The following is a 57,671-nucleotide window of genomic DNA, read 5'->3' on the forward strand; positions in this document are numbered from 1 at the left end:
AGAAGGGGACCAGGCGGTTCTGTGACCTCACCCGATACTGGACCCCCAGCGCTATGTCGGTCAGCGCCGCCTCGTAGACTTTGCTGCCGGAGATTTCCACATCAAGCTCAGGCGCCCGGCTGACATCTACCTCGACCGCGAAGTTCTTGGTGAAGCCGTAGATCAACCCGCCCCCTGCCACAAGCCCCGTCGTCGACTTGCTGGTCGAGCGGATGAAGTCATCCTGCAGCGGCACCAGTGCCCCGGCCTTACCCGTCAGGCCGATCCTGCCGCCGAGGCTTTCGCCTAGCGCGGTGGTGCTGGTGAGAGTGAGCAGCGTGGTCGTGAGCAGAACCAGAAGAGTGGCTTTATGCATTATCCCCTCCTACACGGCATTAGGTATCACGGAAGTTTCTTGTGGGTGCTGTAACCGGTACTACTGGAAGCGGTGGTGCCAGGATTGGTCGGACTGTTAACAGCGAGCTTCTTGTGGATACTGTAACCGATACCACCGTAAGCGGTGACTGGGATAGGGTCATGAGTTACTGCCTTGAAAACCACGTTGGCGGCGGTGTTATTGCCTGGGATTGAGGGTATTCTCACCAAGGCTGACGCGTTGAATAAGCCCTGGCCGGCCGAGTCCGTGGTGATGGTATAGTCATCCGGTTCGGTTATCGGCGGCACCAGGAAGTCTATGGTGATGTTGATGTCGTTTGGGTTCATGGAAGAGATGGAGGTGCTGTACACCGATATCGTTACCGGCACGCCAACCCGCGGATTCCCATTGGAATCGGTCAACTTGAAGGCGATCAGGTTGAGGAAGTTCCAGTAGCCGTCAAATGAAGACTCCACTTCAGCGGAAAATGACCCGATGATGTTGTCTTGGCCCCCCGGCTTGATTCCGGCTGCGGAGTCAAACATGATGACACCCCCGCCGCGAATGATCTGGACCGATGTCTTGGCGATGGCGTTCTGGGTTCCGACCCTCACCGAAGCGGAAATGATGACGTTGGTGGTGGAGGGGACGTTTCCCGTGGTGATGCGGGTGATAGCCGTGCCGTTGGAATCCGTGGTCACAGTCGTCAAACCACTCTCAACCGTCGCCGGACCGTCGACAGCAAAGGTTACCGGTACGCCGGCAACCGCTCCTCCGCTGCTGACCACCGTCGCTATCGCCAACACCTGGCCGTTAGCGATATCGACGGATGGCGTGTCGGTCCGGAGCGTGATCCCCGTTCTTCCTGTCGACGTGGAGATGTTGCCGAAGATGGTCCCGACCTGGGGGTCGGTCGCGGTGCCGGTGGTGCTGCCTTTATTGGTGGCGAAGGGGTCGGATGAGGTGCCGCCGTTGGAACTGCCGCACCCTGCCAGTGCCGCTACAACAAAGGTAAAGACCGCAAACGCAACCACTCTGAAACAGCGCATGGCTCCTCCCTCTTTCCCTGTTCTCCCTGCTTGTCCTGTATCTATCACCGCGGTTGCGGTAGAGCCGTCGGATGACCCCTGCCGGCTTCAAGATCGGTCGACAAGGGTCATGGAGTTATTTCTTCCCCTGTCTTACGTAGCTCAGCGCCAGTTGTACCGATATGATCAGAAGGAGAAAAGTGTTGAAATCGATTTTCATGGGATCACCTCCTTGTGCTGAAGTTGGGAGTTGCTGCCTCTAGCGGCTCGATCACTTGAAGATCTTGCCGATCTGGATGACGGCCGGACCCAGGATGACGACCAGCAGGGCCGGGAAGATGAAAAGTATCAGCGGGAAAATCATCTTGATGGTGGTCTTGGCTGCGGCTTCTTCGGCGATCTGCCTTCTCTTGGTCCTAAGGCTGTCGGCATAGGCGCGTAGGGCCTGACTGAGACTGGTGCCGAAGCGCTCGGTCTGGGCCAGCATGGTGACGAAGGCCTGGACGTCGTCGACCATGGTTCGTTCCGCCATGTCCTTGAGCGCCTCGATGCGGGGTTTACCCGCCCTGGTTTCCATGTTGGCCACCCGGATCTCCTGGGCCAGCGGGTTGTCGTTGAATTGCGGGGTGTCGGTGGTCCTCATCAGTGCCGCGTCCATGCTGAGGCCGGCCTCGACGCAGACGGTGACCAGGTCGAGGATGTCAGGCAGGGTGTGGAAGATCGCTACCTGCCGGCTCTTCGTCTTTGCGTACAGCCAGTAGCTGGGGAGAAGGTACCCCCCTATGGCGCAGGCCACCGTGATCAGCATCGAGTCGTTGTTGAAGTAGACCTGCTTCGGCATTGCGTAAGCTAGCAGATAGATCAGGGGCAAGGCGCAGGTCAGCAGTATCTTGGCCCCGAAGAAGGCGTACACCGCTTCCTTTCGATACCCTGCCGCCACGATCAGCTTGGCGTACTTCGAGTGCTCCTTCTGCGGGAGCTTCACCTTTTCGCCTATACGGCTCAGCTTGTAGGCCCAGGTCCCCGAATCGACAAGCTCCTTGGTCTTCGGTTTGTCATCCCCCGAAAGGCCTTTCAGCCTCTCCTGTAGCAGACCCTTTCTCAACACCAGAAAGTACAGCGCCACCACGGTCAGCAGCAGGACCGCTCCGAAGACTGAAAATGTGATGAGGTAGATCATCATGGCCTGGCCCTATATCTGGATCCTGATGATTTTTCTAATGACCAGCAGACCGAAGAGCTGTAGGCAGCCTGCCAGCACCAGGATGTAGATCCCCATCGGCTCCTTCAAGAGAACCGATTCGTACTCGTAGTAAATGAAGTTGAAGATGATGAAGGCCACCACCGGCAGCGCACCGAGCACGTATCCGGACATGCGCCCCTGGGCGGTAAAGACCCGGACCTGTCTGCGTATCCTCAGCCGCTCGCGTATCGTCACCGCCAGCTTGTCGAGTACCTCCGAAAGGTTGCCGCCGATTTCGGAGTTGATGGAGACCACGGTGGTGAAAAACCGCAGGTCGAGGCTGTCTATCCTGTTGTTGATGTTGGTGAGTCCGTCGGTCATGCGCAGCCCCAACAGCTGCTGGTCGTAGGCCGTCTTGAACAGCTCGCCGACCGGGGCCGGGACTTCCTGCCCCACCAGCTGGATGGAGGTGGTGAAGGAGTGGCCGGCTCTAAGCGAACGGGCGATCATGGCCAGGGCATCGGGGAAGAGTTCGGTGAACTTCTCGCTCCTCATCTGAGCCTTCGCCTTCAGGAAGACGTCGGCCAGCAAAACGCTGAGACCGGCAGCGAGGAGGCCCAGCAGTTTCGATTTGGCAACGAGGATGACGCCCCCCAGGCAGGTGAGGGAGACGGCGGCGGTAATCATCACGAAGACTGAAACCGTGAGTTTCAGACCGGCGTGGTCCAGCTTCCGATCCAGGTTCCGGGTGAGGGGGAAACTCTCGAAGAAGAGGTCGACGGGCTTGGTCTCCCGGGTGATCTCGGCCTTGAGGTCCTCCGGCAAGTCCTTCGCCCCGCTTCTCGCCATCCGCTGCAGTCGCCTTTTCAGCTCGGCCTTCGGCGAGTCCTGCCGCTGGACGAGGGCCAGGCAGATGGCGATCACCAGGCAAAAAACGGTCAGGAATATCAACGTCACGATCGGGAGCAGCACCAGCGCCTCCTAGTTGTTGTCGAAGATTCCCGGGGGAAGCTCGTAGCCGAAGACCTTGAAGCGCTGGGCGAAGTGTGGTCTCACGCCGGTGGCGCGGAATTCGCCGATCACTTTGCCCTCCTTGTCGATGCCCTTCTGGTCGTAGACCATCACGTCGTGCATCACGATGGTGTTTCCTTCCATCCCGGTGATCTCTGAGATCTTCACGATCTTCCTGGTCCCGTCGGAGAACCTCACCAACTGCACCACCAGGTTCAGGGCCGAGGATATCTGCTCCTTGATTGCCTTTTCGGGCAGTTCCAGCCCGGCCATCAGGACCATGGTCTCCAGACGTGAAAGGGCGTCCCTGGTGGTGTTGGCATGGACGGTGGAGAGGGAGCCGTCGTGGCCGGTATTCATGGCCTGCAACAGGTCCAGGGCCTCGCCGCCGCGCACCTCGCCGATGATGATCCGGTCCGGCCTCATCCTCAGGGCGTTTCGCAACAGGTCCCTCTGGGTCACCTCTCCGCGGCCTTCGATGTTGGTCGGCCGGGTCTCGAGTCTGACCACGTGCTCCTGCTTCATGTGCAGTTCGGCGGAGTCCTCTATGGTGACCACGCGCTCGTTGTGGGGGATGAAGGCGGAAAGTGCGTTGAGGAGGGTGGTCTTGCCGGTGCCGGTACCGCCGGAGACGAGGATGTTCAGTCTCGTCTGTACCGCGCCCTCAAGAAGCTCCGCCATCTTCTGGTCCAGCGCCCCGTGCTTCAGCAGATCTTGCACCCCCAACGGGTCGCGACCGAAACGGCGGATGGAAAGGACCGGGCCGTCCAGGGCCAGCGGCGGTATGATGACGTTGACCCTTGAGCCGTCGGGGAGCCTTGCGTCCACGTACGGGGACGATTCGTCGATCCTCCTGCCGACCTTGGAGACGATGCGTTCGATGATCTGCATCAGGTGGGCGTTGTCACGGAAGCAGACGTCTGTCTTGGTCAACTTGCCCGCTTTCTCGATATAGACCTTGGAGCAGTTGTTTACCAGGATGTCCGAGATCTGGTAATCGGCCAGCAGCGGCTCCAGTGGTCCCAGCCCGAAGGTCTCGTGCTGGATCTCCACGATCAGCCGGTCCCGCTCCATCTGGTTCAGCGGGATGCCTTCCCCGATGATCAGGTTCTCGATGACCGCGCCGATCTCCTTCAGTACCTCGCTGTTTCCCATGAGGTCCATCTTCGCCAGGTCTATCCTGTCGATCAGGCGCCGGTGGATGCGGATCTTCATGTCCTGGAAGTAGTCGCTCTCCGTCGTCGTGTTCTGGACGCTCGGAATCTTGAAAGGGTCATTGACTTGCATGCGGTTCTCCTTGTTGCCCCCTCACCGCCGATTGTGGTCACTTTGCCTGGGGGTGTTGCCTTTTCAGTCGTTCCACGAGCTCCTGCACCGCCTTGGTGATCGGCGAGCGAGGGAGGAGCTTGACGACCGGCATCCCCTTGTTGATGGAATCGACCACATCGACGTACTCGTTGGGAATAGCCTGGTATACCGACCTCGCCAGCACCTTCTCAGCATCCTTGAGGCTGATCTCGGACTTGGCGCGGTACCTGTTGACCACCAGCTTGACCTTCTTGCTGCCGAAGCCCTTGCGCTCCATGGCGGTGAGATAACGCTGGGTATTCTTCAGCGCCGGGAGGTTCAAGGTTGTGGTGAAGAGAATTTGGTCGGCGCAGTCGAAGATGGCCAGGTTGCAGCCGGCCAGCTGTCCCACGCAGTCGACGATGACATAACTGAAAATCCTCCTGAGGAGTTCCAGCACCCGCCTCACTTGTTCGGGTGTGATCGAGACTGCTTCGTCTACCTCCACCGGTTCGGTGAGGACGTAGGGGCCCGAGACGTGCCGGGTCATCACGCTCATGAGGAAGTTGGCGTCCAGCCGCTGCAGGTTGGTGGTGACACTGCTCAGGGTATAGGCCGGGTTGACGTTCAGGAACGTGTTGACGTCGCCCGCGTCGAGATTGAGGTCCACGAGTGCGACTTTGGTCCCTTCGTCGGCCAGGGCGGCCGCGACGTTGACGGCGACCGTGGTGGTCCCCATCCCGCCAATCGGGTTGTAGACGGCGATGATCTCTCCGGCGGGCATCTCGTCGACCGGTGCGGTGAAGAGGAAGCGCCCGACCTTTTGCAGGGTCTGTTTGAGCTCTTCCTGACCTATAGGGCGTAGCAGGTACTCGACCGCCCCCGCCCGCATGATGGAGAGGAAGGACTCGACCTTTTTCTCGGAGGAGCAGGCGATGACCGATACCCTCGGGTACTTGAGGGTGATGTCCTGGACATCTTTGATCCCCTGCTCGAGGTCGTCAACCCCCAGGATAACCACGTTGGGCGAGGCTTGCTGGATGGCCTGTGCTCCCTCGGGGAAGTTGTCGACCGCCCCGGCGAGGGTGATGGTGTTGGAGTAGGGCCTGAGGGTGGAAACCATCGACTCCCGCGATTCCTGGTCCTTATCGATGATCACGATGGAGAATTGTGAAGGCATATCTTGGAAGCCTCCTTTATCGCCTGGACTTTCGCGATCGCCCGCACTGGCGATTCTCGCCGCTATCTACATGGTTTGAGATGGGCAACTGCGGCCGGATTTTCATTTCCCCAACGGCATCCAGTCCAGCTCCCTTACGTCATCCGGATCGGGTTCCCGGTCGGTCGGCAGTTCCGGCTCTACACCCGGTGCGAAGGCCTGCACGATTTTGGGGGTAATGAAGAAGACCAGTTCCTTCTCCTTGATGTCGTCCTGGGTCGAGCGGAAGAGGGCGCCCAGGATCGGGATGTCCCCAAGGAGCGGGATCTTGGACATGGTCTTGATCTGCTCTTCCTGAAGGAGGCCCGCCAGCACCAGGCTTTCCCCGTCCCTCAACTCCACGCTGGTCCGCACGTCGCGGGTGTCGATGATCGGGTAGCCGTTTACCGCCAGGGTCCCGGCGATACTGCTCACCTCCGCCGGGTCGATCTTGAGGCTGATGAGGCCGTTCTCCAGCACGTCAGGTTTGAACCTGAGCTTGATGCCGACCGTTTCGAAGACGATGGACGAGGTCGATGCTCCCCCGGTACTGACCAGGACGCTGTACGGGATCCTGCTCCCGGCGAGGAAGTTTCCCTCTTGGCCGCTTCTCACCAGCAGGTTCGGCTCGGCCAGGATCTTGGCCAGCCCCTTGGTGGCAAGCGCCTGAAGGACCACGCCTATCCCTGCGGGGAAGTACGAAACGCCGGCCGTGAAGTTCTCGAGGGTGTCAAAAGATCCCAGGGATGGGCCGATGCCGCTTATCCCTGTCAGCCCACCCCTGATGATGTTGGTTCCGTTTATGGTGGTGGAGGTGTTGTTGCTCGGCGCACCGATGAGGTTGGTGAACCCTTCGGCCGTGCTCCCCTTGACCACGGCGCTGATGCCGAGTTTTTTCAGGGAGGTCTTGTCAACCTGGGCGACCTTCACCTGGAGCAGCACCTGCAGCGGGGTGTCGACCGTGATGTGGTTGATGACCTTGGCGCTGAAGGCCTTGGCGATCTCCTCCGCCTTTTTGGCCGTGAGCTCGTTGGCCACCGTCCCCGAGAGGACCAGGGTGTCGTTGGCGTAGTTGGCATTTATCGAGTCCTTCGGTGCATACTCCCTGATCCTGGCTTCGATGGTGTCCTGGTCCCCGACCACGTTTATGTCGAAGAAGGTCGGTTTCTCCACGTTGTCCTCCCACACAATGAGGCTGGTGGACCCTATTTTCTTCCCGTTGATCAAGAGCTGGTTCCGCCTTAACGGATCCGGCACGTCAACGATCTCCTTGTCGGCGATGGTGACATATCTCGCCGGGTGCTTCAGGTTGAGGAGCACGCTCTTGTTGACGATGACCGTGGTCGGGACCCCGGCTATGGCAATGCCGGCAGGAAGTAGCACCAGCAAGGCGATACCGACGCAAAGGAGGCACAGGTTGGAATGACGAAGGTTCATTGGCTACCTCGGTCCAAGAAGGTTATTTGTCTGGTCACTCAGTGTAGTGCCTGGTGGTCTTTTCGTTGCCCCTGACGATTTCCAGTACGTAGGATGGCGGAGCCGCAGCCTTGACCACTACGACCGGTTTTTCGGCTCTCCTGGACTCACGGGCTGGTTTTCCGGCAGAAGCGGCGGCAGGTTTCACAGCGGCCGGCGGCACGTCCATGCCGTAGAGGACCTTGGGAATGGTCGCGCCCTTAGATTCGATATGGCTGCTGTCGGCGATGTTTCTCAGCAGCAGCTGCAGCGAGCCTTTGGTTGCGGAGAGGACGAGCTTTTCGGCGTCGGGGGGAAGGAGGTCGAGTGTAACGGTGGGGACCACGACCGGCTTTCCTTCCTTCTGATCGGTAATCTGGCCGGTCGCCAGGATGGGTACGTTCTCAAGGATGATCTTGCTGATGCTCTCCTTGTCGTTATTGGGCAAAGGTGTGGTCACGATGATGTCGACCCGGTCGTTGGGGGTGAGGAAACCTGCCACCCCGGCTACCTCGTTGACAGCTACCGTAACGGCGCGGTGCCCCTGCGGAACCACGTAGGTCATGAACCCGGTCCCGCCCCCGGCAGTCTTCGGTTTTAACTTCTGTTCGGTAATGGCGTCGCCTTTGGTGATGGGCCGGACGGCCACCCGATTGACGACCGACTCGACTGCTTGGGCGCTTCCCGCAGGGATGCTGTCTTTGGGCCAGGAAGTGATCTTCACCTGCTTGTCGGTAACGGTGCTCCCGATGGGGATGTCGGCGGCTGCCACCACGATCTTTTGCGGCTGGACCGCCTTCACGCTGCTTACTTCCTGTTGAAGGTAGCTGTAGGCCAGCCAGGCAGCGACCCCGGCGAAAAACAGGGCAAAGACCGAGACCACTATCATCGTATTGGGGCGCGTCATTTTGTGACCCTCCTGCTTCGCTGTCGGTCCTGTTGACTGGGCAAGAAGCCGGGATCATTTCATCATGAGGCGCTCTCTTGCTAGCTGCCCCACATACTCCATCACATCGAAAACGCCGGCCGCCATGTATCTCTTGCCGGCTCACAGGGCTGTGGCTTCATGCCTGCCGTGGTATCTACCAAGCCGGTGGCGTCTTCGCCACTGGACATTGTTTTCTAGAGAATGTTCAATCAAGGCGGGACAAGGTGCTGCCGGTGCTATTGTGAACCTGGTGTTTCCCTGAAACAGCCGCCGAGTCACTCTCTGCAAGGAAGCATTCCTGCCTCCTTGCAGAGGGAGAATGTCCTCTACTTCATATTGTTATTGATGGCGGAGAACGTACTGCTGGTGGTGCTGCCGACGCTCCTTACCGCTGCGATTACCACGATCGCGATCAAAACCAGGATCAGTGCGTACTCTACCAGTCCTTGTCCCTTCTCGTTCTTCACAGCGGCCAGAGATTTCTCATACAGCTTTCTTAAGTGCGCTAGCATAATAGTGTCTCCTTGTGTGTTGATTTGACGAAAGCGCCTGTAGTTTAACGCCCTCGTTATTGCCGTCGCGGTTATCTCCCGGGGATCATCGTGTTGTTAGTCCTTAAGGTGCCATTGGAGGAACTTGGTACGCTTCTTACTGCTGCAATGACTATTACAACTATCAAAACAAGTATCAGCGCGTATCAGACCATACTTGACGACAATTGGTTTTTAAGATCATGCCGACACTGCTAAATTATCCGGCTGCATCTTTTTGTCATAATCTGAAACCTGGTAATTTAGGGTTTTACAACCGTCTTTTCTGCTGAATGTTGAAGTAGCCTTCCTGTCATTCCTGAGCTATTTCCTGCTCGGTCTGATCCAGTCGCCCAGAAATTATGCCGACTACGCCGAATCCCGAGACTTCATTGGCACGCCTTAATCTAGGCTAATATTACGTCGTGAGTGGAGATGTGCAAGCGAATTTTTTTTTGCGGAACTCATTTAAATCTTCAATAACTCAGTATAATTTTGCGTGAACCTGCCCGGAACAGGGACCCGGCTTCGCCCAAAAACGCAGAATCATTTCGTTTTTGGCTTCGCCGCCAGTCTTGGGCGAAAAATCCTTTTCGGGCATCAGGTCGTGAGATGTGGTGAGGGTGGGGCTCATGTGGAGCCAACAGTGGTCCGGCAAAAACTGACCAACGAGAGAATAGAGATTGTCGAGCAGGTTTTTAACCTTCGTTGTCAGGGAGGAAGTCATCATGCGTTGCTTTCCAGTTCCACGGGCACCTAAGACCTTTGAAGAGGCAGGGTTGGAACAGTCATTCGTGGAAGATCTCATTCTTAAGCATCTCTTCTACCTCGGTGAGTTCAAGATGAGCGATGTCGCGGAACGGGTGAAACTCCCGGTTTCGCTGGTGGAATTCATGCTCGAGGAACTGCGCAGGGAGAAACTGCTCGAGATCCGCGGAGCCGAAAGCTACACCAAGACCTCCTACGTCTTCAGACTTACCGAGGCAGGGCGTAGGAAAGGGCAGGAGGTATTGGACCTCTGCCGCTATGCAGGAGCGGCTCCGGTATCGATGAAGGAGTACCGCCAGATGGTTCAATCGCAGACGGTGAAGGGTGCCATAGGCGGCGAGGAGAGCCTTAGGAACGCCCTGTCTCATCTGGTGCTCAATGACATGGTGCTCAGGCGGCTGGGGCCGGCTATCATCTCCGGACAAGCCGTATTTATTTACGGTCCTTCTGGAAACGGGAAGACCTCGATAGCCGAGGCCATAGGACGGGCTTTGCCGGAATATGTATATATTCCCCATGCTGTGGCCGTAGCGGGGCAGGTCATCAGCGTGTATGACCCGGCCTGCCATGAGGTGGTCCAGCCACCTGCTGAGACGTCGGATGGCGATGCCAGATGGGTGTGCATCAAACGCCCCGTGATAAATGCCGGAGGGGAGCTGACCCTGAAGATGCTGGACATAAAGTTCGATCCTTTCTCCAAGCACTATGAGGCCTCGCTGCAGATGAAGGCCAACAACGGGGTCTTCATCCTGGACGATTTCGGGCGGCAGCAGGTCGAGCCGCTGAAGATCCTCAATCGCTGGCTGGTCCCTCTGGAGCGTCAGGTCGATCACATGACACTGCAGACCGGGATCAAGGTGCCCATCCCCTTCGACGTGCTGGTGATCATCTCCACCGATCTTGAGCCCAAGGACCTGGTGCACGAAGCCTTCCTGCGTCGGCTGCATTACAAAATCAAGGTGGACCGGCCGACTGAGGAGGAATATCTCGTCATCTTCAAGTCCGCCTGCAAGGCCAACGGCGTAGAATTCAAGGAAGAAGTTTATCAGTACCTCAACGAACAGTGGTATGGAGCCTACGGCCTGGCCCGAAGCGCCTGCCATCCGAGGGATCTGATCAATCTGATAGTCACCAACTCATGCTTTTACTCCAGAGCCCCGCAGCTGACGGTGGAAACCGTCAACGAGGCCTGCGCCGACTATTTCGTCTCCTGAAGTCAGGGAATTGCGGCAGCAAAGGTAGGGTAGACCATGAGCGACAAGAACGGACAGGACTTGTAGAACTGGCAGTGGTTCTTCCGCTGTTGCTGGTCTTCACCTTCGCCATCATTGACTACGGCAGGATGATTTACACCAAGCACAACCTCGTTAATGCTGCGCGGTGCGGTGCACGGGCGGCAGTAATCCCGTGACTAACTGCTGAGCCATCTACTGCTCTATCGTCAGCTGGGTCAACTACTGCCAGGGCAGTTGCCACCACACTTACCGGCTTAATCGATCCCATTCCAACAACAATGTATTACCAGTTGCAGATACTCAATCCCTCAACCGGTAGCGCTGTTACAGGATCTGCTCTATCGGGAAATCAGGTCTAGGTTACCGTGACTTGGCAGGCATTTCCTCTGATTACCCCTTTAAAAACACGGCAATCTTAGCTGGCGGTTCAGCCAGCGATGCCGGTGGTTAGTAACAATGCATCTCCGGCGGTCAGTACTATCGTGAGGGGCTTTGTTTCAGTCGAGTTGACAAGCGCCGCCCTCCCTAATATCCTCACCGGACACCTCGTTATGCCTTCGAAGCTGGTCAAAGAAGTGCAGAGATTTGCAATCGTTTAGATAGTGACTGCGTCACTTCCCCACCGAGATTTGCCTCGGCAGATGCCACCCAGAAAAACCTGAATTCGCGCATCATTTTGCTTGACCACAGCACGGTCCCACTGCAGTATGTCCCCCGAGTTAAGGATTGGTCTTTTCAGGAGGGGATGGGTGGGGAATTACAGTTTGGTGGTCCTGGACTTCGAGACCACCGGTCTATCACCGGATGCCGGGGACCGGACAATCGAGATAGGGGCGGTGCTGGTGCAGGATAACAGGATCACGGACCGCTTTCAGAGCCTGATGAATCCCGGCAGGCGGGTGAGCAGCTTCATCGAGCAGTACACGGGGATCACCAACGAGATGCTAAAAGATGCGCCCCCGGTGGCTGAGGTCATGGAGCGCTTCGCATCCTTCATCGCGAGCCACCACCTCGTTGCCCACAACGCTTCCTTCGATCGCCGCTTCCTCGATGCCGAACTTAAAAGGTTATCTCTGACCCGCCGCCAGGAGTTCGCCTGCTCCATGCTTATTTCCCGAAGGCTTCACCCTGAGGCACCGAGCCACAGCTTGGAGTCGTTGGTTCGTTACAAGAAGATCGCCACCGAAGGCGTCTTCCACCGCGCTCTGGCCGATGCCGAGATGACTGCCCGCCTTTGGATAAGAATGGTGGCGGAGCTAAAGAAAAACCACCGGCTGAAGGTGGTCCCATTCGAGGTCATGCAGCGCCTCATGAAGATGTCGAAGGCTGCGGTCCCGGCATATCTGGATAAGCTGTCGCAGGAGCAGTAGGAATTTTGCGTCCCTCCAACCTCACCTAGTAACGCACGGTCTCCTGCAACTGCCGGCTAAACTCCTCCGGATCGCTCGTCGGCAGCTGGCAGGTCCTATCCTCGCATAGATGGGCGACGGCGAGGCTGCCGTTTGCCTTCTTATCCCTCAATAGCGGCACAAGACGACCGGCCCGGTCGAGTTCCTCCCCTTCACAGATAACCACCAGCGTACGGTTCGGCAGGAACACTTTCCGCAAACTCTCCAGAAGCCCCCTAGCCGCTCCCCGATCCCCGCGCGGAGCCACGATCACGATCTGCCTCGGCACGTCCAGCAGGAAATCGAGCGCCAACAGCGTTCCGGAAAGGGCGGTAGGGGAAGTTGAAAGTTGTGAAGCGAACCCCTCCAGACCCCGTTTCCCGGCATCAAGATAACGCGCCTCCTCGGTCAGCGCATTGAGCCTCAACATGTTCATGATCATGGCTGAGTTTCCTGAAGGCACCACCCCGTCGTACAGTGGTTTTTCCCTGGCAATCAGTTCCTCGTGGTGCGTCCCGGTCATGAAGAAGCCGCCGCGGTCGTGGTCTTCAAACTCCCTTTGCACGACATCGGTTAGCTCCAGCGCCCGCTCCAGCCAGCGTGCCTCCCCCGTTACCTCGAAGAGGTCGATGAGACCGGCAATGAAGAAGGCGTAGTCGTCGAGGAAGCCTTCCCCCTTGGGCTCACCCCCCTGGTGGCTGTGGGCCAGCCTCCCTTCGGTCGTCATATTGTCCAGAATAAAGCGGGCGGTCTCCCTTGCCTGCTCGATCGCTTCAGGATCATCGAGGACCAGTCCGGCCCGCGCGAAGGCCGAAAGAGCCAAGCCGTTCCAGGAAGAGAGGATCTTCTCGTCCCTCAGCGGAAGTGGCCGGTCCTTGCGGACCTGGTAAAGCCGCTCATTGGACTGTTCCACCAGCGTGCGGACCCGCTCTTCCGGAAGCTTGCTTTGGCTGGCGACGTCCTGGATGCTCCTGGCACGGTGCAGGATGTTGCGCCCTTCAAAGTTGCCGGAGATGGTCACCCCGTACCGCAGGGTGACGACCTCGTTTTCTTCACAGCCGAGTGCCGCGGCAAGTTCCCCAGTGGACCAGGTAAAGAAATAGCCTTCCTCCATCTTCCCGCTTTCCGCACGGCTGTCGGCATCGGTGGCGGCATAAAACGCTCCCGCCGGAGACATCATGTCCCGCTTCAGATAGCGCAGTATCTCCTTCGTTACCGTGGCGAGATCGCGGTTTCCCAGTAACTGGAATCCCTCGAGATAGATGACCGCCAGCTGGGCGTTGTCGTAGAGCATCTTTTCGAAGTGCGGGATCATCCAGCGCTCGTCGGTCGCATAGCGGTGGAAGCCGCCGCCGACCTGGTCATAAATCCCACCACCCGCCATCCGCAGCAAGGTGAGCTCCGCCATGGCGAGCAGCTCCCTGTCCCCGTTTTGCCGATACCCCCTCAGAATGAGAGGTACCGGAAGCGAGCTGGGGAACTTCGGAGCGCCCGCGAGTCCTCCGTTAACCTTATCGAAACCATCCCGGTAAGCCTCAACTGCTGCTTCTATCGACTCCTTGGAAAGCGATCCATCCCTTTCGCGGGGCATCAGCATCCCCTTCACTGCATCTGCCAGCTGCTCCCCTGTTTTGGCGATCCTGCCGGGATCGCTGTGGTAGGCCTCGCTGAGCCTCTTCAGCAGAGAGAGGAATCCTATTCCCCGGCTGTGGTCATGAAGTGGGAAATAGGTGCCGCCGTAGAAGGGCCTTCTGTCAGGGGTCAAAAAGACGTTCAGGGGCCAGCCCCCCTGCATCCCCAGGGCATGCAAGGCCGTCATGTAGACCGTGTCCACGTCAGGTCGTTCCTCCCTGTCCACCTTCACCGCGATGAAATTCTGGTTCAGGTAGCGCGCCAGTTCCTCGTCCTCGAACGATTCCTCCTCCATCACATGACACCAGTGACAGGTGGCGTAACCGATGCTGACCAGCACCGGCCGGTCGAACTGGCGGGCCAGCTGGAAAGCCTCGTCGCTCCACGGGAACCAGTTCACCGGATTGTGGGCATGCTGTAGCAGGTAAGGGCTCGATTCCAGGAAAAGCCTGTTGGTGTACTTGGCGAGGCCATCGGGCCGCAGGTGCCGAGTGCGAGGGCGGTACTCGCCACCCCTGCGCTGGCGGGTTTTTTCAAAAAGTTCCCGCGGCGGAGGGGGGAGTAGTGAGCTTCCGGGGAGCTCCGGGTAAAGCTCGTCCAGGAAAAGGTCCATGGTCCGTTCTCCTCGCTACGAAATATAAAGATAGGCGTGTGAATGAACAGAAATTATAACAGGCTTTCCCCTGGCCGAACTGGCAGTGCTGACCTCATCCTTCCCTGGTAAAGGTGGCGGGCATGCGTGAAGTCGGAGGCAGAATAAGCCGAGACTAAAAGGGCTGCGTGCGAGATGGGGGGATGGCGGTATAGTTAATGGAATTATAAGAGAGAAGTTGGAGGAGTTACCGTGGATACGTCAGCCAAAGCAGACAAAGGCAGCGAGGAACATGCCCACTTCAGACTGTTGCGGGGCATTCCCCTTTTCTCGTGTCTCGACCCGGACGCGTTCCATGAAGTGCACCGCAGACTGATCGAGAAGCGGTTCCACAAGAACCAGGTCGTGTTGATGGAGGAGGATACGCCTAACTACATCTACATCGTCTACACCGGAAAGGTAAGGGTGGTCCACCTCGGGAGCGACGGCAGTGAACGGATACTCGCCGTCCACAAGAGAGGCGACGTCTTCGGCGAGATGGCGATGCTCGATAACAATACGGCACCGGCAACGGTCATAGCCATGGAGGATGCGGAAATAGGTCTGCTGTCCAGGGAGACCTTCGGGGACTTTTTCCTGCAAAATGAGAAGGTACTCCTTCAGCTGGTCGCCATCCTCTGCAAGCGGCTGCGTGAGGCTCAGCTGGTGCTGAAAGCGATTGCTCTTCCCGACGCGGAGCAGAGGCTGCGCTCCATCCTCAACCACCTGAGCCTGCTGCACGGAGTCAGGGACGACCGCGGCGTGGTCATCGCCCTGAGGCTCACCCACAAGGAGCTCGCCGGCTACACCTCCGTCTCGCGTGAGACGGTAACCAGACTCCTGCACCGCCTGGCGGAAGAGGGTGATCTGGAGATGCTCGAAAACCGTACCATCCTCCTTAAAGACACCTTCAAGGAGAAGCTGCAACTCTTATAGCTTCCGGACAGGAAGTACCTTTGGTGTCACCCCTTGGAGTTCGATGGGGTTAGGTGCGTGAACGATGCCTTGACACCGCTAAAGTCAAAGTTATACTTGCTTCGAGATGTGGTCGAATTTTAATGCTATTCGCGAATCCGTCCTCAACTACTTCCATCTCTTGTCCAGCTGAAACTGTCTCGATCAATCTCTTCACCTGTCACAATCAAAGTGCGGTTTTTCTCTTGTAATAAAGGAGGTAGTACGTATTGCAGGACCGGAGGCCAGATCGGCTCCTTTAGGTCCATGGCAATCGGGACGAAAATGAGCCAAGCCGTGTGGAAAAATAGATCGTGGCTGCGCAAGTTCAGCTGGCACAGGCGGGACGGCGTGAGAGCCTTGGCTTCCCCCGTGCATGGACTCTATCCGATTCCCTACTTCCGGCAAAAGCTGATCCAGGAAAGACGCCGGGCGGAGAGGTCCCACAAGCCCCTCCTAGTCATGGTCCTCGACGCAGAAAGGCTGGTCACCCCCGACAGCTCCGCACACCTCACCGACTCGTTAGGAGACGGGATCAACGCCTGTTTCAGGGGGACTGATATCTGCGGCCTTCTGACCGAAGCGCTCATAGGGGTGATACTTACCGAGGTGGAGCCGGAAAAGGTAGAGGTAGCGAAGAGGGTCGTGACGAAGAAGACCAGGGACAAGCTTGCCGGTATCCTCAAAGACGACATGGCCAACCGCATCGGGATCAGCTTCCGCATCTATCCGGATTTCGGAGGTGACGGCGATACCTTCGATCTGAGCTTCTACCCTGAGCTCGACAATGGCCGCAGGATGAATGGGGAGATCATGAAACGCGCCCTTGACATCGCGGGGAGTATAGCGGGCCTCATCCTGTTTTCTCCCTTCTTCGCCCTCTTACCGGTTCTTATCAAGGTTGGCTCCAAGGGTCCTGTTTTCTTCCACCAGGAGCGCGTAGGCCGTAACGGCCGCAAATTCCAGCTTCTCAAGTTCCGCTCGATGTATCTCGACAACGACGACGTGATCCACCGAGAATACGTGAAGCAGCTCATTACCGGGGCCATCACGGGAAACGGCAGCGATCAGCAGGTCTTCAAAATACAGGGGGACCCGAGGGTGACGCCGGTCGGGAGGTACATAAGGAAGTACAGCCTCGACGAGCTGCCCCAGTTCATCAATGTCCTTAAGGGCGACATGTCCCTGGTCGGTCCACGTCCCCCGATCAAGTACGAACTGGAGCATTACCGGGGGTGGCAGCGAAACCGCCTTGTGGGGATGCGGCCAGGCATAACGGGGCTGTGGCAGGTCACTGGCAGAAGCAGCACGACTTTTGAAGAGATGGTCCGGCTGGATCTGAGGTATCTCCAGCGCTGGTCTATTATGCTGGATCTGAAGATCTTGCTGCGGACGCCGCTGGCGGTCCTTAAATGCAAGGGAGCCTACTAGCGCGGTACGAGTGGGAGCATCGACATGATCAATATCGGAGTGATCGGATACGGTTATTGGGGACCTAATGTGGCGAGAAATCTGCACGAGGCGCAAGGTGCGCAGGTAGTTGCCGTCAGTGACGCTGACGAGGCCTCGCTGCTCCGCGCGGAGCAGAAGTTTCCCGGCATCCGCACCTCACGGGACAGCATGGAGATCCTCACCGCCCCCGACGTCGACGCCATCGCCATCGTCACTCCCGTCTCCTCGCATTTCGACCTAGCCAAGAGCGCCCTTTCCAACGGGAAACACATCTTCATCGAAAAGCCGTTCACAGCTTCGGTGGCCCAGGCAGAGCAACTGATCGAACTGGCGGAGAAGAAGAGGCTGAAGATCATGGTCGATCACACCTTTCTCTTCACCGGGGCGGTGCAGAAGATCAAGGAGCTCATAGATCAGGGGGTGCTGGGAGATCTGTACTACTTCGATTCCATCAGAGTCAACCTGGGCCTTTTCCAAAAGGACGTGAACGTGGTCTGGGATCTGGCCCCTCATGACCTGTCCATCATGGACCACCTGATCAAGAAGGATCCGCTGGGCGTGATGGCGACGGGGATGGCGCACTTTCACAACGACCTGGAGGATGTCGCCTACATCACGGTCTACTTCCCCGACAACGTCATAGCCCATCTAAACGTGAACTGGCTTTCTCCGGTGAAGATACGGACCACCCTGATCGGCGGGCAGAAGAAGATGCTGGTCTGGAACGACCTGGTGAGCGATGAAAAGATCCGCGTCTATGACAAGGGTGTGGACGGGCTCGAGGGACTGGAAGAGGAGTCGCTGGAAACAGCCCACGGTCGCAGGGTAAGCTATCGCAGCGGCGATATGTGGGCTCCCAAGGTTAGCCAGGTCGAGGCGCTGAGGGGGGAGGCGGCCCATTTCGTGAACTGCATCAACAACGACCTGACCCCTGACAACGACGGGCGGGCGGGGCTGCGGGTGGTACGCATGCTGGAGGCTATCATCAGCTCGATGAAGCTCGGAGGGGCACTGGTCCGGTTGTAGGCCGAAGCGGCATACTAGATAGCGCCATCGGGAGGGGACTCGAAATGGATGACTTCATGGCTGTTGCGGATGACGTCAAGCTTGGAGAAAACGTGCGGTTGGGTAGGTTCATCAACCTGTATGGCTGCAGCATCGGAGACAATACCAAGGTCGGCGCCTTCGTGGAGGTGCAGAAGAATGCCTCGATCGGCAAAAACTGCAAAATCTCCAGCCATACCTTCATCTGCGAGGGGGTGGTGATCGAGGACAACGTCTTCATCGGTCACAACGTAACCTTCATAAACGATCTTTACCCCAGGGCTACCACACCGGGCGGGAGCTTGAAGACTGAAGCCGACTGGAACTGCGTCAAGACCTTGGTCAAAGAGGGAGCGTCTATAGGATCCAGCTCGACCCTGCTGTGTGGAATCACCGTGGGGGAACAGGCGATAGTCGGGGCGGGAAGCGTGGTCACCAAGGACGTCCCGGCATTCTCCGTGGTGGCCGGGAATCCAGCGCGCATCCTGCGCACCATAGACAAGGAGAGCAGCGATGAAAGTGCCGTTTCTCAACCTCAGAGCCCAGTATGATGTCATCGCCCAGGATGTGGATCAGTCCATAAGGGAGGTGCTGCAAAGCTGCGCCTTCTCCGGGGGGCCTTTCGTCGAGCGCTTCGAGGAGGAGTTCGCCTCGTATTGCGGATGTCGCCATGCGGTCGGGGTCGGCAGCGGGACCGACGCGTTGTGGCTTGCCCTTGTGGCAATGGGTGTGAATGCGGGCGATGAGGTGATTACCGCCCCCAACAGCTTCATTGCCACCGCCGAGGCCATCTCTCTTTGCGGGGCCGACCCTGTCTTTGTTGACGTGCAGGAGGGAAGCTTCACCCTTGACCCTTCGCTTCTTGAGCAGGCCATCACGCCGCGCACCAAGGTGATCATCCCTGTTCACCTCTTTGGGCAGATGGCGGACATGGACCCAATCATGGAGGTGGCAAGAAAGCATGCGATACCGGTGCTGGAAGACGCGTGCCAGGCTCACGGGGCGAAATACAAAGGCAGACCGGCGGGCTCCATCGGCGAGGCGGGGTGCTTCAGCTTCTACCCCGGCAAGAACCTCGGCGCCTACGGAGAGGCTGGTTGCGTCGTTACCAGCAATGCCTCCCTGGCGGAGAAGATCAGAATGCTGCGCGACCATGGGCAGTCGCGCAAGTACTACCATGAGATGGTGGGGATAAACGGCCGCATGGATGGCATCCAGGCTGCAGTCCTGGGCGTGAAGCTGAAGTATCTGGACAAGTGGAACGCAGCTCGCAGGGAACACGCCGCGAGCTACGCGGAGCTGCTGCGGGGCTTTCCGTCGGTCAGAACGCCAGTAGAGATGCCCTACGCCCATCACGTTTACCACATCTATGCTATCAGGTCTGGGAAGCGGCAGATGGTGTTCGATGCCCTCGTCGCCAGAGGAATCTCCTGTGGAGTTCACTACCCGGTGCCGATCCATCTGCAACGCGCTTACGCTTTCCGCAAGCAGGGCGCCGGAGATTTCCCTGTTGCCGAACGGTGTGCGGAGGAGTTTATCTCCCTTCCTATGTTTCCGGAGTTGACCGAGGAGCAGGTCGCCCATGTGGCGCAGGAACTGCGCTCCCTGCAAGTGGACTTTTAATCGGAAGGTGGTACAAGAAAAGCTGTATGAGTCATCTTTCAAGCGTTTTGGTGGCCGGTCGAGTGGCCGCGGGCATGCGAGGGAAGGACACGGTTATGAAACTGTTCAAGACGGTATGGCTTTTAGCTTTGATCCTGATGTCAGGCTGCTCATCTTCGGCAACCGGGACAGCCACCAAGGCCTACTCTGCACCACGTCCTCCCCAGGAATACAGAATACAGCCGGGGGACCAGCTCGACGTCAAATTCTTTTACAACCCCGAGCTGAACGAGCAGTTGACGGTGCGGTCCGACGGTCGCATCACCCTCCAACTGGTCAATGATGTCGTTGCTGCGGGACTCACCCCGGCTGAACTGACCTCTATCCTGACCAAGGCTTACGCCGGGGAACTCTCCAATCCCAAAGTAGCAGTCATCGTGAGAGCCTCGGTGGCTGACAAGGTCTATGTCGATGGGGAAGTTTCCAGGCCCGGATTGGTGAGTCTGGCCGGCCCCACCACTGTGCTGCAATCGATAGCACAGGCCGGCGGGATGAAAGAAACGGCCAGGAGTGACGGTGTGCTGGTTCTCCGTAGGGGGGAAGACAAAAAAGTTACTGTATTGAAAGTGGACCTTGAGAGTGCTCTGACCCGTGGCGATCTTTCGCAGGATATCCTGCTCATCCCCAGCGATATAGTCTATGTCCCCAAGTCCACCATTTCCAATGTCAACACCTGGGTCGATCAGTACCTGAGGAAGAACGTCCCGGTGCCGCTCGGTCTCGGCTATAGCTTGTGATCAGACAACCAGCACACATAAACCTATGTTAATAGAACTGCTTACCACCATATTCAAGCATAAGACGAAGATACTGCTGGTCTTTTTAGGCGTGGTTGTGTCGGTGACCAGCTGTACCCTTCTCCAGAAACCCGTCTTCGAGGCTAAATCGACCGTGTTGATAAAAGTGTCGAAGGACGACTCGTCGCGGCCCGGCATTAACGCCGAGCGCAGCAACTTCTCGGTTACCGTGAGCCAGGACGAGCTGATAAGTACGGAGATACAAATCCTCACAGGCCAGGATCTCGCAGAAAAAGTGATCACAACAATGCAACTGGCGACCATCTACCCGGACCTGGCAAGAAAGCCCTACGACAGGACCGTCCGTGATCAGGCTGTGCAGAGGTTCTCACGAGCTCTGAGGGTTATCGGGGTGCGCAAGTCCAACGTCATCGCCGTGTCGTTCCAGCACAACAACCCCGACGTGGCGGCGCGAGCCGTGAACGGCTTGGTGGAGGCTTTCAAGGACAAGCATCTGGCATTGCATTCCGCTCCGCAATCATCCTTCATCAGCAGTCAGCTAGCCAGCTTCGAGAGCAAGCTGAAAGACTCCGAGAATGACCTGCAACAGTATCAGCAACAAAACAAGGCGTTCTCCCTGGAAGAGCAGAGGAGCCTGCTCCTTAAACAGCGCAGTGACTTTGACTCCGCCTACAAGATAGCCTTCGACAACATCAACGAGCTCAGGAAGAGAATCGCTTCCCTGAACTCTCAGATGAAGAACTTGGTACGCAACCCTGCAAGATACACACCCAACGAACGGGATAGAATCATAACGGATGCCAAGGCCAAACTGCTGGAACTCCAGCTCAAGGAGCAGGAACTGCGCAGAAAGTACACCGACAGCAATAGGCTGGTGGTCGATGCGAAGAGGGAGGTCGAGCTGGTCAACCGCTATCTGAAAGAACAGGAAGAGGGGATAGCTGGAAAGGTGAAGACAGGAAACCCGGTCTACCAGAACATGGAAACGGATCTATACCGTGCCGAGGCTGAGTTGAGCTCCCAGACTGCGAGAGCTCAGGCCTTGAAAGAACAGCTTGGACGACTGGACGATGAAATCAGCAAGCTTGCCATGAGCGAGAGCACCATCCAGAACCTCAAACGCGAGCTTGCCATGAATGAAAAGAATTACCGGGCCTACGCCGATCGCTACGAGGAAGCGCGCCTCTCCGATGCGATGAACCTGCTTAAGCTATCGAACGTAACCGTAATTCAACCTGCATTCGTCCCTGCTAAACCTGTAAAACCGAAGGTCTTGCTTAACCTGGTACTCGGTTTCTTGCTTGGCATCGTTTCGGGGCTTAGCTGTGCCTACATCGCGGAAAACATGGGGCAGACTTTTTCGGATCCGGAAACCGTCGAAAGGCAGCTGGGAATGCCTGTGCTGTTAACAATTCCCGATAAAGAGGCCTAGCCATGTACCTTAACTTTTACAACCTGAGCAAGGAGCCATTCCAGATTACTCCTGATCCGGCCTTTCTCTTTCTCAGCCCCGGTCACAGAGAGGCGCTGGCCTCCATAATGTACGGCGTGGAGAAAAAGAAAGGGTTTGTGCTGATAGTAGGTGCTGTGGGGGTTGGAAAAACCACAATCCTCAGGGCATACCTCGAGAAGGCAGAAAAAGAAAAGCTGAGAGCGATATACCTCTTTAATTCGAATATCTCCTACCAGAACCTTTTGAAATATATCCTGAGAGAACTGGGGATAGTGCCGCAATCCGACGGTATCTTCGAGATGGTGAATCAGATTTACGAGGCCCTGATTGAGGAGTACAAGCAGGGGCGCAACGTCCTGCTGCTCATCGACGAGGCGCAGAACATGCCGATAGACACACTGGAAAACCTGCGCATGCTTTCGAATCTGGAGACCGCTACGGAGAAGCTGATACAGATCGTATTCAGCGCCCAGTCCGAGTTCGAAAAGACCCTTAACCTGGAAGAATTGAAACAGCTCAAGCAGAGGGTGGCGGTGAAGGCTGTCATTTCACCGCTGACGGCTGCTGAGAGCCGGACCTACATTGAGCACCGGTTGAAAACGGCTGCGGAAAAAGAATCAGACATCTTCACCAAGTGTGCCTTGAACCAGATCATCAGAACCGCCAAGGGGATACCGAGGGTGATCAACGTCCTCTGCGACAACTGCCTTATTACCGCCTTCGGATACGGTAAGAAAAAGGTGGACCTCAGGGTTGTTCGGGAGATAACGCGGGATTTCAGCATCCAGAGACCTTTGTATGTCAAGTCTGCTGTGTGCCTTCTTGTCGTGGTCGCAGTAGCCGTTGGCGGCTACCTACGCCTTGGCAAACCGGCCCCGCTAGGGGCACGGATGCTGCCTGCGCAGGTGATGAAGATTCCGGATCGAGAGGGGGGCGCGCCAAAGACCGCATCGAGCCAAACCAGCTCTGCCGCGGAAACCGCATACGTCCACAAGGTGGTTGTGAAGGGGGATACTCTGGCAAAACTAATCGTGGACGTCTACGGCAAGGTCGATCCCAGGATGATCAGGCTGGTGAAGAAGGCGAACCCTCATATCAATGATGAAAATGTCATAATCGAAGGGGGGAGGATTGCTTTCCCGGTCAACAAGAAAGAGCTCCCTCAATGACAAGACATGGTAGGGGCCAGCGGTCGGCCGTTGTAGCAACAGGAGATGGCGATGAGCAACATATATGAAGCCTTGAAACAGTCTTCCCGCGAGAGAGCGAAGCCTGGCGTCACCCCTCAAATCGCCATGCCGGCGCATACCACCCGGGCACTAGCCCTCGATGATGAAATGGCCTCATTGCACCAGCAAGTGGAGACCATGCTCCCGGAGAGCAGCAACAAGCTGATCCAGTTCATCAGTTCCCGCCGGGGAGAAGGCGTCTCCACCATCGTGCGGCAATTCGCGAAGACTGCCGTCGAGCGCTACGGAAAATCCGTCCTGGTGCTGGACTCTGCATACCAGGATCCCGCCCGGAAGATCAACTTCAACGTTACCTGCGAGTTCGGGTGGCTCGACCTGCTGGAGAAGGGGGAGTTGGATGAAAAGGCGCTCTTCCGGTTTGGTGACACCAACCTTTTCTTTGCCCCCATTTCCTTCAAGGCTTCGCTGGTGACGCCCCTGAAAGGTCTGTCGGCGACTGCCGAGCTCTGGACCAAGCTTAAGGAGAGGTTCGATCTCATACTGATCGACTCGTCATCGGATGCCAACAGCGCGGAAAGCATTGCCGTCTCGCGCAACGTCGACGGCGTAGTCGTGGTAATAGAAGCTGACAAGACGCCGCGCCGCGTGGTCAGAAATCTGGTCAGAAGGATTTCCGATAACGGTGGGATAGTCATAGGCGCAGTCCTTAACAGGCGCCGGTATCATATACCCCGTTTCTTGTACCACAAGCTATGACCACCAAACCTGCTCTCACCCCCCTTACTCTGCTGCGGGTAATCACTTGCGGGTTAGACATGAAAAAGATCTGGATCGACTTGGACAACACCCCCCACATCCCGTTTTTTAGGCCGATAATCGACCAGCTTAACGAGCGAGGGTACCAGCTGAAGATAACTGCCCGCGATGCCTTCCAGGTCTACGACCTGGCTGACTACTTCCACTTGAAGTATCAGCGCATCGGGCGCCATTACGGCAAGAGCAAGCTGATGAAGGTGGTTGGGTCGATGGTCAGGGCCCTGCAGCTAGCCCTCGTGATGCGCCAGGAGAAGCCAGCCCTGGCGGTATCTCACGGCTCGAGGACACAGCTCCTTGCCGCTGCCATCCTGGGAATACCTTCGGTGATGATTTACGACTACGAATACGCCAAGGGGCTGGTCTGCCTGCACCCCTCACTGGTCATGGTCCCTGAGGTCATACCGGACAGCATCCTTGCCCGCTGGAAGGCCGCGATATACAAGTATCCAGGGATAAAGGAGGACGTCTATGTCCCCGGGTTCACCCCCGATCCCGCCATCCAGGATGATCTCTGTATCGCACCCGATGCTGTGCTGATAACGATCCGCCCGCCGGCCGATGAAGCCCACTACCACAGCTACAAAAGCCAGGACCTTTACGTTGCGCTGATGGGCTACCTGGCCGAAAAGCCAGAGGTCAGGATGGTCTTGCTGCCCCGGAACAAAAAACAGGAGGAGTATGCCAGGGCATCCTGGCCTGATCTGATCCAGCAAAGAAAGATCATCATCCCTGACCGTGCTATGGACGGCTTGAATCTTATCTGGTTCTCCGATCTGGTCGTCAGTGGCGGCGGGACTATGAACCGTGAAGCTGCCGCACTCGGGGTTCCGGTTTACAGCATCTTCCGTAGTCAGATCGGGGCGGTCGACAGGTATCTCGCCGAAAGCGGGAGGCTGGTCCTCCTGGAAAGTCCCGATGATTTCCAGACCAAGCTGGTTCTGTCAAGGCGTGACAAGGAGCGGCAGGCGTGCCCCAATTCCAGCCGCGCTCTTGACGGAATTGTGGGAAAAATCGTCGAGGTGACGGAGTCGGTGTGACCCAAGGGAGCGAAGCCCCATGCTGATCCACCTCATATGTGCGGCCAGGCCCAACTTCGTCAAGATTGCCCCCCTTTATCGCGCATTGAAAAAGGAGAGTTGGGCCGTGCCGGTGATCGTTCACACCGGCCAGCACTACGATCACAACATGTCCGGTGCTTTCTTCGACGATCTCGGGCTGCCGGCACCGCAGGTCAATCTGGGGGTAGGCAGTGGCTCCCATGCCGAGCAGACCGGGAAAGTCATGATCTGTTATGAGCAGGTGCTGAACAGCGAGAGGCCGGATCTGGTCGTGGTGGTCGGTGACGTCAATTCGACCATGGCGGCCACAATAACTGCCGTGAAGCTTGGCATAGCTGTGGCGCACCTGGAGGCCGGGCTGAGGTCCTTCGACCGGACCATGCCTGAGGAGATCAACCGCCTTGTTACCGATGCCCTGGCGGATATGCTTTGGACACCCTCTCGTGATGCCGATGAAAACCTGTTCAAGGAGGGGGTGGCGCCCCACAAGATCAGCATGGTTGGCAACATCATGATCGACTCGCTGGAGATGCTGAGGGAACCGATCGAGCGTCAGCAGGCGTATCTGGATTTCGGGCTGGAGGCCGGTAGCTACGGAGTCGTCACCCTCCATCGCCCATCCAATGTTGACGACCCGACCGTCCTTTCCGAGATCTGTGTCACCCTCCGGGAAATCGCAGATAAGATTCCCCTGGTATTCCCGGTCCATCCTAGAACCAGGCAGAGGATAGGGGCGATGGCGCTCCTTTCCGGAGTCGAGCAAACGGGGAGACTCTTACTACCTGAACCTTTGAGCTACCTCCGCTTCATGAACCTGGTGTTTAACAGTCGCCTGGTGATAACGGATTCGGGCGGTATCCAGGAAGAGACCAGCTATATAGGTGTTCCTTGCCTCACCCTGCGGGAGAATACCGAAAGGCCCATTACCATCACCCATGGCACCAACCAGTTGTGCCGTCTGGGCCAGTTGAAGGAAAAGATCAAAGAGGTCCTTTCGGGTCAGGCTCCCCGGCGAAAAGAGTTGGAGCTTTGGGACGGGAAAACAGCGGAGCGGGTAGTCGCTATCGTGCGTGCCATGGCTATTGACTCGGGTGCGAGGGGCCCCAACACTCGGGCCTGAAGGCGGGGCTGCTATCGCTGAAATTGCGGGGACTTCTATGACAGAGGTGGGTAGTGGCTGCCTTGGCGCCGGCAGGATCAGGAAACATGCTGAGGGGCTTCTCGCCTACTGCCGGGAAAACGACTGGTCCGGCAATGATCCCTATGATGCCCTTAACAGCCGGCTCTTCAACGTTACCCCCTTCAAGTATTCAAGAATCTGCAGAATTGCCTACCTGCAATTTCTCAAGCGGCTACCTCTCAACATCCGCCCGCTCCTCCTGATCGCAGAAGAAGCAAACGCAAAGGCCGCAGCGCTTTTCCTGTCCGCCTCTCTGGAACTCGCCAGGCACGGATGCGCGGAAGCCGAAGGCGTGGTTCCATTGATGATCGAGAGGCTCATCGCCCTTCGCTCCCCCGGGACCCGTTACTGGTGCTGGGGGTACAATTTCCCCTGGCAGACCAGAACGGTCCTGGTTCCTAAGGGGGCACCCAACCTGGTTTCGACGGTCTTCGTGGCCGACGCGCTGCTTCAGGTCTATGACGCGTACGGTGATGAGCGCTGCCTGGAAATGGCACTCAGCGCCGCCCATTACCTGGTCGACCAGCTTTATTGGAGCGAGCGCGACGGCAGTGCAGGCTTCAGCTATCCGGTCCCTGGACTGCAGACCCGTGTGCACAACGCCAACTTCTTGGCAGCGGCCTTCCTTTGCAGGATCAATGGCCTATCCGTTGATCGTCAATTCCTGAAACCCGCTCTGGACGCCGCCAGGTACTCGGCCTCTCGACAGCAACCCGACGGCTCATGGCACTACGGAGAAGGTAGCAAGCAGCAGTGGATCGATAACTTCCACACCGGCTACAACCTATGCGCTTTGCACAATATCTGCACCTGCCTCCCAACGTCCGAGTTCGAGCCCGCTGTGAGGCGCGGATTTGCCTTCTATCGGCGGCACTTTTTCAGGGAGGATGGTGCTGTCCGCTATTTCCACAACAGGACCTACCCTATCGACACCCACTGTGTCGCCCAGAGCATCATCACCCTGGTCACTCTGAAGCATCTTCACCCGGAAAATGTGGAGGTGGCCAGGCGCGTCATCGAATGGGCCACCACGAACATGTGGAACAAAAAAGGCTACTTCTACTACCAGATCCTGCCTCTGGTTACCAACAGGAACTCCTACATGAGGTGGTCGCAGGCATGGATGCTTCTTGCCCTGGCCACTTACTTGGGTGCCACCGCCGGCGTTAGCTGCAGTGAAATGCCTGCTATCCATGATGAGGCGGATGAGGTGTCGCACAGACACCAGGCTAACCAGCACTCAGACCTGAAGTCGGACTCTGGCGACTAGCTATGCTCGAAGATCACAAGTCCAGCATCCTGAGCGATCTGCTCCGGTACGTCCCGCAGATCATAGTGCCTGCTCTGCTTGCTTTTCTATCGGTGCCAGTTTACACCAGGCTCTTTAATCCCTCGGTCTATGGTGATTTCAATATCGTCAGGGTTTCCAATACCCTCCTTGATAAAGCCAGCGGCTGGATCGGCTGTTCTCTGACAAGATACTACAATGAATACGCAAAACGAAATGAGCTCGGGGCGATCCTGAGTACCATCATCAACCTGAATGCCGTGGTGGGACTTCTCTTCACAGTGCCAGCGCTCCTTCTGCTTGCAGTGTTCGACATGACACCAGAGCTGAAGAACCTGTTCAAGATTGGTCTCGCCCTATTCGTGGTGTCGCTCTTTTATCACACCTTGACCAATGTTCTGCGGATGGAAAGAAAGATCAATCTCGTGTCTATCTTTGTCATGTCCTCGTCAGTCGCTTCCTTTGCATTGAGTCTTGCACTTATCATCTTTCTGGGAATGAGTATCGAGTCCGTCCTGATTGCCAATGTTGCCGTTTACCTGATTTTGTTCCCTTTTTTGTGGAGGACCTCGATTTCGGGGATCTTCCGCATGCGTCTGCACATCGATTCCGGACTGGTAAAAAGATTCACCACCTATGGCGTGCCACTAACGATTAGCAGCATGGGCGTCTGGATACTGGACCTGTCGGACCGCTATGTCATCAAGATGATGCTGAACAGTTACGAGGTTGGGGTGTACTCCGCCTGTTATAACATTGCCTGGAACTCACTCTTCCTGGTGGTCAATATTTTTTTCATGATGGAAGAGCCTTTGGGGATGAAGATCTTTGCCAAGGAAGGCAAGGAGGCCTTGGCGCGATTTGTCAGCTGCGAGACGAGGCTTTTTCTGATGGTGATAGTACCGCTTACCGCGTTGCTGTGCTTTTACCGCAAGGAGGTCCTGTCGCTGATGGTTGCCAGTAAATACGCAGTCGGTTCAGCCATAGTGCCTTATGTGGCAGCAAGCGTTATAGCCGTCGGGCTGGCATACAAGTACCAGCTCGGTATCCTGGCGATGGAAAGGACCAAGACCTTGATGAGCGTGGTTCTCGTTTCGGGAGGGGCAAACATACTACTGAACATCCTGCTGGTGCCACGAGTCGGCATACTCGGCGCCGGTATTGCCACGCTTGCCTCCTACATCCTTTATTTGCTCCTGATCGTTTTGTCAGCCAGGAAGATTTTTAGATGGGACTTCCCGCTGAAGTCGTCACTCAGGATAACCGCCTCGGCGATACTAGCCGTCTACGGGTTCGGACTGCTGTTGCCGGTATCCACTGTGCTATTGAAGGTTGTGATGGCAGTTCTTTCTGTTGCTCTGTACATGATAATGCTGAGGCTGTCCAGAGAGATCGACGAGGCGGAGATGTCCAGTGCTAAAGGATTTATCAGGAAGTGGACCAGGAAGGCATATGCATCGACCGGCGACTAACATTAAAAAAATCCACTTCATACACCACTTCATGCTGCCGGGAGGAGTGGAAAGGCAACTCTATTACCTGGTGAACGGACTCGCGGCTTCCCACCAGGTGACTCTCATGCTTTGCGAGCCAAAAGGGGCTTTCCTCGATTTCATTGACCATGGCGTTTCCGTTCTGGACCTGCAGACGCCGTATCGACACCGGCTTCAGCTTCGCCTGTTGCTGCGGATGGTGAAAGTTCTGAAAAGGGAGCATCCGGATGTCCTGATCAGCTTTCACGGAAAATTCCACTGGCTGGCTGTAATAGCGGGAGCCCTGACAGGGATAAAGACTCTCTGTGTCTTCCCCGGCTACATCGCGAGGGGGTTGCTCTGGAGGGCGCACAGGGCTTTCTTTCACAGGGCTGACGGCCTTCTTGCCGTCTCGTGCAGCGTCAGAAACAGCCTGATAGAGAATCTGCAGATTTCAGGGGAGAGGATTTCCGTCATTGAAAACGCCATTGATACATCGAAGATCCTGGACATGTCCGCCGAAGAGTTGACTCCCGTAGAACATGACTATTTCGAAAGGGGAGCAGTCATCGTTAGCATCGGGCGTCTGGCCAAAGGAAAGGGGTTCGATGACCTGGTGGCGGCAATGCGTGGCGTTGAAAAGGAGTGTACGGTAATCATTTTGGGAGACGGACCTGAAAGAGGCCATCTTGAGGAACTGATCGGGAAAAGCGGCCTTGACGGCAGGGTCTTCCTGCTGGGCAACCAGGTGAATCCTTACAAGTTTCTAAAAAGAGGCGCCTTCTTCGTGCTTGCCTCGGAGTCGGAAGGCCTGCCGACCGTCGTTCTCGAGGCCATGTGGCTCGGTGTCCCCTGCATCTGCACCAGGTACCGGGGTGGGACAGAGGGCGTGATCAGCCACGGGGAAACGGGTTACCTCGTTGAGCGAAACGATCCCGAAGGCCTGGCAGAAGCCATAGATTTATTCCTGTCTCCGGAATCAGGACCGATGAAGGAAGCCATGGTCAAGGCTGGAAAGGCGTTGGTTCAGGAGAAGTTCTGTATAAGCAGATACGTCGCGCACTACAACCGGTACCTGGAACAGCTGACGGATCATCGCTGAAGAGGCTGTTGTCGCCCCTGGGGCGGGAAGGACTTCAAGATGCTATCTTCGACGGCCGTATACTTCGCAGTCTTTATCGTGATTACCCTCGTTGCAGTGATCACCGTACATCACTTCAATATCGACAGCACGAAGTTGATCCTGCTGACGCTCGTCTCGATATTCTTTCCCTTAAACCTCCAGTTTCTCGGCAGGGATGCGGTGACTACCGGTGGAATCCTGATCCTCGTTTCCTATGCCTTGTTCGTTGTACAGTCTCTCAAGGATCGTACCCCGATAGTGAGGAACAACGACTGGCTACTTTACACCCTCATTATCCTCGGCGCTGTATCTAATGGTCTGGCTATTGAGTACGGAGATGTGGCGGTTGAAGACATCGGCCCCATCATGAGACAGTACTTTTCCTTCACGACTTCACTGCTGTTTTTCATGGTGGTAAAGAACGTGGTTCAGAACCTGGGGCTCAAGGACCGCTCCTCCGCCGTGGCTATGATTCAGAAACTCTTCAGCTTCCTCGTAGTCCTGACTGCGGCACACGTAGTGATCTCGATGTTGAACAAGTACCTCCCTTTCACAAACGACTGGGTGGCTTTTTTCTATCCAAAAGAGGCAGAAGCATTGGCTCCCGAGGGACAAGATCGCATCCGGAGTTTCGTCTTCGGGTACGAGTATTACGCCGAGATGCTGGCAGCCTTGACCCCGTTGGCGATCTACAAGATAGCAACCACCAGAAATCCGTGCTGGTTTGCATGCCTGGCCATCTTCTCCTATGGCGTGTTCCTGTCCGTTACCAGGTCCGGAATAATGCTGTTCATTGTCGGGTTGGCATTGTCCGTCCTGTATCAGTTCAGGAGAAAGGTGGTTGCAGGTGCCGTGGTTATCTCAGCGCTGGCCGGGATTCTGATGATCTTTGTCATGGTCTATCCGCAGGGCATAGATGAGGTCATGGACAGATTTTCCATGGCGGGAGACGTCTATGTATCGGGCGGCAGCATTTTCGACACCATCAACAGGGGGAATTTCCCCGAGATATGGGATCAGGTTAATTCCGAACTCAACCTGTACGGCCACAGCATGCTACGGATCGACTTTCACAACCTTTTTCTGACGACACTGCACCAGATGGGGGTCGTCGGAGCCTTCCTTTTCTTCCTGGCCCTGCTGTATCCTCCGGTTCTTTTGGTCAAAAGCTTCCTCGGAGACCGGACCAACGACAAGCCTCTCACCTTTGCCTGCCTCTTATTCGTCTCGGTGTTTCTGATCAACGAAACCAAAGTCGAGTTCACCAGGTCCGCAAGTTACAGCCAGCTCTGCTGGATAATGTTCGCTTTGTGTTTCCTCGTCTCGAAGCTGACAGAGAAACAGCCTGGCGGAGCTGAGATGACGTGGGAGAAGAGACGTGCTGTACGGACAGAAGTCAAAGGGATGGTGGTGAACCATGGCGAGCCATAGAGGAATCATCTTTGTAACCTCGATTAACATGTCCAAACATTCGGCTGCAGTCGTCAATATCATGGAGATGTGCAATGCCTTTGCGAAGTCTGGGGCAAAGGTCATACTGGTTGCACCTGAAATCAACACCACTACCGACAAATTGTTCGAATACTACAGGGTGCAGTATCCTTTCGAATTCCGTCGAGTCACGTTGCCGCCACTTTTTGCCCGTGGCACGGTGCCTGGGTGCGCAATGGTCTTCGCCACGCTGTCGGCAGGACTCGTTCTCGGGCTTGCCAAGGAACATACCATCTACTCCAGGGATCCCTGGATTTTCACAATCCTCGCCTTCTTGACCGGCAAGTGCTGCTTCTTTGAGAGCCACCAGTTCAGGTTCCGCTCCAGAGTGCAGACCTTCATCTACCGATTCATTATCGGGCAAGGCATGAGAAGAGAAAATGCACGCATGATCTGTATTTCCGCCACATTGAAGAGCCATTGGGAGGGATATGGAATCGAGCCCGGGAAAATGGTGGTGGTGCATGACGCGGCAAACCCCGACCACTACTGCTCCGCGATCTCGAAAACTGAAGCGAGGAAAGAGCTGCGATTACCGGCAGATAGGCCAATAGTTGCATATACGGGGAGTTTGCTGCCGAGCAAGGGGGTCGACGTCCTGGTGAGATGCGCCAACAGGATCCCTGACGTCTCATTCGTGGTGGTCGGTGGGGAAAAAAGCCAGATCGAGGAACTGCAGAAGCTTTGCACCAAGGACAACGTCATCTTCACCGGCCACTGCCCTCCTCGTCTAATCCCTGTCTATCAAGCAGCTGCCGATGTCCTGGCCCTGCCCAATACCCATGGCGGTAACATAGACGACGTGACATCGCCGATGAAGCTCTTCGAGTACATGGCTGCGGAGCGGCCAATCGTTGCGACGGATATGCCGAGTCTGATGGAAGTACTGCAGCACGATAAAAACGCCCTGATAAGCCCGGCCGGCGATGATTACCAGTTGTCGAGAAATGTGGAGCGACTTGTACGGGAGGCCGGTATAGGGGCAAGACTCGCGACGAGTGCCAAAAATGAGTTGAAAAACTATACGTGGGATGAGCGGGTAAGCAAGATAACCAGCATGTTGCCACCATAAGGCGGGGTAGGTCATGAAACAGCAAAAGGTCGTCATGGTGGGGCCTGCCCTCGATGATCTGGGCGGCATATCCAGGGTGGTCAAAACCTGGTACGACAGCGGTTTTTTCACCCGGCATGACGTCATATACCTGCCAACAACTTCAGTCACGCATCGTAACCTCCTGGCCTTGCTGAGGGCCTTCTCGAGGTATCTCCTGTGTCTCACGCTGTACGATAGCGTGGTTTATGTCCACACTTCCTCACGCTACGGCTTTTATCGTAAAGCCATCTTCCTTTCGGCTGGTGCATTGCTGAGAGCGAAGGTGTTGCTGCATGTTCATCCCACTCATTTTCGCGATTTTCTTCAGGAGTTGACAGGCGTAAAGAGGGCATTGGTGTCTTACTTGCTTCATAGGGTGACAGCATTCGCCGTGTTGACAGAGTCCATGGCCGAATTCATTCAGGAGCGGTTTCCTCAAAAGCCGGTATATGTATTACCCAACGCCATAAACGTCAAAGGGTACCGGTGCAATGGAGCCGTACACCGCCAGGACAACAACCTTCTCTATCTGGGATGGTATGTAAGGGCCAAAGGGGTGTATGACCTGGTCGACTCCATCGAGCTCATGGTAGGACGAGGGGAAGACGTCAACGTCGACTTTTACGGAACAAAGGAAGTAGCCGACCTGCAACGATATGTGGAGTCAAAAAATCTCCAGTCCCGCATCAAGATTCACGGCTGGATAGGGCAGGAAGAAAAGCTCCAGGCCCTCTACACACACTCTTTGCTGGTATTGCCTTCCTACTCCGAGGGGATGCCCAATGTAATCCTCGAAGCAATGGCAACAAGGATTCCCATTGTCTCCACTTCGGTAGGGGGCCTGCAGGAGGTTTTGGTAGACGGAGAAAATGCGGTCGTAGTGAAGGCCGGTGATCCCAACGACCTAGCTGAAAAGATCTCGAACCTGTTGAAGGACGGTGAGTTAAGGAAGAGGATTTCCGAAAAGGCTTTCGAAGAGGTCAATACCCGCTTCGATGCCGACGTCATCAGGGCCAAGTTCTTCAAAATCCTTGCTGACGTTACGTCCCGGTGAAGGAGGGGCCTATGAAGCAATTCACCCAGAAACTGAAAAACGGCGAAATGAAGGTGCTCGATGTACCTTTCCCGTCTGTGGCCAAAGGACATATCCTGGTCAGGAACTACTACTCCCTCGTCAGCGCTGGTACGGAGGGAAGTCGAGCCCAGGCTGCCAGGAAGGGGTACCTTGCCAAGGCTAAAGAGAGACCCCAGCAGTTCAAGCAGGTATTGGCCTCCGTCAAAACCCAGGGGCTGGCGAAGACGTACCAGGCCGTCATGCAAAAGCTCGATGTATTCGGTCCCGTCGGGACGTCCTCTGCCGGTGAGGTGATCGGTGTCGGAGCCGGGGTTGAACATATAAAGGTTGGAGACTTCGTGGCCTGTGCCGGTGGAGGTGCTTGTCACGCGGAAATCGTGGAAGTCGCCCTCAACCTCTGCGTCAAGCTGGACCCCGGTACCGACCTTAAAAGCGCCGCTTACAACACCCTCGGAGCCATTGCCCTGCAAGGGATTAGGCAAGCCGACCTGCGGCTCGGGGAAACCTGCGCCGTGATAGGGCTGGGGCTCCTAGGGCAGCTGACCGCGCTCATGCTGAGGGCTTCCGGCGTCAGGGTCATCGGCATAGATGTCTCCGATGACAAGATTGCCATCGCTGCCGACCACTGTGTCGATCTCGGCTTCAACAGGGGGATGGCCGGCATAGAAAGCAGGATCATGGAGTTTTGCGACGGCTGCGGGTGTGATGCGGTGATCATCACGGCTGGATCTGCCTCAGTGGACCCGATAAACTTTGCCGGGGCCATCTCCAGGAAAAAAGGAGTTGTCGTCGTGGTCGGGATGACGCCCACAGGTTTTGACAGGGAGCCCCACTACTACAACAAGGAACTCGAGCTCAAGATGTCCTGTTCCTACGGGCCGGGCCGGTATGATGCGAGCTATGAGCAACGCGGCATCGACTATCCCTTTGGTTATGTCAGGTGGACCGAAAACAGGAACATGAAGGCCTTTCAGGAACTGATCCGCAGTGGAAGAATCGACCTCGGCTACCTGACCACCCATGTGTTCAAGCTCGAGGATGCTTCAAAAGCATACGACCTCATCGTGGAAAAGAAGGAGCCGTATGTCGGGATACTGATCGAATACCAGGCACAGAAGCCTCTGGACGATCGCGTGACCCTGTGCTCCTACCGAAAGGATGCAGGCGGCCCAGTAAAGATAGGCTTTATTGGTGCCGGTTCATATGCGCAGAAAGGGCTGATACCGTACCTGCCGAAAGAGTGTCTAGTGGGAGTAATGACTTCTTCCGCCCTGAGCTCGCGGTCGGTGGCAGACCGGTACGGATTCCACTTCTGTACCTGTACGGAGAGCGAAATCCTGGAAAATGACGACATCAATACCGTCTTTATCGCCACGCGGCATGATTCCCACGCCGGTTACGTCAAGAAGGCCCTCAGCGCCGGGAAAAACCTCTTCGTCGAGAAACCGCTCTGCCTCACCCTAGCCGAGCTGATAGAAATACAAGAGATGTATTCGTCGCTTCGGCAGCAGTCATCGGTTCCCCGTCTGATGGTCGGGTTCAACAGAAGGTTCTCGCCATTGATAGGGGATCTGAAAGAAGCAGTGAAGGGAAGCCCCGTTGCCATGCTCTACAGGATCAACGCCGGCAGGATTCCTTCTGATTCCTGGATTCAGGACCCGGAGCTCGGCGGGGGGCGCATCCTCGGGGAGGTCTGCCACTTCGTGGACCTGCTCACCTTCATCAACGGTTCTCTGCCTGAAAGCCTGCACGCCCACACCATGGACACTGCCGAGAGCCTCAAAGACACTGTCAACATTTCGATCAAGTTCAGGAATGGATCGATCGGCGTCATCTCTTACTTTGCCAATGGTTCCTCCGCGGTCCCGAAGGAATACCTGGAGGTTCATGCCTACGGAACGACTGCGATCCTCGACGATTTCAAGTCCCTTACCGTTGATGGGAAGAGGGTGAGAAAGCTTTCGACCCAGGACAAAGGCCAAAGAGATCAGATGAGCAAGTTCCTGGCCTCCATTGCCGGGGGGGGGGAGGGCGCTATCCCGGTGGAGGAGATCTTCTCTTCGACTTTGGCGACCCTGGCGATACTGGAATCTCTCAAAAGTGGGCAGCCGGTTCTCGTCAGCATTGAGGGATGAATTGATGCCTACAGCAAGTTCCCGCGCCGATGCCCGTACTTGGGTAAATCAGTATGAATAGCTATCGCCTGTTTAAAAGCCTCGGCATGAGCATGGTGAGGTTCAGTGGCCTGCCCTGGCTTGTCCGGCAATTTTATGCCAGGAACAAGGTTGCCATACTGCTCTACCATGATCCTGCTCCGGAAATCCTGGAGAAGCACCTTTCATACCTGTCGAAGAGGTATCGTTTCATCTCCCTGGACCTGCTGGTTGAGGCGATCAACCAGCAGGACTGGTCCCTAATCCCCCCCCAAAGCATGGTCTTGACCCTGGACGACGGTCATGCCGGCAACTACCGGCTCCTGCATCTCTTCAGGAAATACAGCGTGGTCCCTACCATCTATCTCTGCACGCGGATTATCGACAGCCACCGTCGTTTCTGGTGGAAAAGCGCCGGAAAGGACGCTGCGGGATTAAAGCGCTTCTCCAACACCGCCCGCCTGCGGGTGCTGAAAGAATCGTATCAGTTCACGGTGGATCACGAATCTTCGGACCGTCAGGCGCTGAACATGGCCGAGTTGTCGGAGATGAGCGCTTTCGCGGATTTCGGAGCGCATACGCTGTACCATCCTGTGCTGACTACCTGCGTCGACGACGAGTGCATGGCCGAGATCGCTGAGTCAAAAAGAGATCTGGAGAAAATGTTCGGTAGGGACTGCAGGCATTTCAGCTATCCCAACGGCGACTACGGCGAAAGAGAGATCCGGTACGCGAAGGATGCTGGATACCTTTCGGCAAGGACCATAGACGCAGGCTGGAACGACAGCAATGCCGACCTCTTCCGGCTGAAAGCCCTCGGCATTGCCGACGATGCTTCCCTGACGGTGATGATAGCTCAGCTGACCGGTCTCCCCCTCTACCTCAAATACCTCTTTCAGGGCGGCCGCGGCGGAAAGTACCCGGGGGTAAAGCCGGATGAGCCTCAGCCTCCCGCCGCGACTCCCTTGAACTCGAGGAAACGATGGAAAAGAAAGCGCTCCTCTTACTAAACCTCATGGTGCTGATGTTGATTGCCTTGCCTTCAGCAGCCTTTGGGCGGGCGTATTTTGTGGACGCGACCGTCGGGGCCGACGAAAACGCCGGGACCCGGGGCGCCCCCTGGCGAAGTGTCGCCAGGGTCAACGATGCTTCATTGAAGCCGGGAGACGCCGTGTACTTCAAATGCGGCGAGAGGTGGGATTCCCTCCTTCGTCCCCTTTCCGGGTCGAACCGCCTCCCCATCACTTACGGCGGGTATGGCAGGGGGGGCAAGCCTAGTATTGGAGGTGCCTATCTCAAAGGTCAGAGCCATATACATTTAAGGGATGTAGAACTGCGAAGCAGTAACGACCGCTATCCTCTGCACCTCGACAACTCACACCATGTAACAGTCACCAACTGCAAGATAACCGCCGACAGCTCTTCAAAAGCCTATGCGGCACTGTACGTGACCTTTTCCCATCATAACAGGGTCGCCCGGTGCACGATCGAGCGCCGGAATACACGGTCGCAGGGCGATGCGGTCTATCTCAACCAGAACGCCGACTTCAATCTCTTTGAAGACAATGATATCGGGATGGCAACCCACTACTCGCTGTTTCTCCTGGGCGCGACAGCCTCTAATCCTGACGGCTCGGCTAACTACAACATCATCAGAGATAACAGGATCTTCAATACGGAAGGGGCTGCAGTCAGCGTCGTCTCGAATGCCGACCACAATTTAATCGAAGATAATGACATAAGGGGTGGGAAATCAACAGGCTTCAATTCCAATGCGGCCAGCAGTTTTCAGCTGCTGACAAAGAATAACATAGTGCGAAGGAACATAATCCGCGACAATGCCAGCCGAAACGGCTATGGCCTCCAGATGATCGCTTACCGCTATCACAATGACCCGCCCAACCAGATCATGAATAACTACATCTACAACAATGTGATCACGAACATCTACAGGTTCCCCGTGATCCTGGGGAACTATGAACCGCGGTTATGCCAGGTGAAGAACAACAAGCTCGCCAACAACGTGGTGTGCGGTAATGGCTCCTCACATCAAATAGTCGTAGAACGAGGCGACAACATAGCCGCTAATGCCTTCCGCAACAATATTATCTGTGAAGGGGAGGGGAAGAAGAACGTGCTGGTGAGGGGGAGGCCGTATGCTCTCCCGGAGACAGAGCTTGGCGTCTTGGATGTCTGGCGGGAGAACCTTTCTTCCGATCCAAAACTCGATGCGCGCTTCAGGCCTGCACCCGGTTCACCTGCCGTAGACGCGGGGACCTTCCTGACCGGAGTGACCAGCGCAAGTGGTTTTGGACGCTCCCTGGTGGTGGAAGACGCAGGATGGTTCTGTGACGGCTTTGGCATCTCCCCCGGAGACACCATTGTAATCGGAGCTTCAACCGCCGTCATTGCGAAGATCGACTATGGCTCGAATACCATCACCTTGAAGCGGGCAGTGTCGTGGAAATCAGGTGATCGGGTGAGCCTGCCGTACAGGGGGACGAGACCGGATATTGGAGTCTTCGAGTACGCTCCCGGCTGAGAACCGGGATGCCTGCAGAACCGGGAGTCCTGGCCACCGGCTGCCCGGGCGGGTCCATGGCAAATCGGGTGAAGCTCCGGCACCCGCCGGCATTCCCGGACAGTGGGGCGGGATGGGAAGAACTTTAAACTCATCGAGGCGGAAGGAATACTGCTAAGACGCTGAAAACGAAAAGGGGGAAGAGACAAGTCTCTTCCCCCTTTGGCGTTTGAGCCGCCTGGGCGGCTAAAGCTTCGTCCTTACTGTACAGTCAGACCTTGGGGCGCGGACAGCTGCGCAGTAGTAGTAGTAGAGGCGGTTCCGTATTCAAAGGCCCCGAGATCGGGCCTGGTGCCGTTGAAGGGAAGCGTTACGATGTCACCGCTTTTCCAGGAAACCGGCGCGGTCACGGTAATGGTCTTGGTCGAGTTGTTGACGCTTGCAACTGTTGCCTTGGTAGTGCCTACCATGATCGTGTCGCCAGCAGCATATCCGAAGCCGTCGCAGAACCACCCCGAGTCATCGACTACGAAGGAAGTACCCGACCCGGATGCGGAGGTGACGGTAGCAAGAAACGCTCCAGAGTCAATAGCCGGCGAGCCGGTCATCGGCTTGAAGGTCGAATCAAGCATCGGGTCCGTTTGAAGGTTGCTCGACCAGTGGCTCGGGTCCTTCTGCTGGATGCTGGAAACGGAGTAGCTTCCGCCCTGTACAGACAGGATGTTGGTCACACCGGACTTGTAGAAGAGGTTATTCTGGAAGTAGTTGTCCGAGATCCCTCCGTCATTGGAGATGACGAGCTGCATATTGTTACTAGTGCCGTTGTTGTAGGAGATGTTGTTCTTGTACTTGTTGTACTTTACCTGGCAGACGGTAGGCTCGTAGTTTCCAAGGATGATCGGGTTGCGATAGATGTTGGTAATGAGGTTGTTGTACACGTGGTTCGACAGTATCTGGTTAGCCGGAGCGCTGCCGTACTGGTATGCAATGGACTGTGCGCCGTACCCGTCTGCCGTGGTGTTGTCCCTGAGGACGTTCTTGCGGATGATGTTGTTCTGGCACAGGTGCTGAAGGGTGTTAGCGGCACCGGCGTCATAGGAGGTCGATTTGCCGCCGCTTATCTCGTTGCCTTCGATCAGGTTGGAGTTGGCGTTTGAGGCGAGCCCCAGCATGGCGCCCTCGGGGTTCGTGATCTTGTTGTTCCTCACGATGTTGAAGCTGGTGACGTAGGTGGGATAGGTAGCGGTCGAACCCTCCATGAACATGGAGTAATGGGTCGCGATTCCTATCGTGTTGTTTTCGATGAGGTTGTAGCTGACATTGCGCGACATGGTCAGGGCGTCGCCCTGGGAGGCGAGGTTTCTACGCTCCATGGTGCACCCGGTTACGCTGTTGTGATGCGAGCTCATGCGCATCCAAAGAGCGGCATACGCTGTCGTGTTAGAGCTTCCCGCAATGATGTCGCAGTTGGAGACCGCGATATGGTGGGAATTGTTGATGTCGACAGGAACGCCGGAGCCGTTGTTAAGGAACACGAGGTTCTGGAACTTGATGTACGATTTGTTGGTGACTGAAGCACCTGCGAGGATCGGCTTGCTGCCGGTTCCGTAGGATGCGTAGGTAACGGAACTTGTGCTCGTGCCGGAGGCCGGGGTCAGAGTGGATCCCCACGATCCGCCGCACTTGAAGTAGACGGTATCACCGCCCTGCAGCGACAAACTGTTCACCTTCGAAACCGAAGAGAATGGTGCAGCCTGTGAGCCGGCGTTGCTGTCATTGCCGCTCACTGAATCGACATAGTAGGTTGCCGCCCAACTCGCGGAGGCCATTGTTATCACTGTACATACCGCAAAGGTAGCAGTCCGGATGATACTTTTGAGCCTGTGTATTTCCATTATGTTCTCCATGTTGTTCTAAAAGTTCTTGTTCAGATTGGCGCCAGCTTATAAATCCGGCGTCAGTCGATCTTGGGTAGTGCCGTTACCGGCACCTTACGCTGCCCCCTCTGGTCGAGGGGGCTTTCTTGTTAAAAGGGATCTCTTTCTATTCACCGTAGGACGCGTGGCGGGGGCCGCTACGGTGCTACTGAGAAGTTCATCACTTTGTGGCTGCCGAGGCCGGAGTAGACGCCCAGGTTCTTCAGGGCCGGTACGGTTGCCTGTGACGACCTGAACGGGTAGCCTGTTGCCAGGCGGACTTCGCTTCCTCCCGGCGCGGTCGCATAGACGTCGTAGATGTGACTGGGGACGTTGACCACCAGGCGAAGGTGGTAGCTTTGGCCTGCCTGGTATGGGACTGCGACGTCCGCGGTGTAAGAGCCGGACTTCATGGCGGTGATGTTGCCGTTGGGGTCGAATCTGATGATGGCGGCCCCGTCGGTGAAGGCCGATGCCGTGACGCCGGTCAGCATGGTCACGGTGTCGATGTTATTCGCCGCCGGGATCATGTCGAAATAAGCGGTGAAGACGCCGGTTTGCGAGGGGAAGGCCAGATTCTGCCAGGTCGTCGAGCCGGTGATGGTCTTAGAAGGGGTTACCGAGAAATTGGATACTTTCTGGCTGCCGATGCCGCCATAGACGCCGAGGTTGCTGAGCGCTGACACCGTTGCCTGGCTCGACCTGAACGCGTAGCCTGCAGCCAGGCGTACTTCATTGCCACCTGCCGGGGTTACGTAGACGTCGTACGTATGAGAGGAAACGTTTACCACCATCCGTATGTGGTAGCTTTTGCCGGCAACGTATGGTACTGCGATGGCACCGGAGTAGGCACTGTAGTTCATGGCGGTGATATTACCGTTGGGATCGAACCTCACGATCGCCGCTCCGTCGGTAAAGGTCTTTGCCGCGACGCCGGAGAGCATGGTTACCGTGTCGATGTTGTTGGCCGAGGCGACCATGTCGAAGTTGGCGGTGAAGACCCCGCTCTGCGACGCGAAGGACTGGTTCTGCCAGGTGGTGGAACCGGTGATCACGCTGGAAGTGGAAGTGGGAGGAGTCGAAGTCGCGGTGCTTGCGAAAGTGGCGGAGATGGTATGGTTGGCGGTGACGTTGCTGAAGGTGTAGCTGGAGACGGTGCCTGCCGATACGCCGTCAACGGTGACTGCCGATATCTGGTACCCAGAAAGTGGAGTTATGGCAAACGTCTGGCTGGTGCCGGAATTGACCGTCGTTGTTCCTGCTGGTGAGATGCTCCCGCCGGAACCCGCAGTCGCGGTAATGGTGAAGCTATTGACGGCGAAGGTGGCGCTGATGGTGTGGCTGGCGGTCACGTTGCTGAAGGTGTAGGAGGAAACCGCACCGACCGATGCTCCGTCGACCGTGACGTTCGCAGTGCTGTAACCTGCGGCAGCCGCGATGCTGAAGGTCTGGGAGGCCCCGGCGCCGACGGTGACGTTGGTTATGCTGGTTGTCCCGTTCGTTGCCACGTTTGCATTCGTGTTGTTGACTGCGGTGATGGTCCCGCCGCTCGTGGCCGTTGCCGTTATCTGGTAGGTTGCGACCGGGAAGGTCTTGCTGACCACGGGGGAATAGGCGCTCTCGAGTCCTGAGGTGTTATAGGCCGTTACGGCAAAGTAATAGGTGCTGCCGTCGGTGAGGTTGGTGGCGCTATAGCTCGTGATGTTGCCGACATCGATATGCTGCTGATAGCTGCCGGGGGCGCTGCCGATATGGACCTTGTAGCCCGCCAGGTTGGTAGCAGGCGTGCCATCCGTATTGGTGGTCGGCGCGGCCCACGACATACTCGCCTGCGCTGCCTGAGCCGCTGGCTCCCCGATAAAGACGGTAGCTGCAGCGAGAATCAGTAATGACAGCGCGAACATTGCGATACGCGAACTTATTGCTGCTCTCTTCAATGTACACTCTCCTTTCATAACCCGAATTACTCCTTTTCAATTCTTCCCCGGCAATGGCCTTGATATTACGGTTGGCTTCTCCGCCTTCCGTGGCGCTCTTGCCGGCGACTCCTGCTCTCCGGTATCATCAATTGATCCGGATCCCTTTCCCGGCATTCCTGACGCCTTCTGTTATGGTCAGAACGCAAAAAAGCCGGGGCCATTAATATCTTTTGATATTTCGGCGACCCGGCTGTCTGCGTGAGACCCTGTAGGCTTTCCGTCACTCCCTCGCGGAAGTTTTAGTATTGTCGTGTATCGATTCCGTTTTTTAATTTTGGTAGACGATAGCATGCCCGGTTTTAAAAGAGCTGTGACGCCGGTCACCAAATGAAGGGTATGAGCAGGGTCTTGGCCGCAGGCCTATCGCGCTGTTTTTGTGGTGGTTTTTATGTTTATTCTATAATGAGAGCGCTCGCTGTGGCTGAATATCTCCGAGACTGTCGGTAAGAAAAAGCAATCGCCCCTCGATGTGCAGGCATTCGATTAGTGCAGGGGGGCCGAATGTAATCCGCGAAGGTCGGCACTGGCGTCGCCGGGGGCTGACATCATCTTGATAAGTATTGACACAGGCGGTGCGCCGGTGTATGAAAAGTTACTTTTTTCTGAATCTACGTTACCGGAAGGACAGAGAGACTATGATCAAGATCGATTTCGAGAAGATGGGTGGACTCATCCCCGCCGTAATCCAGGACAATGAGAGCGGCGAAGTCCTGATGGTTGCCTTCATGGACGAGAAGACCCTGAACCTGACGCTGGAGACGGGAAAAACCTGGTTCTTCAGCCGTACCCGCAACAAGTACTGGATGAAGGGTGAGGAGTCCGGGAATACTCAGGAAGTTGTCGAGGTACTGACGGATTGCGATGCCGACACCGTGGTCATCAAGGTGAAACAGAACGGCCCCGCCGCCTGCCACACCGGGAACCGCAGTTGCTTCTACGTCAGGTACGAGAACGGCACCTGGGTCGAGCATTCCAACCCTCTCTTCGATCCTGCCCAAGTATATAAGAAGTGAATGAAGGCCTTTTCAAAGAGGGGCGGGATGTGACATCTCGCCCCTTCTTAATGCCTGCGCTTCAAACCAATAAATAATTCACGAGGTAGCAATGGAAAACGTATTGAAACTCGGTATTCCCAAGGGCAGCCTGGAAAACGCCACCGTCGACCTGTTCAAGAAGGCCGGGTGGCAGATATCGATCTCGTCCCGTAGCTATTTCCCGGGAATCGACGACGACGAGATAAAGTGCTCGCTGATCCGCCCGCAGGAGATGGGGAAGTACGTGGAGCGAGGCACCATCGATGTCGGCATCGCCGGCCGCGACTGGGTCCGTGAGAACGATTCTGACGTGGTCGAAGTCTGCGACATGGTCTACTCCAAGGTTTCCCGCCGCCCCGCCCGCTGGGTGCTGGTGGTTAACGGCGATTCGAAGGTACAGGGTCCGGAGGATCTCCACGGCGCCACCATCTCCACCGAGCTGGTCGGCTTCACCAAGCGCTACTTTGCCGAGCGCAACATCCCCGTCAACGTGGAGTTTTCCTGGGGGGCTACCGAGGCGAAAGTCGTCGAGGGGCTTTGCGACGCCATCGTCGAAGTGACCGAGACGGGCTCGACCATCAAGGCCAATGGACTTAGGATCGTCTGCGAGCTGATGGAGTCGGTCCCGGTCATGGTGGCCAACAAGGCGGCGTGGGAAGATCCGTGGAAGCGGGAGAAGATCCAGCAGGTCGCGACCCTGCTCCAGTCGGCCCTGCGCGCCGAAGGGATGGTCGGTCTCAAGATGAACGCCCCCGGCGAGAAGGTGCCGGCCATCACCAAGATCCTCCCCAGCCTCAACAACCCGACCGTTTCCAATCTCTACAACTCCGACTGGGTCTCCATCGAGAGCATCATGCCGGAGAAGGAGGTGCGCAGGATCATCCCCGAGCTGATGAAGCTGGGCGCCGAGGGAATCGTGGAGTACTCGCTGAACAAGATCATCTGACATCTCGCGGCTTCGGGCCCGAGATGGATGGTAAAAACGAAGGCCGCCCCGCAATGGGGCGGCCTTGTTGTCATTGAAGTGGTGAGGGGCAAGGAATCAAAAGCAAATCCCCCCTGTCCCCCCTTTGTCAAAGGGGGGGACCTAGCCGGCCTCGTAGGCTAAAGGGAGCCGGATCGGGGAGTAGTGGTTCCGGGAGAACCGCCCACCTGGCAAGTTCCTGTACCAGCTTTTCGACCAGCGGCTCGAGTTGGGCCTCCACTGTCTCCGACAGTTCCATCGCCACCTTGATCGATTCCGGCTGCACTCCCCACAGCACCGTCTCTTCGGGCGCCGGCCCCAGCAGCGATGCCACGGCCAGGAGATCCTTCAGCCCGACCTGGTGAGGGGAGAGCTTCCCCTCCACCCTGAGGGTAAGATCCTCTCCGGCATACCTTACCAGAGTTCCGGGAGGCGCCCCCGTATCGATGGCATCGACCACCAGCAGACGCTGCGCCTCCTGGACCTGCGGGAGAAGGCCGAGCCCGAGGGTCCCGCCATCCAGCACGGTCACCCTCTCGGGAAAGCGATAGCGCGCCGAGAGCAGGTCGACCGCCCTCACGCCAATGCCGTCGTCGGCCATAAGGATGTTCCCGACGCCCACGACCAGTATCTTCTCCTCCTCGACTCCTGCCATTCGAACCTCCTGACCGGTCTCTCTCACATGGTCCCGTCACGCCCCTGCGGATCCTTGCCCACCCCTCTCTTGATGGAGGAGACTGGAGCTCCCCCTTGTCAAAGGGAGGCCGGGGGGATTTGTCTTTATCTCCTGGCACACCTTCGTGGCACTTCCCCCGCCCCCTGCCCCCTTCCCTCCAGGGGAGGGGGAGAAGGTGTTCGGATTTGCCAACATTACCTCGCTTTTTCTGGCTACAAAAAACGAGAGCCTCGCGGTGCGGGGCTCTCTTGGTAAGTGGCTGCAGATGTTATCCGATCAGGACATGATTTCGCAGTCATCCTCCCGCCAGCTGTCGAGGCTGCCGTCGGGGAGTTCCACCTGTACGGTATCTCCTTCGATGGTGCAGCTGTAGCTGAGCCCGACCTCGCCGGTGTTGCGGTTTTTCACCTTGATCCTCTCGTCCCTCTGTTGCGTCCTGTCGCATATCTCGGAATATGGCTGCTTCATGGTCGCCCTCCTGCGTTCCTTTGTTGCTTTAATGATATCAGGGGGCGTCATGCTATGCAACCGGCCCCGGAGCGGACCGTCACTTCCGCATCAGAGGACGCCGGCGACCTCTGAGGAAACGGTGCCTTTGAACTGCTCGAAGTTGATCTGGAACATCTCCACCAGTTTTCTGGCGGTGGCGTCATAGGCTCCCTTGTCCGCCCAGGCGTTTCTGGGGCTAAGGAGATCGCTGGGGACTCCCGGACATGAGGTCGGGATGTCGAGACGGAAGACGGGATCCTTGACGAACTCGCCTCTTCCCAGGCTTCCATCGAGGGCCGCATTGACCATGGCCCTTGAGTAGGCGATCTTCATCCTGCTCCCGACCCCCGGTCCGCCGCCGCTCCACCCTGTGTTTACCAGCCAGCAGGTGGCCTTGTGGTTGGAGAGCTTCTGTCCCAGGCGTTCGGCGTAGACTGCCGGGCGCAGCGCCATGAAAGGAGCGCCGAAGCAGGGGGAGAAGGTGACCTGCGGCTCAGTGATGCCGGCCTCGGTCCCGGCGACCTTCGCGGTGTACCCCGACAGGAAGTGGTACATGGCCTGCTCCGGTGTCAGCCGGGCTATGGGCGGCAGCACCCCGAACGCGTCGCAGGTGAGCATGATGATGCTGGTAGGATGGCCTCCGCAGCCGGAACGGATGATCCCCGGGATGTGGGTGATCGGGTAGGAGGCTCGGGTGTTCTCGGTGAAGGAGGCGTCGTTCAGGTCGATCCTGCGGGAGATGGTGTCGATCGCCACGTTTTCCAGGATGGTGCCGAACTTCCTGGTGCACTGGAAGATCTCGGGCTCGGACTCCCGCGAGAGGTTGATCACCTTGGCGTAGCACCCCCCCTCGAAGTTGAAGACCCCGCTCTCGTCCCAGCCGTGCTCGTCATCTCCGATCAAGAGCCGGTTAGGCGCCGCCGATAGGGTAGTCTTACCGGTCCCCGAGAGGCCGAAGAAGATGGCCACGTCGCCGTCCTCCCCCGCGTTGGCCGAGCAGTGCATGGACATGACGCCCTTGCGCGGCAAAAGGTAGTTCAGGACCGTGAAGATGGACTTCTTGATCTCGCCTGCGTAGCTGGTCCCGCCGATGATCACCAGCCTGCGGCCGAAGTTGATGATCACGAAGGCCTCGGAGTTGGTGCCGTCGATCTTCGGCTGGGCGTGGAACATCGGGAGGTCGATGACGGTAAACTCGGTCTTGTGGTTCAACAGTTCCTCGGGGGTGGCTCGCAGGAACATGTTGCGGGCGAAGAGGGAATGCCAGGCCTTCTCGGTGATGATCCGCACGGGGATCCGGTGTTTGACGCTTGCCCCTGCGAAGGCGTCCTGCACGAAGAGGTCGCGCCCCTGCATGTAGACGGTCATCTTCTTGTACAGGGCATCGAACTGCGCCGGGTCGAAGGGGCGGTTGATTTTGCCCCAGTTGATCTCCGCGCTGCTGGAGGGCTCGTCCACTATGAACTTGTCGTTGGCCGCCCTGCCGGTGTAGTGCCCGGTCCTTACCGTGAGGGCGCCGAGGTGGCTGACCAGCCCCTCGCCCCTCCTGACCACCTGCTCGTACAGGACGGCGGTGGGCGAGGTCCAGTAGATGAGGTTCGCGTTGGTGATGCCATGTTCTTCGAGCCCGTTGCCTCTGGTTATGTCATTGAGTCTCACTGTCGCCTCTCCTCTTTGCCGGTTGAGGTCTCGGTGCCGATCCCGTGTCGCCGAGATTTCTACGGGGCCACCGCCAGCTAAAAAGATAGCAGCAGGAAAGGGGAATTCAACGGTTGCTACCCCGCAAATGCGTGCTTCGACAGGCTCAGCACGAACGGACCGCATAACCCCCACGATGTCACATCCGACTAAAGGCGCAAAAAAGGCCCCGGTCTTTCGACCGGGGCCTTTTGCTGCATACAATGCGTGATTGCCGTTACTCTTCGGCTTCGTCCTCTGACAGTGCGAGTCCCCAGTGCTCGGGGGAGCGCCACAGGCCGGAGAGGATGAGTTCCCTGATGTGCTCGAACTCTTTCGGGAGACGGTCGTACATCTTGATGAAGAGTTCCTCGTGGGAGAGGACCTCCTCCTTCCAAAGCTCCCTGTCGATTTCCATCAGTGCCTGGAAGTTCTCGCGGGTGATGTCGAGGCCGGTCAGGTCGAGGTCCTCGTAGCGCGGCATCCAGCCCAGCGGGCTCTCGACGGCAGCCCCGCAGCCGTTGGCGCGATCGACGATCCACTTCAGCACCCTCATGTTGTCGCCGAAGCCCGGCCAGAGGAACTTGCCGTCGGCGTCCTTGCGGAACCAGTTGACGCTGAAGATCTGCGGCGGGTTGGGGTTGCTGCGGCCGACCTGCAGCCAGTGGTTGAAGTAGTCGGCGACATGGTAGCCGCAGAAGGGAAGCATGGCGAACGGGTCGCGGCGCACGTTGCCGATGGCGCCGACGGCAGCTGCGGTGGTCTCGGAGCCCATGGTCGCGGCGAGGTAGACGCCGAAGCTCCAGTTGACAGCCTGGTAGGCCAGCGGGACAACGCTGTTGCGGCGGCCGCCGAATATGAAGGCCTTGATGGGCACCCCTTTCGGGTCTTCCCAGGCCGGGTCGATCGAGGGGCACTGGCTGGCCGGAGAGGTGAAGCGGGAGTTGGGGTGCGCGGCGGGCCTGCCGCAGCCCGGGGTCCACTCCTTGCCCTGCCAGTCGGTCAGCTTCTCGGGGGTGGTATCCATCCCCTCCCACCAGACGTCGCCGTCCGGGGTCAGCGCCACGTTGGTGAAGATCGTGTTCTTGGCGCAGGAGAGCATGGCGTTGGGGTTGGATTTCATCGAGGTGCCGGGTGCCACGCCGAAGAAGCCTGCTTCCGGGTTGATGGCGTAGAGCTGGCCGTCGGAGGCGGGCTTGATCCAGGCGATGTCGTCTCCCACGGTCGATACCTTCCAGCCGGCATCCTTGAAGGCCTTGGGCGGAACCAGCATGGCGAGGTTGGTCTTGCCGCAGGCGCTCGGGAAGGCCGCCCCGACGTAGGTCTTCTCGCCCTGGGGGGACTCGAGGCCCAGGATCAGCATGTGCTCAGCCAGCCACCCCTCGTCCTTGGCGATCTTGGAGGCGATGCGCAGCGCCAGGCACTTCTTGCCGAGCAGGGCGTTGCCGCCGTAGCCGGAGCCGAAGGACCAGATGGAGCGCTCCTCCGGGAAGTGCACGATGTACTTCTCCTTGTTGCACGGCCAGGTCACGTCCTTCTGGCCCGGCTGCAGCGGAGCGCCCACGGAGTGCAGGCAGGGGACGAAGTCGCCGTCGCCCAGCACGTCGAGGACCTTCTTGCCCATGCGGGTCATGATCTTCATGTTGACGGCGACGTACGGGGAGTCGGAGATCTCGACGCCGATCTTGGCGATGTTGGAGCCGAGCGGCCCCATACTGAAGGGGATGACGTACATGGTGCGCCCCTTCATGCAGCCGGTGAAGAGTTCGGTCAGGCGCTTCTTCATCTCCTTGGGCGCCATCCAGTTGTTGGTCGGCCCCGCGTCCTGCTTGGAGACGCTGCAGATGAAGGTGCGGTCCTCGACACGGGCCACGTCGCTTGGGTCAGACCAGGCGAGATAGCTGTTCGGGCGCTTCTCCGGGTTCAGTTTACGGAAGGTGCCGGCCTTGACCAGCTCATTGCACATCCTGTCGTATTCTTCTTCCGATCCGTCGCACCAGTAGATGTTGTCGGGCTGGCACATAGCGGCCACTTCATTCACCCAGTTCTGCAACTGCTTGTTCTTTACCTCGTAACTCATGTCCACTCCCTCCTTGTGTTGTTAGGATTTCATTGCATTCCTAAAAAACCCAAAAAACGACTGCTGCGTATATATAGTAAGCGTTTGAGGAAACAACCGTTAGCCTCGCGCGGTTGAACCGGCTCTGCGTATCTCTCCGGAAGTCGAAGAAGCCTACCCCTTACGAATACCTGTCCGTCTTTGCATTCACGACAACTGTTACACGGGGGGAAGCGAAATGGATGCCCGTCGGATGAAATGAATGACATTTCCCGGCTGCTGGATATTCGTTTAGGCTGATACTTGCTGCAGGGGGATCTTATGAAACGGTACGCGGGATGTTGTTGAACTTTTCGTGTGGGGAGATAGGAGTTGAGCCCCTCGCCGTGATCGACGATTCGCTCTTTGACTGACCGGTGCCGTCAGGGGGGACCTGATCGCAGTCTCTGCCATGTTTCTTGAGACTTATGCAGCCGGTGATGTCATTGAGCATTGAGTATCTTCCTTTACCCACGATTTTAATTATGACAAAGTAACACAACGAGCTTCAAAATCAAGTCTAAATTATCCCGTAAGGCCTTATTTGACACACTCTCCGTGTCTGTTAGACTTTTGCCGGACCTGCCCCGGATTACGGGGCTTCCGCTGATCCGCCGGCCAGGAACGGAGCCGGCGGCACCAAAGCCAGGAGGGTGATCATGGAGCCATATGTCTGCACCGTTTGCCAGTACGTTTATGACCCCTACGTAGGCGATCCCGACAACGGTGTCCCGGCCGGAACGCCCTTCGCCGACCTGCCGGAAGAGTGGGTCTGCCCGGTCTGCGGAGCCGGCAAGGAAGTCTTCGAAAAGGAGTAGCCAAGGCGCAAAAAAGGGGGGATAGCTCCCCCCTTCTCTCCGCAATTCCTCTCTATAGATCCTTCAGGATCTCCTCCATCTCGGCGGTAATTTCCTTCAGGTCTTCAAGCCTCATGTCGCCCATGTGGGCCACGCGGAAGGTCTTCCCTTTCAGCTTCCCGTAGCCGTCATCGAAGGCGAAGCCGCGTTCGCCCAGGCGCTTCTTCAGCTGTGCCAGGTCTACGGCACGGTCGTTGGTGGCGCAGGTGAGGGTCAGCGAGCGGTACGGCTCGGCCGGGAAGAGGCCGAAGCCCTGCCCCGTTACCCAGCCGCGCACGAACTGCGCCAGCTCGAGGTGCCGCTGCCACCTCTTCTCCAGCCCTTCGGCGAAGATCCGGTCGAGCTGGCGGTCCATGGCGAAGATCTGCGAAATGCACGGCGTGGAAGGGGTGTTGTCCTTCTCGTCGGCCGCCAGGAACTCCAGGAAGTCGAAGTAGTAGCCGCGCCCCGGGATCCCCTTGGCACGCTCCAGCGCCCGCTCGCTGGCGGTGAAGATGGCGAGCCCCGGCGGCAGCCCGAAGGCCTTCTGGACGCCGAAGATGCAGCAGTCGATCCCCAGCTCGTCCACCGGGATCTTGAGGGCGCTCATGGAAGAAACGGTATCGATGATGGAGACCACGTCGGGGTACTTCTTCAGCACCTGGGCGATCTCCGGCAGGGGCGACATCACACCGGTGGAGGTCTCGTTGTGGATCAGGGTGATGGCGTCGTACTTGCCGGTGGCCAGCGCGGAATCGACCAGCTCCGGGGTGATCGGCTCGCCCCAGTTCACCTTGAAGGCGTCGGCCTCTTTGCCGCAGGCGAGGGTCACGTTATGCCACTTGTCGGAGAAGGCCCCGTTGCAGAAGTTGGCGCAGCGCTTGCCGACCAGGTTGCGGATGGCCCCCTCCATGGCGCCGAAGGCGCTGGAGGTGGAGAGGAAGACGCGGCTTTCGGTGAACATCAGCCTCTTCAGCTTGTCGGTCACGCCTTTGTGCAGGCGTGCGTATTCCGGCATGCGATGGCCGATCATCGGGGTCGCCATGGCCTCGAGTATTTCGGGAGCGACCTCGATCGGTCCCGGGATAAAGAGCTTTTTGTGCATTGTTTGAAGGCTCCGTGATCTCAGATTTGTGGGGGCAGCCTGGCGGCAGGAGGACCCAAAACCTATCAGATGCCGCAGTCGATGTCAATTCCCCCGTGGCCGCGCCTCCCCTTTCTCCTCAAGCTTTTCCTGCACCAGCCGATGAGGCAACGATCCCCTTCAACTCTTGGTCCCGAAGGGAAGGCCGGGGGGGCGTCAGCCGCGATGATGCCGGACGACGGGAGAGGGGGCCGCGCGCTGCCCGACAGGAGCCTTGATGCACACACTCGGTAGGAGATTCCAAGCCAGCCAGATCACCATCGCCTTTGGGGAGGCGGGCGCGATCAGACCTTCCTTCCTGAAGCCGGCAGAGATGCTCCGGAGCCTGATCCCACCTGGAAGGACATCAACTGAACCAAGACGCTAACCCTTTTCCCGGGCGAGCCGATATGGGATGGGCGGGAATTACACCGGGAGATGGAAGGTTGGCAACACCATCATGAGAGGTCGGTATGAGAGGGGATTTTACCGTGGAGGAGCTGGAAACCTTGCCGGTCTTTGACCGGGGCGCGCTGCTGGCGCGGCTGGGGGGAGATGAACTGGTGGGGCGTTTCGTCACCCTCTTTGCGGAATCATCTTCAGGGTACCTTTCGGCATTGAGGGAAGCCCTCAATGCCGGCGATGCACCGCAGGTGCGGAGCAACGCTCACGCCATCAAGGGGGCGGCCGCCAACATCTCGGCCCTAAGGCTTCACCGCCTGGCCGCTACGATGGAACAACATGGGAGCGCAGGTGAACTGGCGGGGGCTGCGGAACTGTTTCCCAGGCTGGAAGAAGGTCTCTCGGACTTCAGGAAGGTGAGCGCTCCTTTATGACCTCACTCCCTCTGGTCATGGCGGTACCTGTAGGCCAACCTGGCGAGCGCGGCCAGGGCCATGATCAGGGTCGGCTTCAGCGGGTCGATTCCGAGGAGCAGGCTGGCGGCAAAGGCGAGGCTCCCTGCCGCGACCACGGCTGCCATGCGGGCGACCACCATCTTCATGCAGGTTGCTGAACTCTCTTCCATCACGGACCTCGCGACTAATCCGGCACCTTCCGTGCCCGGCGCAGTGCCGGATCAGTTGAGGGTGAACCTCCGGTGACTGCCGTAGCTGAAGGTCACTTCTGCTCCAGCGTCTTCACGATGCCAGGGACCGCCCGGGTCATCAGCAACTGCAGGGCCTTTTGCAGGGACGTGGAAGCCAACTGGTCCCGGTCGCTCACCGCGCTATCGGTATAGTATGCTTCGTATCCCACCGTGCCTGTTGCGGCACCGTCTCGCCACGGCTGCACCGACATCTTCACCGAGCAGTTTGCCTCGTCCCTGACCACCGAGTGCTTCTCGTCGAGCCTTATGCTGACGTCTTTCAGACTGACGGCCTTCTTCACCTGATCCGGCATCTTGTCCGTTACGATGATGTTGTAGCCCGCCCGCCTCAGCTCCTGGTTCAGGGCGTCCATGACCAGGGCCGCCGGCGCCATCTCGGTCACCACCTTGCTTACGGTGGTGCCGTCGCTGTCGGTCACCGTTCCCAGGATCCACTGCACTCCCGCGGCCTGCGAGGGAGGCTGGTGAACGTCCTGAACGAGGTAGACATCACCAGCGCCCCCCTTGACGTTCGCGGCAGGCTGATAGAGGATATCGGCCTTGCGGTCCGGCGTCGCGCATCCCTGCAGGGCCGCCACAACCGCCATCACCACCCACAATAAGCCGCCTTTGAGTCCTTTCATACCGTCCTCCTTGCCCTCTCTGCGCCTATTCCCCTCCCAGGGTTGCGAAGAAGCTTTGCTTGCCCCTCTTCAACAGCAGCAGGGCCGCCCTCCCCTTTGCCTTGGCGATGGCGGCCTTGAAGCCGGCGACGTTGCGTACCTGCTTGCGGTCCACCTCGACGATGACGTCTCCCGCTTCGATCCCGGCTTCGTCGGCCTGGCTGCCCTCATCGACATTGGCAACCACCACCCCCGCCTTATCCGTTATCCCCAGGTGCTGGCGCCACTTCGGCGTCAGTTCTTCCAGCTCCATCCCGAAACTCTGCTCGGCCGGTTCCGGCGTCTGGGCCGCGACCTTCTCTTCCGTCATCTCCGCGACCTTGAGGCCGTGCCGCTCCTCCTTGCCGTTCCTGACTACGGTGACATCGACACTCCTGCCGACCGGTGTCTCGGCGACGAAGCGCGGGAGGTCGTTGGAATCCTTGACCTTCTTCCCGTTGTAGACCACGATGATGTCGCCCCGCTCGATTCCGCCCCTGTCGGCCGGGCCCCCCGGCACCACATCGCCGATGAGAGCCCCCTTTGCCTCGGAGAGTCCGAACGATTTGGCCAGCTCGGGGGTGACGCTCTGGATGGAGACGCCGATCCAGCCCCTGACCACTTTTCCCTTCTCCTTCAACTGGGTGATCACCGAGGCGGCCAGGGAACTGGGGATGGCGAAGCCGAGACCCTGGCCGCCGGAGACGATGGCGGTGTTGATGCCGATCACCTCACCCCGGAGGTTCACCAGGGGGCCGCCGCTGTTGCCGGGGTTGATCGGGGCATCGGTCTGGAGGAAGTTGTCATAGGGACCGGACCCGATCACCCTGCCGGTGGCGCTGATGATCCCCTGGGTGACGGTATGCTCCAGCCCGAAGGGGATGCCCACCGCCAGGACCCAGTCGCCGACCCGCATCCTGTCCGAGTCTCCGAGGGCCAAAACGGGGAGGTTCCCGACAGGAGATGAGATCTTTATCAGCGCGAGGTCGGTCTTGGCATCCCGCCCGGTGACCTTGGCCTTGAATTCCCTGCCGTCGGAGAGCTTGACCTTGATCTCCTCCGCCCCCTCGACCAGGTGGTTGTTGGTGATGATCAGGCCGCTGCCGTCGATGATGAAACCGGACCCGAGGCTCTGCTGCTTCATCTCCCGGTCCGGGACGTTACCGAAGAACTTGTTGAAGAACTCCTTGAACTGCTTTTCATCTTCCTGTCCTTCGAAGAAGTGCTTGAAAGGTGTGCCGGGGACCTTGACCTTGGAGGTGGTGCTGATATTGACCACCGCCGGCTTCACCCTTTCCGCCAGGTCGGCAAAGGACTGCGGGAATCCCACCACCACCTCGGACCTTCCCCTGGTTTCGCCTCCTCCGGTCGAAACGCAGGTCAGCACCAGGAGCATGGAGACCACCAGAGTTCTTCCCGCCAGCGCCGCACATCTCATGGTCATGGCCTGCCTCCTTCCCGGTGCGGGGTACCTGCTTCATAAGAGGAAAACATACAAAACGAGATTAGCAAGTAAGGGCTTCTCTCATATGTTTTCACCCGGCTGCTCTCTCTGCCCGGCAAGGAATCACTGGAATTGGTTGATAAACCCATTATATTTGCGGTAAAGATTGCAAAACCGTTGAGGAGGAATGATATGCCAGAACTTCCCGATCTGACTGTCTTCGCAGAGAATTTGAGCAAGGCTGTCATTGGCAAAGAGATCGTCGCTTCCAGGTACTATGGCAACAAGAAGTTGAACGTTTCAGCTGAAGAGCTTTCTCGATCTCTGGCGGGTGCCAAGATAGAGACGGTGAGGCGGGTTGGAAAACAGATCTGCTTTCACCTTGACAATACGACTGACCTCTATATCCACCTCATGCTGAACGGCGGGTTCGTTTTGACTGCCGCGAGGGAGGCTGAGCGCCTCGATTATCTTGTCTTCAGCCTTTCCTTTGCCGACGGTTCGGCCATGGCGGTAACCGATCCGAAGGGATGGGCGGTGGCTTCCGTAAATCCAGAAGTGAAGAGCGGAGTGCCGGACGGCCTCGAAGTCACCGCCGACTACCTCCGGGCTGCCTTCGCGAAGAAGCCGAAGGCGCTGGCCAAGGCCTTCCTGATCGACCAGGAACGTATCGGCGGCATCGGCAACGCCTACTCGGACGAGATCCTGTGGCGGGCCCGGATCTCACCCCGGTCCGTCGTGGGCAAACTCCCCGCGGAGGCTGTCGACGCGCTGGTGGAGGCCATTCCGGCGGTGCTCAAGGAAGGGATCGAGGAAATCAGAAAAAGACGCCCCGGCGCGGTCTCGGGGGAGGTGCGGGATTTTCTCAAGGTTCACGGCCCCGGCCGCAAGGTCTCGCCGACCGGAGCGCCGATCATCAAGGAGCAGGTACAGTCGAAGGTCACCTACTATACCGGTGAACAGAAGCTGTATGAGTGAGAGGTTGACAAGCAGGTCATGCCCGGTATTTTTAGATGGTTGATTTGCGCTAACTATATCCCGGCTTCGGCCGACCAAGGGAGGCAACATGAGAGGGGCATTGGCTCTGGTGGCAATGGTTTCACTCTTTGTTTTGGGCATGGCGATGACGGGACTGGCTGCCGATAAGGGGGGCCTCACCGCATCCGAGAAGACCTTTATCAGGAATGCCGCCAGCGGCGGAGACATGGAAGTCGAACTAGGCAAAATCGCTCAGCAAAACGGCAACGCCCAGGCGGTGAAGGATTTCGGCAAGATGATGGAGACCGACCACAAGGCCGCAGGAGATGAGCTGAAGGCGCTGGCCTCGCAGAAGAAAGCGCCGCTCCCGGCCCAGATGGACAAGACAAGTAAGGCCACGATCGATAAGCTGTCCAAGTACACCGGCGATGAGTTTGACAAGAAGTACATGGCAGCAATGGTGGCCGACCACAAGAAGGACATCAAGAAGTTCAAGGCCGCCTCCAAGTCCGCCAAGGACCCCGATCTTAAGGCCTATGTCGACAAAACCCTCCCCACCCTCGAACAGCACCTGCGGCTGGCGACGGAAACAGCCCACAAGGTCGGCGCGAAGGTCAAGTAATCAGGCATCATGGGTGAGCAACAGAAAGGCCCTCCGGCGAAAGCCGCAGGGCCTTTCTTCATTTTCCCAGGTGCATGGCACGTCTACTGGGTATCCTCCCTTCCAACTCCCCTTACCTGTCATTTCCGCGGGAGCGGGAATCCAGAGATGGATCCCCGATGGAGGCATTCGGGGATGACGGCGGAAAGGGTGGGAAATGGCGGTTTTGCAGATATTTAGGGGAAGTTGTATAATGACACCCAGGAAATCAAGGTAGTAGAGGGGGCAACATGAAAAGGGTAAGGTTCATATTGTTACTGGTCCCAATGCTCTTCGCTGCCATGACCTTCACCGGGTTCGATCAGGCTTACGCCCAGCGAGGGGGGCACGGCGGCGGTGGCGGCCATTCCGGTGGAGGTGGTGGCGGCCATTCCGGTGGACGTGGCGGTGGCGGTTTTGTCGGTCACGGCGGGGGAGGCCACTTCAGTGGACGTGGCGGCGGCGGTTTTGTCGGCCACGGAGGGGGGCGGCACTTCGACGGGCATGGTGGCGGCCATTTCAGGGGGGGCGTCTTCGTCGGCGGCCCCTGGTTCTGGGACCCCTTCTTCTATCCGTTCTACCCATACTATGCCTATCCGTACCCTTCTTCGACGGTAGTCATAGAACGGCAGCAGCCCGAGGAGTACATCCTGAGCACCCCGCAGCCGGAGCAGCAGAACTACTGGTATTACTGCAAGGAGTCGCGCGGCTACTATCCGTACGTGAGGCGATGCCCGGGTGGCTGGATGAAGGTTATCCCCACCCCGCCATCAGACCAGGAGGAATGAGCGATGACCCGACAGAGACGGAAAGTTTTGGCTGTTCTCGGTTTGCTGGCCCTTACCGGGTGTGCTTCCTTGCCGACGGGGCCGAGTGTCAGGGTGCTCCCGGCGCCGGGGAAGTCCTTCGAACAGTTCATGGGTGAGGATGCGGTTTGCAGGCAGTGGGCGGCCTCCATGCTGGGTGAAACCCCGCAGGGTACAGCCAACCGCAGCATGGTAACCAGCGGGGCGATCGGGACGCTCATCGGGGCGGGCGCCGGTGCCGCCATCGGTGCTGCCGCCGGAAGCCCCGGGGCCGGCGCCGCGATCGGCGGCGGGACCGGCCTCCTCTTTGGGACCGCCGGTGGCGCGAGCGCAGGGGAGGTTTACGGGGCCGAGGCGCAGCGGCGCTACGACAACACCTACGTGCAGTGCATGTACGCCAAGGGGAACCAGATCCCGGTGTCGACCCGGGGGTACCGTTCAATGCCCGCCGGAGAGTATGCCGTTCCCCCGGACTACTACCCTCCCCGCTAGGGGGAGCGATGCTTGATGTTGCCGGAGCGGCGCCTTGACGGGCGCCGTTCCTGTTTCAGCCTCCTGATTCCTTTGAGTTTGTTAACGATATGTGCTACTTTGCTCCCGCCGTCTGCAGCCCGGTTCCTCCCGGGACGCAGACGTGAGGCAAATACCCGCCACATGAAGGGAAGGAAAGTGAACCAGAGAAGATTCGCCTCGACAATGCCCTGGATTGCGGCCGTGATCAGCGGGATCCTGATCTTTCTGGGATATGCCGGTTTTGACCAGTTCTATCTCGAGTGGATCGCCTTGGTCCCGGTCCTGTGGGCCGTGCGCGAGCAATCGGCAGGGCGGGCTTTCATGATCGGCTGGGTCG

The 57,671-nt window shown here is 57.6% G+C and carries 51 protein-coding genes, 1 pseudogene and 1 riboswitch (1 of these 53 running past the window's edge); of the genes and pseudogenes, 32 read left to right on the forward strand and 20 right to left on the reverse strand.

Translation table 11 applies throughout. From position 1 onward, the window contains the following. From AC11W3_RS19565 to AC11W3_RS19605, 9 genes and pseudogenes are all read right to left on the reverse strand, one after another. Positions 1-355: pseudogene (locus tag AC11W3_RS19565) on the reverse strand (hypothetical protein); the annotation flags it as partial. Positions 356-381: 26 nt separating this feature from the next. Beyond that, positions 382-1,404, reverse strand: a complete 1,023-nt coding sequence (locus AC11W3_RS19570; protein ID WP_484093602.1) for a hypothetical protein — start codon at positions 1,402-1,404, stop codon at positions 382-384. A 250-nt stretch (positions 1,405-1,654) separates the two neighbouring features. Beyond that, entirely contained in the window at positions 1,655-2,566 is a 912-nt protein-coding gene (locus tag AC11W3_RS19575) for a type II secretion system F family protein (RefSeq protein WP_484090763.1), read from the reverse strand. Positions 2,567-2,575: 9 nt separating this feature from the next. Then, entirely contained in the window at positions 2,576-3,538 is a 963-nt protein-coding gene (locus tag AC11W3_RS19580) for a type II secretion system F family protein (protein ID WP_484090762.1), read from the reverse strand. A 9-nt stretch (positions 3,539-3,547) separates the two neighbouring features. Continuing rightward, positions 3,548-4,864 carry a TadA family conjugal transfer-associated ATPase gene (locus tag AC11W3_RS19585; protein WP_484090761.1) on the reverse strand — a complete coding sequence of 439 codons (1,317 nt, stop codon included), beginning with the start codon at positions 4,862-4,864 and terminating at the stop codon, positions 3,548-3,550. Between the two features lie 37 nt (positions 4,865-4,901). Next, positions 4,902-6,044, reverse strand: a complete 1,143-nt coding sequence (locus tag AC11W3_RS19590; protein WP_484090760.1) for a CpaE/TadZ family protein — start codon at positions 6,042-6,044, stop codon at positions 4,902-4,904. Positions 6,045-6,146: 102 nt separating this feature from the next. Next, positions 6,147-7,499, reverse strand: a complete 1,353-nt coding sequence (locus tag AC11W3_RS19595) for a type II and III secretion system protein family protein (RefSeq protein ID WP_484090759.1) — start codon at positions 7,497-7,499, stop codon at positions 6,147-6,149. A 34-nt stretch (positions 7,500-7,533) separates the two neighbouring features. Continuing rightward, positions 7,534-8,424, reverse strand: coding sequence for a Flp pilus assembly protein CpaB (cpaB, locus tag AC11W3_RS19600; protein ID WP_484090758.1), 891 nt, complete (start codon positions 8,422-8,424; stop codon positions 7,534-7,536). Positions 8,425-8,771: 347 nt separating this feature from the next. Beyond that, the gene (locus AC11W3_RS19605) at positions 8,772-8,957 is read right to left on the reverse strand and encodes a Flp family type IVb pilin (RefSeq protein WP_484090757.1); all 186 of its coding nucleotides are present in this window, start codon (positions 8,955-8,957) and stop codon (positions 8,772-8,774) included. 797 nt (positions 8,958-9,754) lie between these two features. On the opposite strand from AC11W3_RS19605, the gene AC11W3_RS19610 reads away from it, so the two are divergent. The 3 genes from AC11W3_RS19610 to AC11W3_RS19620 all read left to right on the forward strand — a co-directional run bounded on the left by AC11W3_RS19610 (position 9,755) and on the right by AC11W3_RS19620 (position 12,348). Further along, positions 9,755-10,957: an ATPase gene (locus AC11W3_RS19610; RefSeq protein ID WP_484090756.1), complete on the forward strand. Its 1,203-nt coding sequence runs from the start codon at positions 9,755-9,757 to the stop codon at positions 10,955-10,957. Then, positions 10,882-11,154: a TadE/TadG family type IV pilus assembly protein gene (locus AC11W3_RS19615; RefSeq protein ID WP_484090755.1), complete on the forward strand. Its 273-nt coding sequence runs from the start codon at positions 10,882-10,884 to the stop codon at positions 11,152-11,154. Before AC11W3_RS19610 ends, AC11W3_RS19615 begins: the two co-directional genes overlap by 76 nt. A gap of 573 nt (positions 11,155-11,727) precedes the next feature. Then, positions 11,728-12,348: a 3'-5' exonuclease gene (locus tag AC11W3_RS19620; protein ID WP_484090754.1), complete on the forward strand. Its 621-nt coding sequence runs from the start codon at positions 11,728-11,730 to the stop codon at positions 12,346-12,348. 25 nt (positions 12,349-12,373) lie between these two features. On the opposite strand, the gene AC11W3_RS19625 is transcribed toward AC11W3_RS19620, so the two are convergent. After that, positions 12,374-14,611 (reverse strand): thioredoxin domain-containing protein, encoded by a 2,238-nt coding sequence (locus AC11W3_RS19625; protein ID WP_484090753.1) that lies wholly within the window; start codon positions 14,609-14,611, stop codon positions 12,374-12,376. A 231-nt stretch (positions 14,612-14,842) separates the two neighbouring features. Between AC11W3_RS19625 and AC11W3_RS19630 the strand changes: the two genes are divergently transcribed. The 20 genes from AC11W3_RS19630 (at position 14,843) to AC11W3_RS19725 (ending at position 38,433) form a co-directional block, all read left to right on the forward strand. Then, positions 14,843-15,565 (forward strand): Crp/Fnr family transcriptional regulator, encoded by a 723-nt coding sequence (locus tag AC11W3_RS19630; protein WP_484090752.1) that lies wholly within the window; start codon positions 14,843-14,845, stop codon positions 15,563-15,565. 315 nt (positions 15,566-15,880) lie between these two features. Beyond that, entirely contained in the window at positions 15,881-17,014 is a 1,134-nt protein-coding gene (locus AC11W3_RS19635) for a sugar transferase (protein WP_484093603.1), read from the forward strand. A 24-nt stretch (positions 17,015-17,038) separates the two neighbouring features. Beyond that, positions 17,039-18,061, forward strand: coding sequence for a Gfo/Idh/MocA family protein (locus AC11W3_RS19640; RefSeq protein ID WP_484090750.1), 1,023 nt, complete (start codon positions 17,039-17,041; stop codon positions 18,059-18,061). Between the two features lie 44 nt (positions 18,062-18,105). Then, positions 18,106-18,630, forward strand: coding sequence for an acyltransferase (locus tag AC11W3_RS19645; RefSeq protein WP_484090749.1), 525 nt, complete (start codon positions 18,106-18,108; stop codon positions 18,628-18,630). Beyond that, positions 18,593-19,702, forward strand: a complete 1,110-nt coding sequence (locus tag AC11W3_RS19650; RefSeq protein ID WP_484090748.1) for a DegT/DnrJ/EryC1/StrS family aminotransferase — start codon at positions 18,593-18,595, stop codon at positions 19,700-19,702. Before AC11W3_RS19645 ends, AC11W3_RS19650 begins: the two co-directional genes overlap by 38 nt. 95 nt (positions 19,703-19,797) lie before the next feature. Beyond that, a complete protein-coding gene (locus AC11W3_RS19655; RefSeq protein ID WP_484090747.1) occupies positions 19,798-20,478 on the forward strand; it encodes a polysaccharide biosynthesis/export family protein in 681 nt (226 codons plus the stop codon). A 25-nt stretch (positions 20,479-20,503) separates the two neighbouring features. Then, entirely contained in the window at positions 20,504-21,931 is a 1,428-nt protein-coding gene (locus AC11W3_RS19660; protein ID WP_484090746.1) for a GumC family protein, read from the forward strand. A 2-nt stretch (positions 21,932-21,933) separates the two neighbouring features. After that, on the forward strand, positions 21,934-23,121 hold the full coding sequence (locus AC11W3_RS19665; RefSeq protein WP_484090745.1) for an AAA family ATPase: 1,188 nt from the start codon (positions 21,934-21,936) through the stop codon (positions 23,119-23,121). A 51-nt stretch (positions 23,122-23,172) separates the two neighbouring features. Continuing rightward, positions 23,173-23,898 (forward strand): P-loop NTPase family protein, encoded by a 726-nt coding sequence (locus AC11W3_RS19670; RefSeq protein WP_484090744.1) that lies wholly within the window; start codon positions 23,173-23,175, stop codon positions 23,896-23,898. A gap of 59 nt (positions 23,899-23,957) precedes the next feature. Continuing rightward, the gene (locus tag AC11W3_RS19675; protein ID WP_484090743.1) at positions 23,958-24,995 is read left to right on the forward strand and encodes a DUF354 domain-containing protein; all 1,038 of its coding nucleotides are present in this window, start codon (positions 23,958-23,960) and stop codon (positions 24,993-24,995) included. A 19-nt stretch (positions 24,996-25,014) separates the two neighbouring features. Next, complete coding sequence (gene wecB / locus AC11W3_RS19680) at positions 25,015-26,136, forward strand: non-hydrolyzing UDP-N-acetylglucosamine 2-epimerase (RefSeq protein WP_484090742.1); 1,122 nt, start codon at positions 25,015-25,017, stop codon at positions 26,134-26,136. Between the two features lie 37 nt (positions 26,137-26,173). Beyond that, positions 26,174-27,466 (forward strand): hypothetical protein, encoded by a 1,293-nt coding sequence (locus AC11W3_RS19685; protein WP_484090741.1) that lies wholly within the window; start codon positions 26,174-26,176, stop codon positions 27,464-27,466. Between the two features lie 2 nt (positions 27,467-27,468). Beyond that, entirely contained in the window at positions 27,469-28,956 is a 1,488-nt protein-coding gene (locus AC11W3_RS19690) for an oligosaccharide flippase family protein (protein ID WP_484090740.1), read from the forward strand. After that, a complete protein-coding gene (locus AC11W3_RS19695; RefSeq protein ID WP_484093604.1) occupies positions 28,898-30,058 on the forward strand; it encodes a glycosyltransferase in 1,161 nt (386 codons plus the stop codon). The genes AC11W3_RS19690 and AC11W3_RS19695 overlap by 59 nt, the downstream gene beginning before the upstream one ends. A gap of 39 nt (positions 30,059-30,097) precedes the next feature. Then, the gene (locus AC11W3_RS19700) at positions 30,098-31,510 is read left to right on the forward strand and encodes an O-antigen ligase family protein (RefSeq protein WP_484090738.1); all 1,413 of its coding nucleotides are present in this window, start codon (positions 30,098-30,100) and stop codon (positions 31,508-31,510) included. Next, the gene (locus AC11W3_RS19705) at positions 31,497-32,642 is read left to right on the forward strand and encodes a glycosyltransferase family 4 protein (protein WP_484090737.1); all 1,146 of its coding nucleotides are present in this window, start codon (positions 31,497-31,499) and stop codon (positions 32,640-32,642) included. Before AC11W3_RS19700 ends, AC11W3_RS19705 begins: the two co-directional genes overlap by 14 nt. 13 nt (positions 32,643-32,655) lie before the next feature. Beyond that, positions 32,656-33,717 (forward strand): glycosyltransferase family 4 protein, encoded by a 1,062-nt coding sequence (locus tag AC11W3_RS19710; protein ID WP_484093605.1) that lies wholly within the window; start codon positions 32,656-32,658, stop codon positions 33,715-33,717. An 11-nt stretch (positions 33,718-33,728) separates the two neighbouring features. Continuing rightward, positions 33,729-35,873 (forward strand): bi-domain-containing oxidoreductase, encoded by a 2,145-nt coding sequence (locus tag AC11W3_RS19715; RefSeq protein WP_484090735.1) that lies wholly within the window; start codon positions 33,729-33,731, stop codon positions 35,871-35,873. Positions 35,874-35,959: 86 nt separating this feature from the next. After that, positions 35,960-36,901, forward strand: a complete 942-nt coding sequence (locus AC11W3_RS19720; RefSeq protein ID WP_484090734.1) for a polysaccharide deacetylase family protein — start codon at positions 35,960-35,962, stop codon at positions 36,899-36,901. Beyond that, positions 36,874-38,433, forward strand: coding sequence for a right-handed parallel beta-helix repeat-containing protein (locus tag AC11W3_RS19725; RefSeq protein WP_484090733.1), 1,560 nt, complete (start codon positions 36,874-36,876; stop codon positions 38,431-38,433). The genes AC11W3_RS19720 and AC11W3_RS19725 overlap by 28 nt, the downstream gene beginning before the upstream one ends. Before the next feature lie 239 nt (positions 38,434-38,672). On the opposite strand, the gene AC11W3_RS19730 is transcribed toward AC11W3_RS19725, so the two are convergent. Both AC11W3_RS19730 and AC11W3_RS19735 read right to left on the reverse strand, forming a co-directional pair. Continuing rightward, the gene (locus tag AC11W3_RS19730; protein WP_484090732.1) at positions 38,673-40,307 is read right to left on the reverse strand and encodes a right-handed parallel beta-helix repeat-containing protein; all 1,635 of its coding nucleotides are present in this window, start codon (positions 40,305-40,307) and stop codon (positions 38,673-38,675) included. Positions 40,308-40,486: 179 nt separating this feature from the next. Further along, positions 40,487-42,265 (reverse strand): fibronectin type III domain-containing protein, encoded by a 1,779-nt coding sequence (locus tag AC11W3_RS19735; RefSeq protein ID WP_484090731.1) that lies wholly within the window; start codon positions 42,263-42,265, stop codon positions 40,487-40,489. A gap of 219 nt (positions 42,266-42,484) precedes the next feature. Further along, positions 42,485-42,561: riboswitch (cyclic di-GMP riboswitch) on the reverse strand. Positions 42,562-42,891: 330 nt separating this feature from the next. Between AC11W3_RS19735 and hisI the strand changes: the two genes are divergently transcribed. Then, positions 42,892-43,320, forward strand: a complete 429-nt coding sequence (gene hisI, locus AC11W3_RS19740; protein WP_484093606.1) for a phosphoribosyl-AMP cyclohydrolase — start codon at positions 42,892-42,894, stop codon at positions 43,318-43,320. A 91-nt stretch (positions 43,321-43,411) separates the two neighbouring features. Beyond that, positions 43,412-44,287: an ATP phosphoribosyltransferase gene (gene hisG / locus AC11W3_RS19745; protein ID WP_484090729.1), complete on the forward strand. Its 876-nt coding sequence runs from the start codon at positions 43,412-43,414 to the stop codon at positions 44,285-44,287. A gap of 127 nt (positions 44,288-44,414) precedes the next feature. Here hisG and AC11W3_RS19750 read toward each other — a convergent pair whose 3' ends face one another. The 4 genes from AC11W3_RS19750 to AC11W3_RS19765 form a co-directional block, all read right to left on the reverse strand. Continuing rightward, complete coding sequence (locus AC11W3_RS19750; protein ID WP_484090728.1) at positions 44,415-44,960, reverse strand: HyaD/HybD family hydrogenase maturation endopeptidase; 546 nt, start codon at positions 44,958-44,960, stop codon at positions 44,415-44,417. 297 nt (positions 44,961-45,257) lie between these two features. Then, positions 45,258-45,449, reverse strand: a complete 192-nt coding sequence (locus AC11W3_RS19755) for a hypothetical protein (protein WP_484090727.1) — start codon at positions 45,447-45,449, stop codon at positions 45,258-45,260. A gap of 90 nt (positions 45,450-45,539) precedes the next feature. Beyond that, positions 45,540-47,129: a phosphoenolpyruvate carboxykinase (ATP) gene (gene pckA / locus AC11W3_RS19760; protein ID WP_484090726.1), complete on the reverse strand. Its 1,590-nt coding sequence runs from the start codon at positions 47,127-47,129 to the stop codon at positions 45,540-45,542. A 256-nt stretch (positions 47,130-47,385) separates the two neighbouring features. After that, a complete protein-coding gene (locus AC11W3_RS19765; protein WP_484093607.1) occupies positions 47,386-49,227 on the reverse strand; it encodes a phosphoenolpyruvate carboxykinase (GTP) in 1,842 nt (613 codons plus the stop codon). A 677-nt stretch (positions 49,228-49,904) separates the two neighbouring features. Here AC11W3_RS19765 and rd point away from each other — a divergent pair. Continuing rightward, positions 49,905-50,063 (forward strand): rubredoxin, encoded by a 159-nt coding sequence (rd, locus tag AC11W3_RS19770; RefSeq protein WP_484090133.1) that lies wholly within the window; start codon positions 49,905-49,907, stop codon positions 50,061-50,063. A gap of 52 nt (positions 50,064-50,115) precedes the next feature. On the opposite strand, the gene AC11W3_RS19775 is transcribed toward rd, so the two are convergent. Continuing rightward, on the reverse strand, positions 50,116-51,186 hold the full coding sequence (locus tag AC11W3_RS19775) for a pyridoxal-phosphate-dependent aminotransferase family protein (protein WP_484090132.1): 1,071 nt from the start codon (positions 51,184-51,186) through the stop codon (positions 50,116-50,118). Positions 51,187-51,677: 491 nt separating this feature from the next. Between AC11W3_RS19775 and AC11W3_RS19780 the strand changes: the two genes are divergently transcribed. Then, positions 51,678-52,040, forward strand: coding sequence for an Hpt domain-containing protein (locus AC11W3_RS19780; protein WP_484093608.1), 363 nt, complete (start codon positions 51,678-51,680; stop codon positions 52,038-52,040). A gap of 2 nt (positions 52,041-52,042) precedes the next feature. Here the strand turns inward: AC11W3_RS19780 and AC11W3_RS19785 are convergent, their stop codons facing one another. From AC11W3_RS19785 to AC11W3_RS19795, 3 genes are all read right to left on the reverse strand, one after another. After that, on the reverse strand, positions 52,043-52,231 hold the full coding sequence (locus AC11W3_RS19785; protein WP_484090130.1) for a hypothetical protein: 189 nt from the start codon (positions 52,229-52,231) through the stop codon (positions 52,043-52,045). A 92-nt stretch (positions 52,232-52,323) separates the two neighbouring features. Continuing rightward, entirely contained in the window at positions 52,324-52,935 is a 612-nt protein-coding gene (locus AC11W3_RS19790; protein WP_484090129.1) for a hypothetical protein, read from the reverse strand. A gap of 25 nt (positions 52,936-52,960) precedes the next feature. Further along, entirely contained in the window at positions 52,961-54,397 is a 1,437-nt protein-coding gene (locus tag AC11W3_RS19795; protein ID WP_484093609.1) for a DegQ family serine endoprotease, read from the reverse strand. A gap of 192 nt (positions 54,398-54,589) precedes the next feature. Between AC11W3_RS19795 and AC11W3_RS19800 the strand changes: the two genes are divergently transcribed. From AC11W3_RS19800 to lnt, 5 genes are all read left to right on the forward strand, one after another. Beyond that, positions 54,590-55,375, forward strand: a complete 786-nt coding sequence (locus AC11W3_RS19800) for a DNA-formamidopyrimidine glycosylase family protein (RefSeq protein WP_484090127.1) — start codon at positions 54,590-54,592, stop codon at positions 55,373-55,375. Positions 55,376-55,463: 88 nt separating this feature from the next. Then, positions 55,464-55,997, forward strand: a complete 534-nt coding sequence (locus AC11W3_RS19805) for a DUF4142 domain-containing protein (protein WP_484090126.1) — start codon at positions 55,464-55,466, stop codon at positions 55,995-55,997. Between the two features lie 269 nt (positions 55,998-56,266). Then, entirely contained in the window at positions 56,267-56,803 is a 537-nt protein-coding gene (locus tag AC11W3_RS19810; protein ID WP_484090125.1) for a hypothetical protein, read from the forward strand. Positions 56,804-56,806: 3 nt separating this feature from the next. After that, positions 56,807-57,313 (forward strand): glycine zipper family protein, encoded by a 507-nt coding sequence (locus AC11W3_RS19815; RefSeq protein WP_484090124.1) that lies wholly within the window; start codon positions 56,807-56,809, stop codon positions 57,311-57,313. Between the two features lie 177 nt (positions 57,314-57,490). Continuing rightward, positions 57,491-57,671: the start of an apolipoprotein N-acyltransferase gene (gene lnt, locus AC11W3_RS19820; protein WP_484090123.1), read on the forward strand. It continues 1,364 nt past the right edge of the window; 181 of the gene's 1,545 nt are visible here — the first part of the coding sequence; it begins with the start codon at positions 57,491-57,493; the stop codon falls past the right edge of the window.

This window comes from Geomonas sp., from assembly GCF_056994735.1.

Coding starts and splice junctions, on each gene's coding strand:
- AC11W3_RS19780 (WP_484093608.1), top strand. CDS start 51,678: ATGAGAGGGGATTTTACCGTGGAGGAGCTGGAAACCTTGCCGGTCTTT.
- AC11W3_RS19660 (WP_484090746.1), top strand. CDS start 20,504: ATGTTAATAGAACTGCTTACCACCATATTCAAGCATAAGACGAAGATA.
- AC11W3_RS19750 (WP_484090728.1), bottom strand. CDS start 44,960: ATGGCAGGAGTCGAGGAGGAGAAGATACTGGTCGTGGGCGTCGGGAAC.
- rd (WP_484090133.1), top strand. CDS start 49,905: ATGGAGCCATATGTCTGCACCGTTTGCCAGTACGTTTATGACCCCTAC.
- AC11W3_RS19765 (WP_484093607.1), bottom strand. CDS start 49,227: ATGAGTTACGAGGTAAAGAACAAGCAGTTGCAGAACTGGGTGAATGAA.
- AC11W3_RS19670 (WP_484090744.1), top strand. CDS start 23,173: ATGAGCAACATATATGAAGCCTTGAAACAGTCTTCCCGCGAGAGAGCG.
- AC11W3_RS19575 (WP_484090763.1), bottom strand. CDS start 2,566: ATGATGATCTACCTCATCACATTTTCAGTCTTCGGAGCGGTCCTGCTG.
- hisG (WP_484090729.1), top strand. CDS start 43,412: ATGGAAAACGTATTGAAACTCGGTATTCCCAAGGGCAGCCTGGAAAAC.
- AC11W3_RS19730 (WP_484090732.1), bottom strand. CDS start 40,307: ATGGAAATACACAGGCTCAAAAGTATCATCCGGACTGCTACCTTTGCG.
- AC11W3_RS19650 (WP_484090748.1), top strand. CDS start 18,593: ATGAAAGTGCCGTTTCTCAACCTCAGAGCCCAGTATGATGTCATCGCC.
- AC11W3_RS19595 (WP_484090759.1), bottom strand. CDS start 7,499: ATGAACCTTCGTCATTCCAACCTGTGCCTCCTTTGCGTCGGTATCGCC.
- AC11W3_RS19645 (WP_484090749.1), top strand. CDS start 18,106: ATGGATGACTTCATGGCTGTTGCGGATGACGTCAAGCTTGGAGAAAAC.
- AC11W3_RS19790 (WP_484090129.1), bottom strand. CDS start 52,935: ATGAAAGGACTCAAAGGCGGCTTATTGTGGGTGGTGATGGCGGTTGTG.
- AC11W3_RS19815 (WP_484090124.1), top strand. CDS start 56,807: ATGACCCGACAGAGACGGAAAGTTTTGGCTGTTCTCGGTTTGCTGGCC.
- AC11W3_RS19800 (WP_484090127.1), top strand. CDS start 54,590: ATGCCAGAACTTCCCGATCTGACTGTCTTCGCAGAGAATTTGAGCAAG.
- AC11W3_RS19690 (WP_484090740.1), top strand. CDS start 27,469: ATGCTCGAAGATCACAAGTCCAGCATCCTGAGCGATCTGCTCCGGTAC.
- AC11W3_RS19775 (WP_484090132.1), bottom strand. CDS start 51,186: ATGCACAAAAAGCTCTTTATCCCGGGACCGATCGAGGTCGCTCCCGAA.
- AC11W3_RS19605 (WP_484090757.1), bottom strand. CDS start 8,957: ATGCTAGCGCACTTAAGAAAGCTGTATGAGAAATCTCTGGCCGCTGTG.
- AC11W3_RS19755 (WP_484090727.1), bottom strand. CDS start 45,449: ATGAAGCAGCCATATTCCGAGATATGCGACAGGACGCAACAGAGGGAC.
- AC11W3_RS19590 (WP_484090760.1), bottom strand. CDS start 6,044: ATGCCTTCACAATTCTCCATCGTGATCATCGATAAGGACCAGGAATCG.
- wecB (WP_484090742.1), top strand. CDS start 25,015: ATGCTGATCCACCTCATATGTGCGGCCAGGCCCAACTTCGTCAAGATT.
- AC11W3_RS19585 (WP_484090761.1), bottom strand. CDS start 4,864: ATGCAAGTCAATGACCCTTTCAAGATTCCGAGCGTCCAGAACACGACG.
- AC11W3_RS19705 (WP_484090737.1), top strand. CDS start 31,497: ATGGCGAGCCATAGAGGAATCATCTTTGTAACCTCGATTAACATGTCC.
- AC11W3_RS19685 (WP_484090741.1), top strand. CDS start 26,174: ATGACAGAGGTGGGTAGTGGCTGCCTTGGCGCCGGCAGGATCAGGAAA.
- hisI (WP_484093606.1), top strand. CDS start 42,892: ATGAAAAGTTACTTTTTTCTGAATCTACGTTACCGGAAGGACAGAGAG.
- AC11W3_RS19640 (WP_484090750.1), top strand. CDS start 17,039: ATGATCAATATCGGAGTGATCGGATACGGTTATTGGGGACCTAATGTG.
- AC11W3_RS19810 (WP_484090125.1), top strand. CDS start 56,267: ATGAAAAGGGTAAGGTTCATATTGTTACTGGTCCCAATGCTCTTCGCT.
- cpaB (WP_484090758.1), bottom strand. CDS start 8,424: ATGACGCGCCCCAATACGATGATAGTGGTCTCGGTCTTTGCCCTGTTT.
- AC11W3_RS19665 (WP_484090745.1), top strand. CDS start 21,934: ATGTACCTTAACTTTTACAACCTGAGCAAGGAGCCATTCCAGATTACT.
- AC11W3_RS19725 (WP_484090733.1), top strand. CDS start 36,874: ATGGAAAAGAAAGCGCTCCTCTTACTAAACCTCATGGTGCTGATGTTG.
- AC11W3_RS19615 (WP_484090755.1), top strand. CDS start 10,882: ATGCTTTTACTCCAGAGCCCCGCAGCTGACGGTGGAAACCGTCAACGA.
- AC11W3_RS19795 (WP_484093609.1), bottom strand. CDS start 54,397: ATGACCATGAGATGTGCGGCGCTGGCGGGAAGAACTCTGGTGGTCTCC.
- AC11W3_RS19655 (WP_484090747.1), top strand. CDS start 19,798: ATGAAACTGTTCAAGACGGTATGGCTTTTAGCTTTGATCCTGATGTCA.
- AC11W3_RS19710 (WP_484093605.1), top strand. CDS start 32,656: ATGAAACAGCAAAAGGTCGTCATGGTGGGGCCTGCCCTCGATGATCTG.
- AC11W3_RS19700 (WP_484090738.1), top strand. CDS start 30,098: ATGCTATCTTCGACGGCCGTATACTTCGCAGTCTTTATCGTGATTACC.
- AC11W3_RS19675 (WP_484090743.1), top strand. CDS start 23,958: ATGAAAAAGATCTGGATCGACTTGGACAACACCCCCCACATCCCGTTT.
- AC11W3_RS19570 (WP_484093602.1), bottom strand. CDS start 1,404: ATGCGCTGTTTCAGAGTGGTTGCGTTTGCGGTCTTTACCTTTGTTGTA.
- AC11W3_RS19715 (WP_484090735.1), top strand. CDS start 33,729: ATGAAGCAATTCACCCAGAAACTGAAAAACGGCGAAATGAAGGTGCTC.
- AC11W3_RS19785 (WP_484090130.1), bottom strand. CDS start 52,231: ATGGAAGAGAGTTCAGCAACCTGCATGAAGATGGTGGTCGCCCGCATG.
- AC11W3_RS19805 (WP_484090126.1), top strand. CDS start 55,464: ATGAGAGGGGCATTGGCTCTGGTGGCAATGGTTTCACTCTTTGTTTTG.
- AC11W3_RS19625 (WP_484090753.1), bottom strand. CDS start 14,611: ATGGACCTTTTCCTGGACGAGCTTTACCCGGAGCTCCCCGGAAGCTCA.
- AC11W3_RS19720 (WP_484090734.1), top strand. CDS start 35,960: ATGAGCATGGTGAGGTTCAGTGGCCTGCCCTGGCTTGTCCGGCAATTT.